General features: G+C 33.8%; 52 protein-coding genes. 32 read left to right on the top strand and 20 right to left on the bottom strand.

Translation table 11 applies throughout. The features are described from left to right. Positions 1–108: 108 nt before the first annotated feature. On the bottom strand, positions 109–1005 hold the full coding sequence (locus tag VFM92_RS16675) for a histidine kinase (RefSeq protein ID WP_325123368.1): 897 nt from the start codon (positions 1003–1005) through the stop codon (positions 109–111). Positions 1006–1237: 232 nt separating this feature from the next. Between VFM92_RS16675 and VFM92_RS16670 the strand changes: the two genes are divergently transcribed. The 3 genes from VFM92_RS16670 (at position 1238) to VFM92_RS16660 (ending at position 3121) form a co-directional block, all read left to right on the top strand. Next, the gene (locus VFM92_RS16670) at positions 1238–1546 is read left to right on the top strand and encodes a hypothetical protein (protein WP_325123367.1); all 309 of its coding nucleotides are present in this window, start codon (positions 1238–1240) and stop codon (positions 1544–1546) included. A gap of 189 nt (positions 1547–1735) precedes the next feature. After that, entirely contained in the window at positions 1736–2737 is a 1002-nt protein-coding gene (locus VFM92_RS16665; RefSeq protein ID WP_325123366.1) for an NAD(P)/FAD-dependent oxidoreductase, read from the top strand. A 57-nt stretch (positions 2738–2794) separates the two neighbouring features. Further along, entirely contained in the window at positions 2795–3121 is a 327-nt protein-coding gene (locus tag VFM92_RS16660) for a 2Fe-2S iron-sulfur cluster-binding protein (RefSeq protein WP_325123365.1), read from the top strand. 369 nt (positions 3122–3490) lie between these two features. On the opposite strand, the gene VFM92_RS16655 is transcribed toward VFM92_RS16660, so the two are convergent. After that, a complete protein-coding gene (locus VFM92_RS16655; protein ID WP_325123364.1) occupies positions 3491–3898 on the bottom strand; it encodes a hypothetical protein in 408 nt (135 codons plus the stop codon). 135 nt (positions 3899–4033) lie between these two features. Beyond that, a complete protein-coding gene (locus VFM92_RS16650; RefSeq protein ID WP_325123363.1) occupies positions 4034–6121 on the bottom strand; it encodes an alpha-ketoacid dehydrogenase subunit alpha/beta in 2088 nt (695 codons plus the stop codon). Positions 6122–6509: 388 nt separating this feature from the next. Between VFM92_RS16650 and VFM92_RS16645 the strand changes: the two genes are divergently transcribed. The 4 genes from VFM92_RS16645 (at position 6510) to VFM92_RS16630 (ending at position 10667) form a co-directional block, all read left to right on the top strand. Further along, positions 6510–7847 (top strand): PhoH family protein, encoded by a 1338-nt coding sequence (locus VFM92_RS16645; RefSeq protein WP_325123362.1) that lies wholly within the window; start codon positions 6510–6512, stop codon positions 7845–7847. A gap of 117 nt (positions 7848–7964) precedes the next feature. Next, positions 7965–9122 carry an ergothioneine biosynthesis protein EgtB gene (egtB, locus tag VFM92_RS16640; RefSeq protein ID WP_325123361.1) on the top strand — a complete coding sequence of 386 codons (1158 nt, stop codon included), beginning with the start codon at positions 7965–7967 and terminating at the stop codon, positions 9120–9122. Next, positions 9119–10087: an L-histidine N(alpha)-methyltransferase gene (gene egtD / locus VFM92_RS16635; RefSeq protein WP_325123360.1), complete on the top strand. Its 969-nt coding sequence runs from the start codon at positions 9119–9121 to the stop codon at positions 10085–10087. The genes egtB and egtD overlap by 4 nt, the downstream gene beginning before the upstream one ends. A 52-nt stretch (positions 10088–10139) precedes the next feature. Beyond that, complete coding sequence (locus VFM92_RS16630) at positions 10140–10667, top strand: DUF1648 domain-containing protein (protein WP_325123359.1); 528 nt, start codon at positions 10140–10142, stop codon at positions 10665–10667. Positions 10668–10960: 293 nt separating this feature from the next. Here the strand turns inward: VFM92_RS16630 and rsgA are convergent, their stop codons facing one another. The 6 genes from rsgA to VFM92_RS16600 form a co-directional block, all read right to left on the bottom strand. Next, positions 10961–11875 carry a ribosome small subunit-dependent GTPase A gene (rsgA, locus tag VFM92_RS16625; protein WP_325123358.1) on the bottom strand — a complete coding sequence of 305 codons (915 nt, stop codon included), beginning with the start codon at positions 11873–11875 and terminating at the stop codon, positions 10961–10963. 2 nt (positions 11876–11877) lie between these two features. After that, the gene (locus VFM92_RS16620; RefSeq protein WP_325123357.1) at positions 11878–13122 is read right to left on the bottom strand and encodes a 3-deoxy-D-manno-octulosonic acid transferase; all 1245 of its coding nucleotides are present in this window, start codon (positions 13120–13122) and stop codon (positions 11878–11880) included. Between the two features lie 62 nt (positions 13123–13184). Then, positions 13185–13514: a nucleotidyltransferase domain-containing protein gene (locus tag VFM92_RS16615; RefSeq protein WP_325123356.1), complete on the bottom strand. Its 330-nt coding sequence runs from the start codon at positions 13512–13514 to the stop codon at positions 13185–13187. Continuing rightward, positions 13487–13861, bottom strand: a complete 375-nt coding sequence (locus VFM92_RS16610) for a HEPN domain-containing protein (RefSeq protein ID WP_325123371.1) — start codon at positions 13859–13861, stop codon at positions 13487–13489. Before VFM92_RS16610 ends, VFM92_RS16615 begins: the two co-directional genes overlap by 28 nt. Positions 13862–13919: 58 nt before the next feature. Next, entirely contained in the window at positions 13920–14399 is a 480-nt protein-coding gene (locus VFM92_RS16605) for a DUF4199 domain-containing protein (protein WP_325123355.1), read from the bottom strand. Beyond that, complete coding sequence (locus VFM92_RS16600; protein ID WP_325123354.1) at positions 14380–15285, bottom strand: DMT family transporter; 906 nt, start codon at positions 15283–15285, stop codon at positions 14380–14382. The genes VFM92_RS16605 and VFM92_RS16600 overlap by 20 nt, the downstream gene beginning before the upstream one ends. A 248-nt stretch (positions 15286–15533) precedes the next feature. Here VFM92_RS16600 and VFM92_RS16595 point away from each other — a divergent pair, with 248 nt between their 5' ends. From VFM92_RS16595 to VFM92_RS16575, 5 genes are all read left to right on the top strand, one after another. Beyond that, positions 15534–16811 (top strand): replication-associated recombination protein A, encoded by a 1278-nt coding sequence (locus VFM92_RS16595; protein WP_325123353.1) that lies wholly within the window; start codon positions 15534–15536, stop codon positions 16809–16811. A gap of 90 nt (positions 16812–16901) precedes the next feature. Continuing rightward, positions 16902–17438 (top strand): NUMOD4 domain-containing protein, encoded by a 537-nt coding sequence (locus VFM92_RS16590; RefSeq protein WP_325123352.1) that lies wholly within the window; start codon positions 16902–16904, stop codon positions 17436–17438. Positions 17439–17625: 187 nt separating this feature from the next. Continuing rightward, on the top strand, positions 17626–18897 hold the full coding sequence (gene glyA / locus VFM92_RS16585) for a serine hydroxymethyltransferase (protein ID WP_325123351.1): 1272 nt from the start codon (positions 17626–17628) through the stop codon (positions 18895–18897). 91 nt (positions 18898–18988) lie between these two features. Continuing rightward, complete coding sequence (gene tatC / locus VFM92_RS16580) at positions 18989–19837, top strand: twin-arginine translocase subunit TatC (protein ID WP_325123350.1); 849 nt, start codon at positions 18989–18991, stop codon at positions 19835–19837. Positions 19838–19842: 5 nt separating this feature from the next. Further along, the gene (locus VFM92_RS16575; RefSeq protein WP_325123349.1) at positions 19843–20973 is read left to right on the top strand and encodes a DNA polymerase III subunit delta; all 1131 of its coding nucleotides are present in this window, start codon (positions 19843–19845) and stop codon (positions 20971–20973) included. Positions 20974–21030: 57 nt separating this feature from the next. On the opposite strand, the gene VFM92_RS16570 is transcribed toward VFM92_RS16575, so the two are convergent. Continuing rightward, positions 21031–21903, bottom strand: coding sequence for a bestrophin family protein (locus VFM92_RS16570; RefSeq protein ID WP_325123348.1), 873 nt, complete (start codon positions 21901–21903; stop codon positions 21031–21033). A 321-nt stretch (positions 21904–22224) separates the two neighbouring features. Between VFM92_RS16570 and VFM92_RS16565 the strand changes: the two genes are divergently transcribed. Further along, complete coding sequence (locus VFM92_RS16565) at positions 22225–23022, top strand: hypothetical protein (protein WP_325123347.1); 798 nt, start codon at positions 22225–22227, stop codon at positions 23020–23022. 115 nt (positions 23023–23137) lie between these two features. Here VFM92_RS16565 and VFM92_RS16560 read toward each other — a convergent pair whose 3' ends face one another. The 3 genes from VFM92_RS16560 to VFM92_RS16550 all read right to left on the bottom strand — a co-directional run bounded on the left by VFM92_RS16560 (position 23138) and on the right by VFM92_RS16550 (position 26831). After that, on the bottom strand, positions 23138–24157 hold the full coding sequence (locus VFM92_RS16560) for an alkaline phosphatase D family protein (protein WP_325123346.1): 1020 nt from the start codon (positions 24155–24157) through the stop codon (positions 23138–23140). Positions 24158–24358: 201 nt separating this feature from the next. Continuing rightward, positions 24359–25066 (bottom strand): hypothetical protein, encoded by a 708-nt coding sequence (locus tag VFM92_RS16555; RefSeq protein ID WP_325123345.1) that lies wholly within the window; start codon positions 25064–25066, stop codon positions 24359–24361. Positions 25067–25295: 229 nt separating this feature from the next. Next, positions 25296–26831, bottom strand: coding sequence for a cryptochrome/photolyase family protein (locus VFM92_RS16550; RefSeq protein ID WP_325123344.1), 1536 nt, complete (start codon positions 26829–26831; stop codon positions 25296–25298). 179 nt (positions 26832–27010) lie between these two features. On the opposite strand from VFM92_RS16550, the gene VFM92_RS16545 reads away from it, so the two are divergent. Together VFM92_RS16545 and VFM92_RS16540 are read left to right on the top strand one after the other, a co-directional pair. Beyond that, positions 27011–29647, top strand: a complete 2637-nt coding sequence (locus VFM92_RS16545; RefSeq protein ID WP_325123343.1) for an AsmA-like C-terminal region-containing protein — start codon at positions 27011–27013, stop codon at positions 29645–29647. A gap of 166 nt (positions 29648–29813) precedes the next feature. Continuing rightward, a complete protein-coding gene (locus VFM92_RS16540) occupies positions 29814–30188 on the top strand; it encodes a SpaA isopeptide-forming pilin-related protein (RefSeq protein WP_325123342.1) in 375 nt (124 codons plus the stop codon). 142 nt (positions 30189–30330) lie between these two features. Here VFM92_RS16540 and VFM92_RS16535 read toward each other — a convergent pair whose 3' ends face one another. After that, positions 30331–30915, bottom strand: a complete 585-nt coding sequence (locus VFM92_RS16535) for an ACP phosphodiesterase (RefSeq protein WP_325123341.1) — start codon at positions 30913–30915, stop codon at positions 30331–30333. Positions 30916–31114: 199 nt separating this feature from the next. Here VFM92_RS16535 and VFM92_RS16530 point away from each other — a divergent pair, with 199 nt between their 5' ends. The 6 genes from VFM92_RS16530 to VFM92_RS16505 all read left to right on the top strand — a co-directional run bounded on the left by VFM92_RS16530 (position 31115) and on the right by VFM92_RS16505 (position 36802). Further along, positions 31115–31555, top strand: a complete 441-nt coding sequence (locus VFM92_RS16530) for a hypothetical protein (RefSeq protein ID WP_325123340.1) — start codon at positions 31115–31117, stop codon at positions 31553–31555. Positions 31556–31645: 90 nt separating this feature from the next. Then, complete coding sequence (locus VFM92_RS16525) at positions 31646–32926, top strand: amidohydrolase family protein (RefSeq protein WP_325123339.1); 1281 nt, start codon at positions 31646–31648, stop codon at positions 32924–32926. Between the two features lie 570 nt (positions 32927–33496). Next, entirely contained in the window at positions 33497–34573 is a 1077-nt protein-coding gene (locus VFM92_RS16520; RefSeq protein WP_325123338.1) for a M42 family metallopeptidase, read from the top strand. A gap of 100 nt (positions 34574–34673) precedes the next feature. Further along, positions 34674–35192: a YfiR family protein gene (locus tag VFM92_RS16515; protein WP_325123337.1), complete on the top strand. Its 519-nt coding sequence runs from the start codon at positions 34674–34676 to the stop codon at positions 35190–35192. Between the two features lie 214 nt (positions 35193–35406). Next, positions 35407–35931 carry a YfiR family protein gene (locus tag VFM92_RS16510; protein ID WP_325123336.1) on the top strand — a complete coding sequence of 175 codons (525 nt, stop codon included), beginning with the start codon at positions 35407–35409 and terminating at the stop codon, positions 35929–35931. Between the two features lie 82 nt (positions 35932–36013). Continuing rightward, positions 36014–36802: a helical backbone metal receptor gene (locus VFM92_RS16505; RefSeq protein WP_325123335.1), complete on the top strand. Its 789-nt coding sequence runs from the start codon at positions 36014–36016 to the stop codon at positions 36800–36802. Here the strand turns inward: VFM92_RS16505 and VFM92_RS16500 are convergent. Continuing rightward, positions 36773–38023, bottom strand: coding sequence for a 3-phosphoshikimate 1-carboxyvinyltransferase (locus VFM92_RS16500; RefSeq protein ID WP_325123334.1), 1251 nt, complete (start codon positions 38021–38023; stop codon positions 36773–36775). The two genes, VFM92_RS16505 and VFM92_RS16500, sit on opposite strands and share 30 nt — an antisense overlap. 74 nt (positions 38024–38097) lie before the next feature. Between VFM92_RS16500 and VFM92_RS16495 the strand changes: the two genes are divergently transcribed. Next, positions 38098–38331 carry a hypothetical protein gene (locus VFM92_RS16495; protein WP_325123333.1) on the top strand — a complete coding sequence of 78 codons (234 nt, stop codon included), beginning with the start codon at positions 38098–38100 and terminating at the stop codon, positions 38329–38331. On the opposite strand, the gene aroB is transcribed toward VFM92_RS16495, so the two are convergent. Beyond that, positions 38326–39342 (bottom strand): 3-dehydroquinate synthase, encoded by a 1017-nt coding sequence (gene aroB, locus VFM92_RS16490; RefSeq protein ID WP_325123332.1) that lies wholly within the window; start codon positions 39340–39342, stop codon positions 38326–38328. The genes VFM92_RS16495 and aroB overlap by 6 nt on opposite strands. Continuing rightward, positions 39339–40442 carry a bifunctional 3-deoxy-7-phosphoheptulonate synthase/chorismate mutase type II gene (locus tag VFM92_RS16485; protein WP_325123331.1) on the bottom strand — a complete coding sequence of 368 codons (1104 nt, stop codon included), beginning with the start codon at positions 40440–40442 and terminating at the stop codon, positions 39339–39341. The genes aroB and VFM92_RS16485 overlap by 4 nt, the downstream gene beginning before the upstream one ends. A 671-nt stretch (positions 40443–41113) precedes the next feature. On the opposite strand from VFM92_RS16485, the gene VFM92_RS16480 reads away from it, so the two are divergent. The 6 genes from VFM92_RS16480 (at position 41114) to VFM92_RS16455 (ending at position 44940) form a co-directional block, all read left to right on the top strand. Next, positions 41114–41659 (top strand): YfiT family bacillithiol transferase, encoded by a 546-nt coding sequence (locus tag VFM92_RS16480; protein ID WP_325123330.1) that lies wholly within the window; start codon positions 41114–41116, stop codon positions 41657–41659. A gap of 87 nt (positions 41660–41746) precedes the next feature. After that, positions 41747–42307 carry an AraC family transcriptional regulator gene (locus VFM92_RS16475; RefSeq protein WP_325123329.1) on the top strand — a complete coding sequence of 187 codons (561 nt, stop codon included), beginning with the start codon at positions 41747–41749 and terminating at the stop codon, positions 42305–42307. A gap of 83 nt (positions 42308–42390) precedes the next feature. After that, positions 42391–43107 (top strand): heavy-metal-associated domain-containing protein, encoded by a 717-nt coding sequence (locus VFM92_RS16470; RefSeq protein ID WP_325123328.1) that lies wholly within the window; start codon positions 42391–42393, stop codon positions 43105–43107. Between the two features lie 171 nt (positions 43108–43278). Then, positions 43279–43671, top strand: a complete 393-nt coding sequence (locus VFM92_RS16465) for a VOC family protein (protein ID WP_325123327.1) — start codon at positions 43279–43281, stop codon at positions 43669–43671. Between the two features lie 3 nt (positions 43672–43674). Continuing rightward, positions 43675–44640 (top strand): NAD(P)-dependent alcohol dehydrogenase, encoded by a 966-nt coding sequence (locus VFM92_RS16460; protein WP_325123326.1) that lies wholly within the window; start codon positions 43675–43677, stop codon positions 44638–44640. A 54-nt stretch (positions 44641–44694) separates the two neighbouring features. Beyond that, a complete protein-coding gene (locus VFM92_RS16455; RefSeq protein WP_325123325.1) occupies positions 44695–44940 on the top strand; it encodes a nucleotidyltransferase domain-containing protein in 246 nt (81 codons plus the stop codon). A gap of 107 nt (positions 44941–45047) precedes the next feature. Here VFM92_RS16455 and VFM92_RS16450 read toward each other — a convergent pair whose 3' ends face one another. After that, entirely contained in the window at positions 45048–45590 is a 543-nt protein-coding gene (locus tag VFM92_RS16450) for a prephenate dehydratase domain-containing protein (protein WP_325123324.1), read from the bottom strand. Further along, positions 45580–46650 (bottom strand): bifunctional 3-deoxy-7-phosphoheptulonate synthase/chorismate mutase type II, encoded by a 1071-nt coding sequence (locus tag VFM92_RS16445; protein ID WP_325123323.1) that lies wholly within the window; start codon positions 46648–46650, stop codon positions 45580–45582. Before VFM92_RS16445 ends, VFM92_RS16450 begins: the two co-directional genes overlap by 11 nt. A 90-nt stretch (positions 46651–46740) precedes the next feature. Here VFM92_RS16445 and VFM92_RS16440 point away from each other — a divergent pair, with 90 nt between their 5' ends. The 4 genes from VFM92_RS16440 (at position 46741) to VFM92_RS16425 (ending at position 51228) form a co-directional block, all read left to right on the top strand. Continuing rightward, positions 46741–47934 (top strand): proline dehydrogenase family protein, encoded by a 1194-nt coding sequence (locus tag VFM92_RS16440; RefSeq protein WP_325123322.1) that lies wholly within the window; start codon positions 46741–46743, stop codon positions 47932–47934. 264 nt (positions 47935–48198) lie between these two features. Further along, entirely contained in the window at positions 48199–49926 is a 1728-nt protein-coding gene (gene lysS, locus VFM92_RS16435; protein WP_325123370.1) for a lysine--tRNA ligase, read from the top strand. A 186-nt stretch (positions 49927–50112) separates the two neighbouring features. Further along, a complete protein-coding gene (locus VFM92_RS16430) occupies positions 50113–50724 on the top strand; it encodes an alpha-ketoglutarate-dependent dioxygenase AlkB (protein ID WP_325123321.1) in 612 nt (203 codons plus the stop codon). Between the two features lie 195 nt (positions 50725–50919). Further along, complete coding sequence (locus tag VFM92_RS16425) at positions 50920–51228, top strand: PH domain-containing protein (protein ID WP_325123320.1); 309 nt, start codon at positions 50920–50922, stop codon at positions 51226–51228. A gap of 15 nt (positions 51229–51243) precedes the next feature. Here VFM92_RS16425 and VFM92_RS16420 read toward each other — a convergent pair whose 3' ends face one another. Further along, positions 51244–51354: a YjbQ family protein gene (locus VFM92_RS16420; protein WP_325123369.1), complete on the bottom strand. Its 111-nt coding sequence runs from the start codon at positions 51352–51354 to the stop codon at positions 51244–51246. Positions 51355–51470 lie beyond the last annotated feature (116 nt).

The following is a 51470-nucleotide window of genomic DNA, read 5'->3' as shown; positions in this document are numbered from 1 at the left end:
TTGATAATTCTTTCTTCCTTGCATGGCAAAATATAGCAAATAAAATAGACTTATACAACTGATAGTCAGATGTTTATATAGTATATATATATATATACTAAGTCTAAATTACACTACATTTGAGTTGTGCAACAGCCACATTTCGCTTACGCCAAATTTAAAAGCATTTTCTAGAAAAGGTAAAAATAGTAAAGGTGCAATTAATTGGTTTTTAGCAGTACCCACTACTTTCATCTGAACATCTAATCTGCTACCATAACGAAGCTTTTCTAATTCAATATAGCCATACATAAGCTTAAGTTCTTTTTCCAAGACAACTTTAGGCTGATTACATTCATAAAGCATATAGCTTAGTAAATCTGAAAGTTTCAGTACTACATTGGGTGCATTTTCTGATCGCATAAGCGTTAAAGAATAGAGATTGTTTAAAGTATTAAACAAAAAATGAGGGTGAATTTGAGACTTAAGTAGTTGAAGTTCTGCTTGTAAATTTTGTTTTTCTAGAGCTTGATTTGCCCAATGTTTTTGATACCAGTACTTACTTAATTTAATAGCGGCAGCAAAACCGGCAACAGTAGTTCCGCCCCGCAATCCAGCCATCAAACCAAAAAAGAAATAACTCGGTGGTGAAGGAATCCCTAAGGAATCCCTGAAAGAGGATACCAATGTGTTAGCGATAACAAATGACAGTGCAGCCACTAAAATCATTAATGACAAAGTGCTCAAAAACAATAGCATATATTGCCCTTTGAATAAGAATCGGGGAATCAGGAGGTAAATCAGTCCATAACTAAATAGGATATGTATAGGAAGAAAAAATATAGCCTCTACAAAAGCTAATCCTAAAATCTCAATCTGATCTGGATGACCATAGGTTACCCCCACTCCTTTGCTACCGTAAAGTAATGTAGCAAAAATGACATAGGCCGTCCAAAAGCAGATGTGTCTGGTTATTCGCCAAGGAATTTCATTAGAGTAAATAAATGAAGAAAGAAAAGAAGTCATATCTTTTAAAATAGCCTACGAAAATACAAATGAAATTATAATTTACCTAGTGCCCCATTGTGAGGTAGACAAACGGTTCGGTTTTGTAGACAAACGACATCCATAGGAGATACTATCACCTAATCCCCAGTATGTTAACTTCTGACTATTGTATCCTTTGGTTGAGCTAATAGCAAAAAATATATAAAAAGTCCTCTTTACTTTTGATTCATCAATAAAAAATAAAAAACAGATGAAAACAATTTTAATTTTATCGCTTAGTTTAGTGCTTAGCGCTAGCAGTTTCGCAAAACCTAAAAATTCAGGTTTCTATTGGGTAATAGAAACAAATATGAATGATAAAAGCTACACTATCGTGCGCTTTTATAACGCTAATCATGACCTTGTTAATGAAAAAGTAATAGAAGGTTATTTTATGAGTGTCCGCAAGGCTAAAGATCGAAGAAAATTAAACCGGTCGTTAAAGAATTTTACCGAAGAATATGAATGGCCAGTTTTAGATTCAGTTAAAAAACCTATTCTTGCTGTGAACACGAATTAATAGTTTTATTATTAGACTATGTAGCAAAAGCCTGGATTAATTTAGTCTGGGCTTTTCTATTCTAAAGAAATAACGTTTGTATCTACTCAATTCAAAAAGATATTTTCCAATATAGTTAGTAAAACAACTATATTTATACGAACTTTGTCTGATAATTGAAGTTATACCTTTAATAACTTACAAAAAACAATGATACAAACTGACATTTGCATTATCGGAGCAGGGCCAGTAGGTCTTTTTGCAGTATTTGAAGCAGGTTTATTGAAACTACGTTGCCACTTGGTGGATGCACTTCCTCAAGTAGGTGGACAGCTTTCTGAGATTTATCCTCAAAAACCTATCTATGATATTCCAGGATATCCAGAGGTGAAAGCACAAGAACTAGTAGATAATTTGATGGACCAAATCAAACCGTTTAATCCTACTTTTAGCTTAGGCGAAAGATTAGATAAAGTAGAGAAAACAGCTACTGGATTTGAATTGAGAACTTCGGATGGCACCGAAATAGATTGTAAAGTGGTTGTTATTGCAGGTGGTTTAGGTTGTTTTGAACCTAGAAAGCCACCTTTGAAGGAAATCGCTGAATTTGAAGGTAAAGGTGTTTCCTATATGGTAAAAGATCCTGAGTTATTCAGAGATAAAAATGTAATTTTAGCAGGTGGGGGAGACTCTGCTTTAGATTGGACCATTGAATTATCTAAAATTGCTAAGAAAATCACTTTAGTTCATAGAAATGAAACGTTCCGTGGTGCGCCTGATTCAGCTGATAAGGTATTTGAATTAGCTAAAGAGGGTAAAATTAATCTTTTATTGAAAAGTAATTTAGAATCAATTTCAGGTAACGGAAAGCTTAATTCTGTAAAGATTAAAGGAGCAGACAAATCTGAAATGGAATTAGAAGCTGATTATTTGATTCCTTTATTTGGATTGAGTCCGAAATTAGGACCAATTGCAGATTGGGGATTAAGTATCCATAAAAATCAAATAGAGGTAAATACTACAGACTACTCTACCAATGTCCCAGGAATTTATGCAATTGGTGATATCAACACTTATCCAGGTAAATTGAAATTAATTTTATGCGGATTCCATGAGGCAGCTTTGATGGCACAATCTGCATTTAAGCATGTTTATCCTGATAAACATTTAAGTTTTAAATACACTACCGTAAACGGTATTGAATCTTTCTAAAATTAAAAGTATACCTTTCAGTTTTATACTTGATAGGTCTAGAAGTTTGTAAGATATATGAGTGATATTAAAATTAAAGTACAAGATTATTCTGGTGATGTACAAGAACTAGAAGCTCCGACCGATATGGGCTTAAGCTTGATGGAGTTTTTGAAAGCCAATGAATATCCTGTACTTGCTACCTGTGGCGGAATGGCATTATGTGCCACCTGTCATGTAAAAGTAGAGGAAGGAATGGATTCACTCAACGATCCAGGTGATCAGGAAATGGATCAATTAGATTTATTGCCAAATGCAGAATTCAATAGTCGTCTGGCGTGCCAGTTAAGGCTGCATCCAGATATGGATGGAATGATGGTTCGACTTGCGGCAGATGAAGAATAAATAGATTTAAATTTTTTAAATATAGAGAGCACTTGCATTTATGTAGGTGCTTTTTTTGTTTATTATCAAGTCATTTTTAGTCAAAAAAATAGCATCAAGCTAGTTTGATGCTATTGTTAATATTGTTTCAAGTTATTATTCTGCAATTATGTCTCTTAAGATTAAAGTTACTGTGTTTTTCATAGTCATAATTAGTTATTTATAGATTAAACGAAATTAAGTCATAATTAGTTTATATAACAAGAATTACCACTTAAAAATTTCCCTTCTTTTAATTTATATTCTGGAGAATGATAATCTTTAGTAAACACCTTGGAAAATCCGCTAAAACCATGCTTAGCTAAAATTTCAACTGTTAGGTAAGTGTTATTATCCCCCCCAATTTTCAATTTTACTATAATCAGTCCTAAAAGCAGCTGCATAGTTTGTCTTACCCTTTATATTTTTTTGTGACTTTTCATTTTGAAATATATGTTTAATATTAAAGGGTGGTATCGTCCAAATATTACTTACTTTAAGTTCTAATTCTTCAAATTTTATATTTTTTCCATTTATCCCATTAATTTCATTACATAAAAACATTCGAACTCTTATATCATAAATTGAAAATAAGGATTTATTTATTATTTTGAACCTGAAAATATTATCATCTTCTTTATCCTTTGCAATACAATCAGAAATTTTAATGTTTGGTCTGAAAAAATATAGCAGAATTAAAAATATTACTGATGTTAAAATGCCAGTGAGTAGAGAATTGAAAAAATCATTTATTTCCATATTTTAGATTGGATGATTATTTTTAAAATGGTTGAATTTTAGTTTCAGATACTTGATGGACAATCATAAATTTAATATTAACAATTTTCAAATAAAATATCAATTAATTATCCCTATAAATCAAGGTTATTTCTCTTAATAATGAAGTAAATCCCCGATCTCCTTCTCCACCTTCTCCGCACTAGGCAACATGGCTTTTTCCCATTCCACATTCAATCCAATGGCGGGTAAATTCAAGGCTCCGTAGGATTTAACAGGCGCATCTAAATACTCGAAACAATGCTGATTTAGTCTTCCTGCTAAAGATTCCGCAAACGAATTCATCAGTGGTTCTTCAGTTAATACCAATGCTCGTCCATGTTTTTCAACACTGCTTTTTACTGTTTCCCAGTCAAGCGGATTCAAAGTTCTTAGGTCTACTATTTCAACCTGACCTTTATATTTTTCAGAAGCTGCTTTTGCCCAATAGATACCCATTCCATAAGTAATGATGGTCATGCTTTCGCCATTATCGATTTTATTTTGATTGGCTTCTTGCTCAATTCTGGCTTTTCCCAACGGGATGATGTAATCTTCATCAGGTTCATGATTCTTAGCACCATCAGTCCCAGGTACTTTTGACCAGTATAATCCTTTATGCTCCAACATAATTACAGGATTGGGGTCATAGAAGGCAGACTTCATTAGGCCTTTCATATCTGCAGCATTAGACGGATAAACAACTTTTATTCCCCTAATCGTCAAAAGGGTAGATTCTATAGAACCTGAATGATAAGGACCTCCACCGCTATATGCGCCAATTGGTACTCTTATTAATGATTGAATCGGGAATTTACCATTTGAAAGATAACAAGATTTCGAAAGTTCTTCTACCAGCTGGTTCATGCCCGGCCAGATATAATCTGCAAATTGGATTTCTACAATCGGCTTCGCCCCAACTGCTGACATGCCGGCAGTACTTCCAATAATATAAGCTTCTTGAATTGGCGTATTGAAAACACGGCCATCCCCGTATTTCTTGGCCAAATTTGCAGCTTCTCGGAATACACCACCTAAAGTACCACCCACATCCTGCCCGTAGAAAAGTGCCTCAGGATTGTTCTGCAGAATATCATCTACGGCATGTAACGCAGCATCGACCATCACTGATTTTTCAGCTCCTTTTGGCTTACGCTGCCCTTTTTCTTCCGTAATAGGTGTTTCAGCAAATTCATGCAATGAAACTTCACTTGGGTCAACATCTTCTGCATCTAAAGCTTTTTCATAAGCTTCATTTGCATTTTTTATTGCTTGCTTTTCTAATTTATTTAATTCTTTTTCGGAAAAATTATTATTTAATAAATATTGATGGAATTTCGGAATTGGGTCACCTAAGGCATGCAATTCTAAGTCATCTTCACCTCTGTACCATTCTTTTCTAACACCAGAAGTATGATGTCCTAAAAGTGGACAATTGGCATGCAATAAAACAGGACCTTTACGGTTTCTGACATGCTTTATAGCTTCTGACATTTTGGTATAAGAATCAGCAAAGTCTGTACCATTAGCCTGCATTCTCTTCAGACCTTTAAATCCTGCTGCATATTCATATGCATCCATAGCGCGCATTTCTTTGCCTGTCGCTGAAATTCCCCAGTCATTATCTTGAACTAAATATATGATAGGTAAATTTTTGAGCACCGCCATTTGCAAAGCTTCTGCAACTTCACCTTCAGTAACAGAACCATCACCTAAAGAACAAACCACTACAGGTTTTTCATCTTCATTTCCTAAGCCATGTTCTTCTTTAAATTTCAGTCCATGCGCCATTCCTGTTGCGGGGATTACCTGCATGCCTGTAGCCGAACTTTGATGAGGAATAGTAGGCATTCCTTCTCTTTTTAGGGAAGGGTGATTATAATAGGAACGACCACCTGAAAATGGGTCATCTTTTTTAGCCATTAATTGAAGCATCAATTCATAAGGCTCCATTCCGATGCCCAGCAAAATACTTTCATCTCTATAATAAGGAGCTAGGAAATCTATTGGTTTTAATTGCATAGATGCCGCCAGCTGAATGGCTTCATGTCCGCGAGAAGTACTATGCACGTATTTGGAGGCAATTGCTTTATTTTCATCGTAAATTTCAGCCATCCGCTTGGCGGTATGCATTAATCGATATGCCTTTTCTAAAATTTCGTTTGATATATTGGTCTTCGTTTTCTTAGCCGTCTTGACACTCATTATCTAATTTATTTTACGTTTCCAGAAGTCAAAAATAAGGAATTCTTTGTGTTTCCTACCGATTGTTAGGCAGTATTTTGATATACGGTTTCAACTTCTGATAAGATATTGGATTTGTTATCTTTTACTGTTTTATCTAAAATAAAGATAAAGTATTTCCATTTCACCCATCGTAAAAGTTTAAAACTGTGAGATTGTGATTTATCTATTGCAGCATTGATAATTCGATGCTTTCATCACTACATATTACCAAATCATTAAATTAATTATTATAGAGTGTTGATTATCTGTTACTTATATATTTTATAAATATTTACCTGCGCACTTTTAGTTGACAATGCCGATAATTTTTTAAATTGATTACTTAAACCTATCAACTCTAAATTATATGGCGAAGGCTAAGAAAGAAAAGAAAGTATTTGTACTTGATACTTCGGTAATTATTTATTCACACGACTCCATTATGAACTTTGCTGAACATGATGTGGCAATTCCTATCACAGTTTTGGAAGAGCTTGACCAGTTCAAGAAAGGGAATGATACTAAGAATTTTGAGGCTCGAGAATTTATCAGAATGATAGATAAATTGGCTGATGGTCGATCACTGAGTGAATGGATTCCCCTAAATGGGAAGAGCAAAGGCGTATTTAAAGTACTAATGCCGAATCGAAAAACCATCGAATCAGACCAGATTTTCTTGGAAGATATTCCAGACCACAAAATATTGGGTAGTGCAGTTCAACTTCAAAAAGAGCTAAAGGATAAAACGGTTATTTTGGTTACCAAAGATATTAACCTTAGGCTAAAAGCTAAAAGCTGTGGATTAAGGTCAGAAGATTATCAGACAGGAAAAGTAAAGGATGTTAGCGATTTACATTCTGGAAAACAGCAAGTTGAAACAGTTTCTACAGAAATCATCAACCAATTATATGACACCTACCACTGTGATGTGAAAGATATTTTAGGCAAGAAAAAGCCGATGAATAATACTTTCTTTATCCTAAAAAGTAATAAAAACTCTGCTCTTGGGTTTTATAATTCAATCACTAATCAAGTAGATAAGGTAGAAAAGCATTCAGCATACGGAATTAAACCAAAAAATGCGGAGCAGGCTTTTGCTATTCACGCTTTATTAAATCCAGAGATAAAATTAATGACCTTGCAAGGAGTGGCCGGTACGGGTAAAACCTTAATCGCTTTAGCCTCCGCTTTAGAGCAAAGAAAAGATTTTAAGCAAATTTATTTAGCTAGACCTATCGTTCCGCTTTCCAATAAGGATATCGGATACTTGCCAGGTGATATCAAATCCAAGTTAAACCCTTATATGGAGCCGCTTTGGGATAATTTGAAATATATCCAAAATCAGTATCAAGAACATGAAAGAGAATTTCTGAATATTACGGATATGGTGAATAAGGAAAAATTGATGATTCAACCTTTAGCCTATATTCGAGGTAGAAGTCTTTCAAATATATATTTTATTGTAGATGAAGCTCAAAACTTAACGCCACATGAGGTAAAAACGATCATCACAAGGGCAGGGGAGAATACTAAGATTGTATTCACTGGTGATGTAAACCAGATAGATACACCTTATTTGGATTCTCAATCGAACGGACTTAGCTATCTGATTGATAAAGTTAAGGGGCATGAATTGTATGCTCACGTAACACTGGAGAAAGGGGAGCGGTCTGCTTTAGCGAATTTAGCAAATGATGTGCTTTAAGATAATAATAACTTTAGTAAACAAAATGACCTTTAGAATGTCTTTTACGTATAACTAAATACTAAAAATCCATTTTAGATGCTTTTTTGAAGCATTATTTAGTAGTTTAAAGTTTCTATGGAAAATTATCTTAATCGCTACCTCGAAATCAGGAGGACAACTGAAAGTATTTGTGAACCCTTAAAAACGGAAGATTATGTTGCACAGCCAATTGCAGATGTAAGTCCGCCAAAATGGCATTTGGCTCATACCACGTGGTTTTTTGAAACTTTTTTACTTAAAGAATTTTCCAAAGATTATAAAGATTTTCATCCAGATTTTGCCTTTCTTTTCAATAGCTATTATGTAAGCGCAGGTGAAAGAATGTTACGACCTGATAGAGGAAACATGACTCGGCCAACAGTAGAAGAAATTTATCAGTATAGAAAATATGTGGATATCGCAGTTGGTGAGCTTTTATCTAGAGTAATTACTGAAGAAATGAAGAGCATCCTTGAAATAGGATTCAATCATGAACAACAGCATCAGGAATTGCTTTTTTACGACATCAAATATATTTTAGGACACAATCCACTTTTCCCAGCTTATGATAAAGGTTTTGAAGAATATTTTAGAGAAGATTGGGAACATGATTGGGTTCAAATTAATAAAGGAAATTATAAGATTGGCTTTGACGGGAAAGGCTTTTCCTTTGACAATGAACATAACTACCATGAAGTCCATTTGGAGGGCGCAAAAATCAGCAACCGCTTAGTGACCAATGGCGAATATGCTCAATTTATTGAAGCCAAAGGCTATGAAAATCACGAATACTGGCATTCGGATGCCAGAGCTTGGCTGGAAGAAAGTGGAATTTCAACACCTTTATATTGGCATAAAAAAGACGGAAAATGGCATTATTATACATTAGCAGGATTAAAACCCATCAATGAAGATGCACCAGTTATGCATATCAGTTTTTATGAAGCCTATGCCTTTGCAGAGTGGAAAGGTTTGCGACTACCAACTGAATTTGAATGGGAAACGGCCGCCAATTTATTCGATTGGGGAAAGAGATGGGAACATACAGCAAGCGCTTACCTACCTTATCCAGGATATAAGAAACCAGCTGGGGCTATAGGTGAATACAATGGAAAATTTATGGTTAACCAAATGGTAATGCGAGGTTCTTCTCGTGCTACTTCAAAAAATCATTCAAGAAAAACATACAGAAACTTCTTTCACCCTCATTTGCAGTGGCATTTCAGTGGGATAAGATTAGCAAAAGATTTATGACAACAAATACAACCGAAAAAATAAGCTTTTCCGTGGCTGAAGCCGTAAAAGAAGGACTTACAAAAAAAGAAAAATCCTTACCGAGCTGGCTTTTTTATGATGCCGAAGGTGACCGCCTTTTTCAGGAAATCATGAATATGCCTGAATATTATCTTACCAACTGTGAGTTTGATATATTTCAAAAATATAAGCAGGAAATTTTATCTATTATATCATCTGGAACAGATGGGTTTAACCTAATAGAGTTTGGAGCTGGAGATGGATTGAAAACAGAAATATTATTAAAGCATTTTGTAGAGCAATCGGCTACTTTTAATTACAAACCAGTAGATATTTCCGAGAATGTACTGAATTTATTGCAGGAAAGAATGAAAAAATCTATTCCTGATTTGGATATAGAACCTATCAATAAAGAATATTTTTCTGCCCTGGATTCATTAAATGAAGCGAGGAAAAACCCTATGGTTGTGCTTTTTATGGGGGGAAATATCGGGAATTTCCTGTTGGAAGATGCACAGTCTTTTGTGAATGAAATAGCCAATAAACTCAGAACTGGCGACCGAATTATTATGGGATTTGATATGAAGAAAGACCCCGAAATGATAAGAAGTGCTTATAATGATGCTCAAGGAATAACCCGTCAATTCAATATGAATCTCCTCAAAAGATTGAATAATAAACTGGATGCGGATTTTAATTTAGATGAGTTTAAGCACTATCCATCCTATGACCCTCAAACGGGAACCACTAAGAGTTTTTTAATCTCTAAGAAACAACAAACTGTTCAATTAAAAGCCATTGATACTACTATCAATTTTAAAGCTTGGGAACACATTCATGTAGAAGTATCCCAAAAATTTGATGAAGATTTGATTGAAAATATGGCAACAGAAGCAGGTTTGACTGTTGAAAAGTATTTTTATGACGACAAAAACTACTTTGCGGATGTGGTGATGAGGAAATAAATTTTAACTTTACCTCTTTGTATCATAGTTGTTTGGCGCGTAATATCAACTCGTGACTGACATCAATATTGAACCAAAAATGCAGAACAACAGACCTAAAATTGAGCTTCAAAAAACAGCATTTAACTATGCTATAGAGATTGCCAGTTTAGTAATTCTAGTTGTGACATGGATTTATGTGTTCTTATCCTATTCAGAGCTTGATAGTGAAATCCCTGTTCATTTTAATACCTCTGGAGAAGCTGACAGATACGGTGATAAACAATCTATTTTTTTACTTCCCATACTGAGTGTAGTATTTTTCTTTGGCTTATCCATATTAAATAAGTTTCCACATATCTTTAATTATCCTACGGAAATAACTGAGGAAAATGCAGAAAAGCAATATAAAAATGCCACTAACTTAATTAGGACATTGAATTTATTGATAGTTTTTATTTTTGCTTTTATAACTTTCAATATGATAAATGCTAAAACTGAAAATTCTGCAGTTTTAGGTGAATGGTTTATACCGTCTATTATAATTATTATAAATTTACCCGGACTATACTTTTTAACTAAAGCATTTAAAAAGAAGTGATTGCTGGGCCGCGTTTCTAAATGCGTGACTATTTTCCTCCATTTTGAAGTTTTCGCTTTAGCTAAAATCCTTTTGTCTTCTTTTGACTCTCTTATGCTTTAAGTCATCAATAAATTAAGTGTTTCATTTGAGCTATCTGGTAGGTAGAAGGCTCACTAACAGCTTTAGTTGTTACTTTGTGTTCTTTGTTAAATTCTCAGTGATATCTTTGTGGTAAAACCTTAGCAGCCTTAGGCTGTCATTTCTTTTGTGGTTAAAAAAAGCATTTTTCAAATTCTATAATTTAAGTCTTACTATCTATGACTATCCTCATCCTCCAAAATACTTAAATAACTTTCATATCGACTAGGTGCAATTTTACCTTCTTCCATAGCTTCCCGGAAAGCACAACCCGGTTCGTGAGTATGAGTACAATTATGAAATTTACATTCTCCTATATATTCTCGCATTTCAGGGAAATAATGACTTAGTTCTTCATTGCCTATATCCCACAGGCCAAGTTCTTTTATACCAGGCGTATCAATCACAAAAGCGTCATCCCAAGCTTCAAACATTTCAGCAAAAGTAGTAGTATGCACTCCTTTTTGTACAGATTCTGATACTTCTCCTATTCTTTGCTCAATATGAGGTGAAATCAAATTCAGCAAAGTGGATTTTCCTACTCCTGAATGACCCGCAAAAAGAGAAGTTTTTCCTTCTAAAACAGCCTTCAATTCTTCTATACCAATATTTTCCTCAGCGGAAACTAAAAGCACTTTATAACCTAATTCTTGATAATCAAATTTGAGGGCTTCATAATAATTTAATCCCTCCTCATCCAATAAATCTGCTTTGTTAAATACCAAAACAGCAGGAATTCTGAACGACTCACAACTGACTAAAAAACGGTCGATAAATCCTAAACTAGTTCTTGGAAAAGCCAAAGTCACTATTAAAACAGCTTGATCAATATTGGCTGCCAGTCGATGACTATGTTTCTTTTTACGAGTTGATTTTCTGATGATATAATTTTCTCTGGGCAATACTTCCTTTATGTTGGCTTCCGTATCATTTTCAGGTTCAATGCTGACCCAATCGCCCACCGCCACAGGATTGGTCACTTTTTCATCATCCAAACGGAGCTTACCTCTCAATCGGCACTCATAGAACTTACCTTCCGCTAAAACGGTATACCAACTTCCAGTCGATTTAAAAACTCTTCCCTTCATTGTCATTTCATTTTCTGGATGATAGGTGCAACATGATTCATAATTTGACGGGTTGCCCCTATATTTTGATTTACATAAGCTAAGGCCTTTTCGGAAGATTCTTCAATTTTAAAAGTTTCAGAATTCATAATAGATAAAAATTCCTGAGCATTGGACACTTTAAAAGCGGCTTTAGCATCCAATAAATCCATTGCCTCCTGAAATTTAACGTAATTTTTATTTCCGAAAAATACAGGTAATCCAAAACAAGCAGCTTCCAACGTATTGTGTAAACCATCTCCAAAAGCACCGCCTATAAAAGCGATTTTTCCATATTGATATAAAGAAGAAAGCATCCCGATATTATCAATCAAAATCACCCTGGTCTTTGCTTTGGCAACAGATTTAATCTCACTAAATCGACTGGTCGGAATTTTCAAAACCTCCTCATGTAGTTTTAAATTGGCTTCACTGATATCGTGAGGAGCTATAATGGCTGTCCACTCAGGATTTTGCTGTAAAAATGGAGCAATCACTTTGATGTCTTGCTCCCACGTGCTTCCTCCTATTAAAACGGGCTGATCTTGAGAAAATTCAGCAAACATTTCCTGTGGTTTTACACTGTCTGTGATGGATTTCACTCTATCGAATCGCGTATCGCCACTTACGGTTACATTATGAATATTAATGCCTTTTAGCAAAGCGGCCACCGTTTTATTTTGTACAAAAATATGGTCGAAATGCTTTAATATTTTTCGATAAAATCCCCCGTAAAATTTAAAAAATCGTTGATTAGAACGGAAAATTGCAGAAACAGAATAAACCCAGCAATCTGCCTGTGATAAAGCCTTCAAGTGATAATGCCAAAATTCATATTTCACAAAAAATGCCAGCTTGGGTTGGGTGATTTTTACAAATTGTTCAGCATTTTGAGGAGTATCTACTGGCATATAACAGATATAATCTGCCAGTTCATATTTTTTGCGCACCTCATATCCTGATGGTGAAAAGAATGTGAGCAGAATAAAAAAGTCGGGATGTTCTTTTTTGAACGCCTCAATCAAAGGCCTGCCCTGTTCAAATTCGCCCAAAGAAGCACAATGAAACCAAACCACAGGCTGGTCAACTGATTTAAACCTTTCCTCCAACTGAGGAAATAAATCTTTCCGACCTTCTACGAACTTTTTGGATTTCGCATTAATTAACGCATGAAGTTTTACTCCAATGCCTAAAAATGAAATACCCAATCGATAAAAGAATTCACCCATGCGGTAAAATTAAAGGGAAAAATTGGAAAGATAGAGAAAAGATGCTCAAGATTGTGGGTTAGTTAAACTTCTAGAGAAGATGGTAAAATCTCTATACCATTTTTAGATATTTCTGAAATATAGGGAGAGCCTAATTCAAAAACTTCTTTTGAAATTGGATGTGGTTCAATTCGCGAATCAAAATTAGCTCCAGCTAACATCAATTGAACTTGTAAATCAAATTTATCTTCTGCTTTCAAATCTTCAAATAAAAGCGCCACGTCAATATCGCTATCTTCATTTTCAGTTCCTTTAGCATAAGAACCAAACAAATAGGCAGTAGAAAAATTTGAATATTTTTTAGCTACTTCCCCGATAAAATCTATCAACTTTTTATTTGTTGCTCTATCCATTTCTTTTTATCCTTAATTCTTTCCAACCAATACTTTGTGAACTCTGGAGTACATTTCTTATGAAAACTCATCTTGTAATCATCATACCTTGCATTAATGTTAAATGCAGTAACTGTAGTGAAAAACAATTTATCTTCTTCATTTAGTTCAATATTGCTTTTCTCCGCCAACCTTAATAAATTATGAATAGAAGGCGGATAATCATTATTCACTTTAATATAATAAGCTTTTATCAATTTTTCAATTACCAGATGCCCTATAAACAATGTCCAACTTAGTCTTTTTGAATCATACATCGCTAACATTGTTTGATAATCTTCATCAGCACTTTCAACCCAATAATTGATTATTTTTTCTTTATTAAAACTCAGCTTATTCAGTTTAAATAATTTTTATATTGACAACTCACCCCTTCCTCCTCAAAAAAATAGCCACAACTGCTGACGTCATAGCTCCCATAATTAGTGCAAATAAAGCACTCTGCCATAGATAACTATTGAGATTAAAGTAATCTACCGCTTGTTCTTGCGTCATTTGACCTTGATTCACAGCATAAGCAGAGACATTTTCAAAATATTCTGGAGTGATTAATTCATGGATTACCAGCTGACTGAAAGGTGTTAAAATCACCACAACAGTTGTGATTATCATACCTGAAACAAACCCTTGCTTCCAGGTCATCACATTATAGTAATGCTTTTTTCGTTTTTCCAGTAAAGCAAAAACATAAATCAAAATGGACGGAATAGCCACCAAATTGGTATAGGTCGCATGGTCGGCTATATTTTCATCGTGCCAGCCCATCATTTTCTCTAAATACATCCAAAGGAGCATCATAATCACAAAGATTAATCCCCATTTAGTTTCAATTAGCCGTTTCTTCATTTTTAGTTTTCCGTTGTTGACTTACTAAATATACTCCAAAAAATATCATCAATGCAAATAGCGCTTTCTCCCATTTGAAAACTTCCTGTCCCATCATAATGGTTACAAAAGTGGCAAATACGGGCTGCAAATATATGTAATATCCGACTATGGTAGAATTTACATGCTTTAATGCCATGGCATTTAAGAGATAAGCCAAAAAGGTTGTGCCTATAATTACATATACAATACTTCCCCATATTTCAACAGGAAATTTTTGGAATTCAACATCAAAAATTGGGACTATCCCAAATGGAACAATCATAATAGAACCAAATAGAAAAACCCATTTTACAACAGTGATGGGTTCATATCTTTGCATTAAAGGCTTTACCATCACCAGATAAATTCCATAAAATGTAGCATTCAAGAAAATAAATATATCACCTAGAAAAGCATCATTTTCCAAACTGACATCTTTATTCAATACCAATAATATCACCCCACAAGCACCTACTATTATCCCAATTATTTTTCGCCAAGTAATCTTTTCATTCAATAACCAAAAAGAAATCGCTAAAACGATTATGGGATTAACCGTCATGATAATGCTTGCATTTACAGGGCTAGTCAAACTCAAGCCATTGAAGAATAGCAACTGATTTCCCATTACTCCAAACACCGCACATTTGGCAAAAAGCCAATAATCTTTCTTTCTAACTACTTTTTCTGAGGAAGTCAACCCATGATAAATCCAAAAAAGAATAGTTGCTACAGAAGCCCTTAATAAAATAAAAGCATTGGGACTCATGTAATTAGGCATCACGCCTTTGGCTATGACGTAATTTGCACCGTAGATTAAACCTACAAGTGCTAGTGCTCCATGAATTTGCCAGGTTTTATTCATTTGGCAAAACTAATGGAATATGCGGATATTGCAGGTTATTTGAGAGTTCTAAAATTATATTACAAAAGAGAGAAAATATTCTATACTGAATACTAGATATTTACTATTAAATCTCGTGTAATTATTTATTGCACTAAACTTTTTCCAAAGTTTAAATCAAATTAGAATGCAGAATATATAAAGATTTTATCGATTTATCCACAACTAACTTTGGAAAAGTTAAATATGAATTAAAATTTGAAAAAAATATGATGTTTGGAGAAGATAAACCATTGGCAGAAAGAATGCGCCCTACTAAATTGGAGGAATTAGTAGGGCAACAACATTTGGTAGGCGAAAAAGGAGTTTTAAGATTGACCATAGCACAGGGGAAAGTGCCTTCCATGATTTTCTGGGGACCTCCGGGAGTGGGTAAAACCACTATAGCGAATATAATTGCCAATCAGGTGAAAGCACCATTTCAAACGTTGAGTGCCATTAGTGCAGGTGTAAAAGATGTACGAGAAGTTATACAAAGAGCCTCTCGTTCTGGAAAAATCATTTTATTTATAGACGAAATTCATCGTTTTAATAAATCTCAGCAAGATGCCTTATTGGGAGCAGTAGAAAAAGGTGTAATTACATTAATTGGTGCCACCACTGAAAACCCATCTTTCGAAGTTAATTCAGCTTTACTTTCACGCTGTCAGGTTTATACACTCAAAGCACTGGAATTAGAGGATTTAAAAGGGCTGGTAAACACTGCTTTGGCAAATGATGAAAAATTAAGAGCGCTGAATATTGAAATCAAAGAATATGAAGCTTTAATTCAACTTTCTGGAGGAGATGCGAGAAAATTACTGAATCTATTTGAATTAGTGACGGATGCATTCGGTAAAAATGAAAAAATAGAAATCACCAATGAGAACGTAAGAGAAATTGCTCAAAACAGAATGGCGATTTATGATAAGTCTGGCGAACAGCATTATGATATCATTTCCGCCTTTATAAAAAGTATAAGGGGAAGTGACCCAAATGCTGCACTTTATTGGCTTGCTAGAATGATTGAGGGTGGAGAAGATGTGAAATTTATTGCGCGCAGATTATTAATTTCTGCTTCGGAAGATATCGGGCTTGCAAATCCCAATGCTTTATTAATTGCTACTAATACTTTTCAAGCAGTATCGATGATTGGTTATCCGGAAGCAGAAATAGTCTTAGCACAGTGTGTTACTTACCTGGCATGTTCTCCAAAAAGCAATGCATCCTATATGGCTATTAAAAAAGCCAAACAATTAGTTAGGGAAACGGGTGATTTATCAGTTCCATTACATTTACGGAATGCCCCAACTAAATTGATGAAAGACATGAATTATGGTAGTGGGTATAAATATTCACATGATTTCCCAGGAAATTTTGCTTATCAAGAATTTATGCCAGAAAAGATCAGTAAAAACACCCTTTATGAACCTCAAGATAATGCTAGGGAGAAGGAATTTCGGTTAAAGCTTCAAAATCTCTGGCAAAAGAAGTATAATTATGATTAATCGAAGAATTATGGTATTTTTTTTATTAATTTAATTACCTACCTTTAATTCTTAATAAGAAACTAAGCAAAAACTATAATCAAAAAACACATGGATCCTAAACTGGAAAAGTGGAAAGAGATAGAATTTAACGTGGATCTTCCACATGCTAAATATGAAGTCTCAAATTACGGCCGAGTAAAAAGTTATTCGACACGTGAAACTGGTAAAATTATCAATGGATCAAATGTAAATGGCTATCAAGCCATCATGGTCCGTTTTGACAAAAGAATTACACAAAGTTATTATGTACACCGTCTGGTTGCTGAATCATTTATCCCGAAGGATAATGATAACCAAGTGTATGTTACGCATTTGGATTATGACAAGTCGAATAACCATGTAAGCAATTTGAAGTGGGTTTCAGAAAGAGAATTGGCTGACCACAACAATAAAAACCCTAAAGTATTAAAGAAAAGGGTAACGGGTTATAAATTGACTGAATCTGATGTGAAAGTGATTAAGAAAATGTTGAAAAACGAAAAGACTAGATATAGTCAAATCGCCAGACAGTTTGGCATCACACACACGCAATTGAACAGGATTAGAAAAGGGCACAATTGGGGCCATGTATCTATAGAAGATTAAAAATTTTACTGTTTATTTTTTTAACTTGAGCATGTTATCTTAACTGATGATATGCTTTTTTCTTTTTTTTAATAGCAGCTTTTTTTTACTAATCGTAAAATTATGCTTCCTATTTCAAAAGCTTCAAGCCATTCAATTGTTTATCCCGTAATTCTGCGCTAATTTTAAGGTCAAATTCGTTTACAAAATGCAAAGAGATAATATAATATTCGACCTTATAAAAAAGGAGCAAAAGAGACAAGAAACTGGTATAGAACTAATAGCCTCTGAAAACTTTACTTCACCAGAAGTTATGGAAGCTATGGGAAGCGTATTGACTAATAAATATGCTGAGGGCTTGCCAGGAAAAAGATATTATGGTGGATGCGAAGTAGTAGATGAGGTCGAAAATTTAGCAATAGAAAGAGTTAAGGAATTATTTGGTGCCACTTGGGCCAATGTACAACCCCACTCTGGAGCTCAGGCCAATGCGGCTGTAATGCTAGCTTGCTTAAACCCAGGAGATAAAATTTTGGGATTCGATTTATCGCATGGCGGACACTTAACTCATGGTTCTCCGGTTAATTTTTCTGGTAAATTATATCAACCTTCTTTTTATGGGGTTGAAGAAGAAACAGGTTTAATTGACTGGGATAAAGTAGAAAGTACAGCCAAAAAAGAGGAACCTAAAATGATCATTTGCGGGGCTTCTGCTTATAGCCGCGAATGGAATTATAAAAAATTGAGAGAAATAGCAGATGAAGTAGGCGCTATTCTTTTAGCGGATATTTCACACCCTAGTGGATTGATTGCAAGAGGTCTTTTAGATGATCCTTTGGATTATTGTCATATTGTAACTACTACCACTCATAAGACATTAAGAGGACCTAGAGGGGGCTTAATTATGATGCGTGATGATTTTGATAATCCTTTCGGATACAAAAACCCTAAAGGTGAATTGCGCAAAATGACACAATTACTAGATTCAGGCGTTTTTCCTGGAACACAAGGTGGACCATTAGAGCATGTAATCGCAGCCAAAGCAGTTGCTTTTGGTCAGTGTTTAACAGACGAATACTTTAATTATATTCTTCAAGTAAAGAAAAATGCTGAGATTATGGCTAAGGCATTTATGGAAAGAGATTATAAAATTATTTCTGGAGGAACAGATAATCATCTAATGTTAATTGATTTACGTTCAAAAGGAATTACAGGGAAAATTGCAGAGGCAGTTTTGGGAGAAGCAGATATTACAATTAACAAAAATATGGTACCTTTTGATGATAAATCACCATTTGTAACTTCAGGAATGAGAATTGGAACCGCGGCCATTACTTCAAGAGGATTGGTTGAAAGTGATATGGGTAAAATAGTTGATTTTATTGATACGGTTATCAATCATCATGAAGATAAACAGAAGATTTCATCTATAAAGAAGGAGATCAATGAATGGATGGTGGCTTTTCCACTGTTTAATTAGAATATTTAGTCACTACGGTGTTAAACATTTTTTATCAAAACGAACTATTATATAATGTCTAATATTATTTTAGAATTGATTAAATAAGAATATGCCAGCAGATCAACCACAAGCGGAGATGAGCTTTTTGGATCATTTAGAAGCCTTTCGATGGCATATTGTTAGAGCTATTTCTGCAGTTGTCGTTTGTTCTATTATTGCTTTTGTTTCTAAGGACTTTGTTTTTGGTACGTTGATATTAGGTCCCTCAAGATCTGATTTTTGGTTTTATCAGATGGCATGTCAGCTTGGGCAAACGATAGCAGATTCTACTGGATTTTGTATAGAAAAATTACCATTCATTATTCAAAGTAGGAAAATGACCGGCCAATTTACTATGCATATCACTTCTTCTATTGTTTTGGGAATAATCGTAGCTTTCCCTTATTTCTTTTGGGAAATGTGGAGGTTTGTAAGTCCAGCCTTATATGATAATGAAAAGAAAACAAGTAGGGGAGCAACATTTTTTGTTAGTCTGCTTTTTATGTCTGGCGTTTTGTTTGGATATTACATTGTAGCCCCTATATCTATTCACTTTTTAGCCAATTATCAAGTTGATGTTTCCGTTTTAAATGAGTTTGATATTACTTCCTATGTATCTACTTTAACCATGTTAGTTTTATCCTGTGGTTTAATGTTTCAATTGCCTATGGTCATACTATTTATGAGTAAAGCAGGTATCATTACACCTCAGCTCTTGAGGAAATACAGGAAAATTGCAATTGTAGTAATATTGGTTATAGGTGCTTTCATAACTCCACCAGATCCTATTAGCCAGCTTTTAATTTCAATTCCCTTAATGTTATTATACGAAATGAGTATTCATATTTCTGTTATCGTTTATAAAAGAAAACTGAAAAAAGAGAAAGCATTAGAAAAACCAGGAGATAGCTTAAATTAAGTAATATGCTTTTTGCAAATATACCAGGTCTTAATGATTTAAAAGAACAACTGATTAAAGGTGTGAAAAATGGTAAGATTGCTCACGCTCAACTTTTTTGGGGAAAGTCAGGTGCTGCAAATTTACCTTTAGCGTTGGCATACGCTACATATTTAAATTGTGAAAATCCAGGTGAAAGTGATTCTTGTGGTCAGTGCAACTCATGTCACAAAAATTTGAAATTTATTCATCCTGATTTTCAATTTTCATTTCCTACTGCAATAAATGATAGGATCAAAGGAGATGATTCTAAACTAAGCAATAATTTTTTAAAATATTGGAGGACTTTTCTTTTGAAAGATCCCTTTGCTTCCGCTTCAAATTGGGTAGACCATATTGGAACAGGCAATAGACAACTCAATATTTCTAAGGATGAAAGTAAAAATATTATTAAAAATCTTTCCCTAAAAGCATTCGAAGGGAAGTATAAAGTGATGTTGATTTGGCTCCCTGAATATCTGCATCCTTCTGCTGCTAATGCACTCTTAAAAATTATAGAAGAGCCTTCCGATAAAACCGTCTTTTTGTTGGTTTCAAACGATAGAGAAAAACTAATCGGTACCATTATTTCAAGAACACAGGCGGTACATATTCCGAATTATTCTGATGAAGAATTAAAGGATATTTTAGTTTCTAGATATGAGGTTGCTGAAAACCAGGCAAAACAATTAGCCCATATTGCCCAAGGGGATTTGCACAAGGCCGTGGAATTAATTGATGATGTTTCAGATGATGCACAGCAAGAGTTTGAGCAATGGATGAGAGAATGTTGGGCAAATGATTATACTAAATTAATTAAACGTTCAGATGATTTTCATAAATGGGGCAAAATGAACCAACAACAATGGCTTGTTCATGCTGAAAATATTTTGAGAGAATCTTTGATGGCTTTAATGCAAAGCACTGAACTGATGAGAGTTCCTGATGAGCACGAGCAATTTGTATTGAAATTTAGTAAAACCTTAAGTCTGGAAAAAATTGCTTTAATGAATGAAATCCTTAACAAAGCCATATACTACCTGGAAAGAAATGCAAGTGCAAAAATGACAATCCTTAATGTTTCACTTCAATTGTCTGCCATTTTAAGAAGAAAGTAAAGTTTTACTTTTAGGGTAGGGTTACTTTAACCAAAAAGGGATGCTGCATCTGTAACTTTACAATAAAAATCCATTCTCAGCTTTTATTGGTTCAGATATATTTTCATCGTTAATCATTTCTCTCAAATCGATTTCTATAGTTCTTGAAATTGCCGTAACGGGAACATCATTATAAGTGCCTTCGAAAGGATTTTCAGAATAATCTCCGATTTTCTCCATAAAAAAAAACACCCAGATCACCAGTGCAGATAAAATCGGAGTTATCCAGTACATCCAATTTGTCATATCCTTAAATATATCCAACATTCCGAATGGAACTAAAAAAGCAAATACAAACGAGAGCCAGAGAGCTGTAGATGCAGATTGCCGAGGAAATGGGAAAGTTTTTATCCGCTCGGATTTTCCTTGACCATTAAAGAATTCTGTTATCAAATGGTGCAATTCCATATGCCTGAAATCCTCAAAATAATTTTGATTCTTTAGCTCCTGTAATCTTTCAGACTGATTTCTCATAATTTGAGTAGCTATATTGGTATTACAGTTATATTTAGCCACTTCTACCGGTGATAGAAATTTTAAAAAATCTGAGTCCAATTTTTGATTGTAAGATTCACAAACTGATGCACTAAAAAGCTTATTCAGTCTCCTGTCAGTATGCTCCCATTCCTTACTCAATCTCAATTGATAGCGAAGAGCCGTTAACCAAGCAGTATGTCTATAAATCAACTCTCTTTTAATTTCTTCTGAATTTATTCCATTCACAAAACTACAGACTGATGCACCAAATGACCTGCTATTATTCATAATCTCACCCCAAATTTTTCTTGCCTCCCAGGTTCTGTCATAAGAACTATTGTTTTTAAATCCTAAATAAAAAGCCACAGCTATACCAATCACACTTAAAGGTTGCCAAGGCAATTTGAAGCTCAAATCCAAGTAAATAAGCTAGATATGAAATGATAAATGCATAAATTAATCCTAGCAAAAAAGGCTTCCCTGACCATTTAAATGTCATCCAAAAACCGTAGTTCCTTTTAATATACATCTGAAAACAATTTTAATATTATTCTATTATAACCTTATAAATATTTTTCAATTAAATATATATTTAATGGTATTTCGATTATAACTTATTCAATATCAATAAAATATAACCTACAGTTTCGGACTTGAACCGGATATGGAGCTATCACTAATTCAAATTTCCCAAATAATTAATTAAATTCAGGTTTTTTTAAAACTTAGTACATTATGCTTAAATTTTACACTTTAATTTTAATGCTCTTTATTTCATATGCTTCAATTGGGCAAATCTTACATTATGAAAATTTTGCGGTTATTTTAGATACAAATAAACATGTAAAAGGAAATATTGTCCCAAGCTTTCAATTCCAAAATTTGAAAGAGGATTTGATTAAATTTGAAAATACTGCTGATTTTTCTGTTCTTCTTGGACATAATGCTTTGACTGTGGCTAATAAAGTAGAATTCTCAAGATTTGGAGATGAAACATTTGAAAGTGGTGGATATTTTTACGCAGAATATCGAAGAATTCAAGATACACTCCCTTTTGCATTAGAACCGTATTTGCAAGCTCATTGGAATGAGGTTAGAGGTCTGAATAGAAAATATGCTACAGGAGTAAATTTAAGATGGCGTGTTCTTTATAAAAAAAATGTAGGGGTTTTTGCAGGCATTGGGCCTTTCTATGAATTTGAAGAATGGGATTATCGCGGAGTTCCAGATTCAGATGTCAGCTCGAATATAACAAATTCCATTACAACTGAATTAATAAGAATGGGTAGCTACATTAGCTATAAACAAACTATAGCAGAAAAATTTATTTTAGATTTCAGCATCTACTATCAAGATGATATTCAAAATCTATTTGATACACCTAGAGCAGGAAGCAGTTCTAGGGCAACTTACAAACTTACTCGCTACTTAGGTTTGACGTTATTATATCAAAATATGTATGACCCTAGTCCCGTGGTACCAATTGATAAATTATATCACAATGTAAAATTCAGTTTCAGTATTAATATTTGATGTTGAAAAATTTAATACTCTGGTATGTTTCAATTTAACCTAATGCTTACTTTACCATTAGTTTACATTACCTATTACTTACGAGAAAATGAGGAATTGAAATTTAGTATTAAGATTAATAAACCATACCGAACACCTGCAATAATTCTTGGTCTTTTCCCCTGATTTCGGAGATAACTCTTAATCCACTTTCTGTTTCTTCAATTTTCACTAATCCGTAATTTAATTCATTAACTAATCTTCCAATTCTATGTTGATTAGGTTCTTGTGGTGCATTTTGCCATGTATGGGTTAATCCACTTGAGGTAACGTCAAGTAAGGGGTAATTTAAACCTTCAACTTGGATGCTTGAAATTTCAGCAATATGTCTGTCTCCGCTCAAGAAAATTGCTCCTTTAGGTTCCTTTTCTTTAATCAAATTAAATAGTTTTTGTCTTTCCTGTGGAAAATTTGCCCACTTTTCATAATCATGGTCTTCAGGAACAAATTGAATTCCACTGGCAAGGATGTAAAGAGATATAGATTCATCTGAAAGTTCTTTTTCCAACCAAGCCCATTGTTCTTCTCCTAAAATACTTCCAGTTTCATTTTTCTGATAAACTCTATTTTCCCTATCTAAATCATCTCGATGATATCGAGCATCTAATAAAATCACTTTTATAGTATGAGATTTCCACTTCAAATCATAAGATGAATAGGCTCCTTTTCTTTCTCTTCTAGCATCATCTTCAGAAACATCGAAGAAATCTAAAAAGAGTTGCTGACTTTCTTCTTTATAGGGATATTCTTTTCCTGCGTCATTTTTACCATAATCATGATCATCCCATACCCCTATCACTGGCATTTGATTTCTCAATTTTTTATAGTCAGGGTGATTTTTTTGAACTTCATATTTTTTTTCTAAAACATTCATATCATCTGTATCACCATAAATATTATCACCTAGAAACATGAATAAATCGGGATTATGATTCATGATGGGGTCCCATAAAGGTTGTTCCATGTTTTGACGGTTGCATGAGCCAAAAGCTAATGTTAGGGTCTCTTTATCTTCAAATTTGAAGGTTTGATCTTGAGCAAGAAGTACTGGATACGTTAATAAAGTAAACAGGGTTATGAATAATAGCTTCCGCATTTTTATGTTTTTTTAATGAGATGGCTAAATTAAAGGATTTATGAAGTAATACCTTTTTAAGTAGATTATCTTTTCAATAATTTAAGAGGATTAAAATCAAATATATTTAATATAAGTTAATGCTTGAGCTTAATAGGAGAACTTAAAAATTCAGACTGTGAGTTGGTAGTCTTGATGTTAAAAAAATCATCAATAATAAGATTATGGAGCAACAATTTTAAAAAGCATATTGATTCTTTTAGAATTGTAGAGATTTAGTGCTTGTTGCAATCTTCTGGAAGCTAAAGTATAATCATTGTTTTGCATGGCTATCAAACCTTGATTGAAAAATTGCAAAGCACTTAACTCTCTTAGGCTTATTTCTTTATAGATAGTTTTGGAATTAGGTTCTCCATACACTAATGAACCTACGGATTCAGTTTGATTAATTACAGCTGAATTAGAATGAGGTAAAAATCCTTCTTTGAATTCTTTTATCTTATCAATGTTAGATATAAAACCATTTCGTGGGTCTGTTGTCTCTAAGATAAATTCTTGATTGTTAATTTCAGCAATTATAAATACATGATAATCCGTTTCAATAATACGATGTGCAATATCAAAATATTTCAGCAGTACCGAATAAGTAATGGAGGCAGAAACACAATCATAACTTCCTGTTTCAAGTAAATTAGAGAAGGTAGTGCCTTTACTATAATCCTTTAAAAGTTTTTGATGAGTTTTGAAAAAGAGATATTCTAGAAAATATTCAGCTTCTGTACTGGATTTTTTTTCTAGTTTTCTAACTAGTTTACTCCAATGAGTATTATGCTCGAATTTTTCAACTGATGAAATAAACTCAATGTCATGTAGAAGTTCTTCATTTTTGGGATTGAAACTTTGAGCTTGTAACAAATTATTAAAACTCAAAGAAATTAAAATTAATCCTAAAATAATGATTTGATAAAAATTTCGATATGGTGTTGAGCGTGTCTTCAATATTAACAAATTGTTAACATATAACGATTAATGATGATATAAAGTTAACAATTAATTAATAAAAATAATAAAGAGGTAATATAAAAGATGAAATTAAATATTATTTTTAAGCTCTTAAGGAACTGGTTTTTAGTTTTTTACCTGTATTTATAAGCCATTTCTACAAATCGTTGATGTGTTGGAGGTAATATTCTGCTTGATCTAACAGCTCTTCTTTCTCACTAGTTGATTTCTTATCCCAGGTTCTATACATCATGGCGATACGTTGATTTTTCTCAAGTTTTTCGCGATGTTTATCGTAGAAATTCCAATACAAACTATTAAATGGGCAAGCTTTGTCCCCCGTCTTCTTTTTGTGGTCATAATGACAATTGGAGCAATAATTACTCATTTTGTGCATATAATTGGCACTAGAAAGATAGGGTTTAGAACCAACTATTCCCCCGTCAGCGTATTGGCTCATTCCACGCGTATTCGTTATTTCTACCCACTCAATAGCATCAATATAGATTCCTAAATACCACTTGTCCACCTCTTCTGGATCTGTCATATTTAAAAGCGCAAAATTCCCAGTAACCATCAGTCTTTGAATATGGTGTGCATAAGCCTCCGATAAAGATTGCGTAATAGATTTTTCCATGCACTTCATTTTGGTTTTTCCTGTCCAGTAAAAATCAGGGAGCTTTCTATCGTGTTCAAAATAATTCTTATTGGCATAATCTGGCATTTTAGCCCAGTAAATTCCACGCATATACTCGCGCCAACCAATTACTTGCCTTATGTAACCCTCTACTTGAGCCAGGCTGATATTATCAGAATCTTCTTCCCAGGCCTCAATTATTTTATCCACTAATTCTTTGGGACTTATCAATTTTGAATTGAGCGCAAATGAAATTCTAGAGTGGAATAAAAATTTCTCTTCAGTATGCATAGCATCCTGATAGGTACCGAAATAGGGTAGGAGTTCACGACAAAAGTAGCGTGCAAATTGTAAGGCTTGTTTTCTGTCAATTGGCCAATGAAAATTTTCAGCATCAATTGTCCCAATAGTTTTGATATCAGCTTTTTGAATATCTTTCAATACTTCCGTAACATCCGTTTTGTAACTGTATGCCGGAGGAATTGGAACTTCACCTTTATACTTATTTCTATTTTCGTGGTCAAAATTCCACTTTTCACCAACAGGGTCTTTTCCATTCATTAAAATGCCATGGTCCTTTCTCATTTTTCGATAGAAATTCTCCATCAGAAACTGCTTTTTCCCTTTCAAAAATTCAGCTATATCATTTCTCTTGGTTAAGAAATGCTCTGTATCGACCACTTCAGTAGAAATAGCTAATTCATCACAAATGGCTTTCAATTGCTGGTCAAGTCTATACTCATCGGGTAATAAGTATTCAAAATGCTCAATATTGTGCTCCTTTATAATGTTTTTGATATTGGTAGATAATGACTGTTCATTTGTAGAGTCATCTATTTTGAAGTAAATGAAATGATGTCCTTTGCTTTTTAGTTCTGCCGAAAACGACCTCATGGCATAGAAAAATGCCGTTACTTTTTGAATGTGATGCGAAACATAATCAGTTTCTTGTCGCATTTCCATCATCACATAAACTATATTTTCTTGAACATCTGCAAACCAGGAATGTCTTTCATTTAATTGGTCACCTAAAACGAGTCTTAAGGTCTTTTTCATAATTTTAATTTGCATATCAACTGCATTAACTAAGATTTGTTGATAAATTATGTCCTCAAATCCCTCGAAAAGTGGATATATAAAATAAATAAATAATAAAAATCCGATAAATACACCTTATTCTTTTCCTATCGTTAATAATGTATAATTTTACAATAGTATAAAAGCAAGTTTAAATTATGAAAAAGCTATTAATCGTCTTAGGCAGTATAATTGCACTTTTTGTCCTAACCATTGTATTGGTTCCTATTTTGTTTAAAGATAGAATAGTATCAGCCGTTCGGACGGAAATTGATAAATCAATTAATGCCAATGTGAACTTTGAACCTTCGAAAATCAATATTTCATTACTATCAGATTTTCCTAATCTTACTTTAGGAGTGCAAGATTTTTCAATCACAGGTAAAAATACCTTTGAAGGAGATACTTTATTTACAGCTAAAGATTTTTCTGTTGAAATGGATATTGTGGCTATTATAAAAGGTGATCCACTTAACATAAAAGGTATAGTACTTAACCAGCCATTGATTAATATTCTGGTGTTAGAAGATGGCTCGGCAAATTATGATATTACGTATCCTTCTGATGAACCAGCGGAAGAAGAAAGTACTTCAGAAGAAGAATTCAAAATAGGTATTGATCATTGGGAAATTAACCAAGGTAGAATTAATTACTACGATCAAGTGAGTGATGTAGCGATTTCACTTTTAGGAGTAGACCACACTGGCAATGGTGATTTTACGCTCTCAGTTTTCGATATGGAGACCAAAACAACTGCTGAAGATTTTTCTTTCGCATACGGAGGCGATGTTTATGTTGCTCATAAAAGCTTGAAAGCTGATTTGCTTTTAGGAATGGATTTAGAAAATATGAAATTCACTTTCAAAGATGCAAAAGCTACTTTAAATGATTTTCATTTAAACTTTGATGGGTTTTTCGCAATGCCTACTGATGATTATGAAATGGATATCAATTTCAGCACTACAGATACTGAGTTTAAGAATATTCTTTCATTGGTGCCTGGAATGTATGCTGATGGTTTCGATGATTTGGAGACTAGCGGAGAATTTGATTTCTCCGGATATGTGAAAGGAGTTTATAGCGAAACGCAAATGCCAGGTTTTGCAGTGGACTTAGTAGTGAGAGATGCATACGTGAAATCAGCGGAAGTTCCTCTTCCAATTGAAAAAATAGGCATGGAATTGCATGCTAAATCAGAATCAGGAGATTTAAAAGAAGGCTACTTAGAAGTGAAAAATTTTGGTTTAACCATTGATAAAGACAGATTTACGGCCAATGCAAAAGTCAATAATTTTGACTCTCCAATCTGGGATTTAAATATGGAAGGAACGCTAAATTTAGACATCATTTCTGCAATAGAACCATCTGAAGAATTCAAAATGGGGGGGATTATTACAGCAAATATTAATTCCAAAGGATCTTATGCGGATGTTGAAAAAGAAGATTATACTAAATTGGAAACTACAGGGGATCTTAAAATGCAAAACTTTTCTTATGCAGAGAAAAATGCACCTGATTTTATCATAAGCACTGCTGAAATGAACTTTAATCCTGAAAATATAAATTTAACGACCTTAAAAGGGAATTATGGTAGAAGCGATTTTACCTTAAATGGAAGTGTTGGGAATTATATTGCTTATGCAATTGATGAAAAGGCAATCATCACTGGTAATATGAGACTGACTTCCACTTTATTAGATATAAATGAAATGATGGGTGATTCTGAGGCAGATTCTGCAAATGTGTCAGAAGATACATCCGCTATGGAAGTAGTAGTAATTCCTAAAAATATTGATTTTACTTTTGATGCCACTGCACAAACCATCAGATATGATAATTTTGAAATGAAAAATGCAGTAGGACAAATCAGGGTTAAACAGGGGATTTTAACGTTGGATCCTTTGAAAGTAGATATGCTTGAGGGTAATATTCAAATGACAGGTTTATATAATAGTCAAGATGAATACGAGCCAAAGTTTGATTTCCGTCTAGATATTTCAAATTTAAGCATCCCAGCGACTTTTGAGAATGTATTGACAGTTCAAAAATTTGTTCCAATTGCTCAAAAAATGCAAGGGAAATTTAGTACTGATTTTTCTATAAAAGGGTTACTAACACAGGAAATGATGCCTGATTTTCCAACACTTTCGGGTGGTGGGCTCATCACAATTGTTGATGCAGCAGTGAAAAACTCAAAAGTAATAAGTGGAGTTACTTCCCTTTCTAAACTAGATAATACTGACGAGGTGCAAATAAATGATGTACGAGTTCAAGCAGAGATTAAAGAAGGAAGATTGAGCGTTCAGCCTTTTGATGTAAAGGTAGGTCAATATAAAGCTACAATTGATGGGAGCACAGGGTTAGCTGGAGATATTAACTATAATTTACGGATGAATATACCTACGGGAAGTATCGGACAAGCCGCAAATACCGCTATTTCTAACTTATTGGGTAGTAAAACAAATTTAGTAGGGAATTCTATAAATCTTAATTTTACTATTGGGGGCACTTATGATGATCCAAAAGTAAAATTAGGAAAAACGACCACTGAGGGAGGGAATTCTGTCACAGCTTCCGTTAAAGATCAAATTGGTGATAAGCTAAATGAAGAGAAAGATAAGTTGAAATCTGAAATCGATACCAAAGTTCAAGCAGCTCAAGATAGTGCTAAAGCAGAAGCAGAACGATTAAAAAAGCTTGCGGAAGAAGAAGCCAAAAAGAAAGCAGAAGAGGAGAAAGAAAGACTTAAAGAAAAAGCCAAAAGTAAGTTAAAGGATATGTTTGGCGATGGCTAATTTAAGTGGAATGAAAATTTGCTAAGGACTTTTCTTGGTGATTTTGTAAGTGAATCATAATATTTTAAGTCTTATTGATTATTTTTGAAATAAAGGAAGTGAGAAGTGTCATTTGAAATAACCAAATGACACTCAAAACGTAAAAAATATCAAACTAAAATTTACTATGAAAAAATTAAAATTTGCATTAGGCTTATTAGTCGTATCGGCTTTTATGTTCTTTCAATTTACTCCTAAAAGTGAGGATGGTCAATTATTCAAAACTAATTTAAGAATTACTATTCAGGACGATTTAGGTAACATCCAGGAAGGTGCTAAAGTAACGCTATATGGAAGTGAAGATGATTACAGAAAAAGTGAAAATCCTGTAGCTGAGACACAAACAACCGATAAGAAAGGCCGAGTAACGTTCAAGGATTTGGAGCCTAAAATTTATCATGTTTATGCAGAAAAAGGCAGTATGAACAATAATAATTTAGGAGTTCAAACTGATACCTTAGAAGCTAAAAAATTAAATAAAGTGGCGATTGTAATTCAATAGCCTAATATATTCATAAACCTGCCAGATCACGATTATCTTTCTGTAGAATTTAAATGAAAACAGAGTCGATATTAACTATAATCTGGCAGGTTTTTTATGAAATTATATCCAATCCAAACTTTTCATTTTACGAAATCAACCTTCATTTTTTCTCCAAAAAAGGTTCACAAAAAGCTTTTAACTCGGTGAAAAACTCCTGAAATTCTTTTTCAAATTCTGAATGATATCTTTTCAATTCTACAGTAGATTCGTCCATTTTTGAGTTAAAATTTGAGCGGTTTGCCATTCCCTGCATCACTCTTTCTATTCCGTCAAAATATTGATAGTTAAAAAGCCAGTCGTGTTTTATCATGTAAGGCAGCATGTGAACTACTTTCTCGGGTAAAATGCTGATATGGTTTTCAAGCATTTTATATTGATTGTTCACATATTCTCTCAAGTCTTCCATATGATAATCCTTCCAGTTTCTGGCTAAAAAGTGGTCGTAGTAAATATCCACTATCACTCCTGCATAATGACCATATTTAGGCCTTAACCGGTCTTTACTTTTCTGAACAACTAAATGTTGGTCTGTGAACTCATCAATAGCCCAATGCATACGAATCCCTTGATTGATAATTTCATTGTAATGCTCCATGTCTGAAGCTTTTACAAAATCACCTATGAAATTACCAATTTTCAGTTCATCAGATTTACCTGAAAGATATATGTGCGCCAGAAAATTCATGACTTTCAATATAAGGGATTTCAGTGGAAAGTTCCGCAACATATTGTATATTGCTTTCTAATGTTAAGGTTTTTTAACATATGAAATAGTAATAAATCAAGGCATTTCATTCTATTGTGATATTTATTTGAAAATGTCGTGGTGGTATTAAATGTAGGCTGAAGCATTTCATATTGTAATTAAAAACAAACATGTACACATGAAATTTGAATTAAACTTGACTATCGATAAAATTTACTCCCACATAATTCATTTATTTCAACTGGCAAAAATTGATAATCGTTTTGTAAAGGAAGAAAAGCGATACCTCTATGCCTTAGGAAGAAAAAATGGAGTGACTGAAAAAGAGGTAGATAATATAATAAGAGAAGCTACAGATATTAATTTTCATGAACCTGAAACTATAAAAGAAAAAATAGTTTTCCTTTATGAATATATTCAAATGATGTTAGTAGATAATAAGTTGGATGAGCGTGAGGCACATATGTGTGCAATTATAGCTGAAAGAATGGATTTGGAAGGAGGTTTGGTGGGAAGTATGACCAATTCAATTGTGACTGCTAAAGATGAAAATAGAGCTCCAGAATTAAGCGATAAAGAATTGGAACTTTATATCCGAAATCCTGAGGACTTGCTGTAATTAAATGATAAAGTATGAACCGAGCTGGTTTTTATGAGTTCTTTAAAAAATCTTCTAAATTAAACACACAAAAATAAAATCAAACACTATATGAGAAAGCTATTACTAATTTTTACAATGGTTTTTTTGAGCTTTAGTTTAACTGCTCAAACAACCTATTTACACTGTGGGAAATTAATTGACGTGGAGAAATCAAAGATTCTGACAGAAATGACCATCATTGTGGAAGGAGATATTATTAGATCTATTGAAAAAGGATATAAGGCAGTTCCCGAAGGTGCTGAAGCCATCGATTTGAAATCAAAAACGGTGATGCCTGGTCTATTTGATATGCACGTTCACTTAGAGACTGAAACATCAAAAGATGGTTACATTAAACGATTTACTATGAACGATGCCGATATCGCATTCCAATCTACAGTTTATGCTAGAAAAACCTTGATGGCTGGTTTTACTTCCGTGCGTGATTTGGGAGGAAGTGGAGTAAACAATAGTTTAAGAGATGCTATCAATAAGGGGTTTGTAGTTGGACCTACTATCTATTCTGCGGGGAAATCAATTGCTACTACTGGAGGTCACGCGGACCCTACAAATGGTTATAAAGATGATTTGATGGGCAATCCTGGGCCTGCAGAAGGAGTAGTGAATAGTCCTGAGGAAGCAAGAAAGGCAGTACGCCAACGCTATAAAAATGGGTCAGATGTAATAAAAATTACAGCTACCGGTGGTGTTTTAAGTATGGCTAAAAATGGTCAGAATCCTCAATTTTTCGAAGATGAATTAAAAGCAATTGTTGAAACAGCCAATGATTATGGAATGTTAACTGCAGCTCATGCTCATGGAGATGAAGGAATGCAACGCGCCATCAGAGCTGGTATTAAAACCATTGAGCATGGAACATTAATGTCAGATGAAACTATGGAGTTGATGAAAGAGTATGACGCTTATTATGTTCCGACCATTACAGCCGGTAAAAGTGTGGCTGAATTAGCTGAAATTGAAGGTTATTATCCTGAAGTAGTAGTTCCAAAAGCAAAAGCAATTGGTCCTAAAATTCAAGATACCTTTGGAAAAGCATATAAAGCTGGGGTAAAGATTGCTTTTGGAACAGATGCAGGGGTATTTGTTCATGGTAATAATGGTAAAGAGTTTGGTTACATGGTTGAAGCAGGAATGAAACCGATGGAGTCTATTATTTCGGCAACCGTCACTCCAGCGAAACTATTAAATGTTTACGACAAATTTGGATCAATTACCGAAGGAAAGACAGCAGATATCATTGCCGTAAGTGAAGATCCAACTGAAAATATCAATACAATGGAATCAGTCGATTTCGTTATGAAAAAGGGAATAGTATATAAAAATCGATAATTAAAAATTAGGTCTAGTCCTAAACAAAGCGTTACAGTTTTACATGGTTACTAATTTTAGATAGCACTGAGAATTTTCTTAGTGCTATTTTTATTTTATCTAAATTTATTTTCTGCCATAGACAATTAATAAAACGAAATAGTGTAAGGCTGTCCAAAACCGAACATTTCACTGTTCATTTTTATAAAATTTACTTAGTACTTTTCCCAGAATCGCTTAAGAAGCAATATTTGATGTGTTGGCACATCAATTGAACTATCATAATAAAAATAAATATTCAATTATGATAAAGTTTTTACTTTGGTGTATTCTACTAGTGATTTGCTGGCCTTTGGCAATTACCGTTTTGTTTCTTTATCCTTTAATATGGTTGATTTTGTTGCCATTTAGATTGCTAGGCTTTGCATTCAGCTTATCATTTGCGGCAATCGGAGCGATATTCTTATTCCCTTTCCTAGCTGCAGGGAGGAGATAGGGCAGTTTCTGAGATTTTATAGATTAATAAGTAACATTTTGCTATCTGTAACGCTTATCTTAGCATTAGTAATTACTTAAAAATAAAATTCACCTATGGATAAGATAGCAGAAGATTTTCTTTTCAAATATTTAAATAATGCGGCACCAACAGGTTTTGAAACCAGTGGACAAAAACTTTGGTTGGATTACATCAAGCCCTATACAGATGATTTCATTCAAGATAATTACGGAACAGTGGCTGCAATCATCAATAAAGATGCACCCTACAAAGTAGTAATTGAAGCCCATGCTGATGAAATTTCCTGGTTTGTAAACTATATTTCTGATGATGGATATATTTATGTCATTAGAAATGGTGGCTCGGATCATCAAATCGCTCCTTCCAAAAGAGTGAATATTCATACTGATAAGGGAATTGTAAAAGGAATTTTCGGCTGGCCAGCTATTCATGTTAGAAATAAAGAGAACGATATAAAGCCCGAACTGAAAAATATTTTCATTGATGTGGGAGCAGATAAGAAAGAGGATGTTGAGAAAATGGGGATCCATGTTGGTTGTGTTATTACGTTCGATGATGAATTGATGTATCTTAATAATAAAGATTATATAGTTGGAAGAGCTCTAGACAACAGGATAGGTGGATTTATGATAGCAGAAGTTGCTCGTAAAATTCATGAAAATAAAGAAAAATTGCCTTTTGCACTATATATTGTTAACGCTGTACAAGAAGAAGTTGGTTTGAAAGGAGCTCAAATGATAGCTCAACAAATTAAACCAGATGTAGCAGTTATTACAGACGTTTGTCACGATACCCATTCCCCGCTTTATAATAAAATAGAAAGCGGTGACCAAAAATCAGGAAAAGGACCTGTTTTAACCTATGGTCCTGCAGTTCAGAATAATTTATTGAAAATGTTGATAGAATTAGCGGAAAAGGAGAATATTCCATTCCAAAGATCAGCTGCAAGTCGCGCTACAGGTACCGATACAGATGCTTTTGCTTACAGTAATGAGGGTGTTCCATCAGCATTAGTTTCACTTCCGCTTAAGTACATGCATACGACTGTAGAAATGGTACATAGCAAAGATGTACAATCAGTTATTGATTTATTACACGCTTTCATTGTGAACCTTAAGGACAAGCATAATTTTAGATACAAATTATCTTAATTTCTTAAAACATTACTTCTGAAAGCTATTGATACTTTTTCGATTTACTACTGATTAACAAAAGGCTACCTTTGTAGAGTAAATTATCAATAAATATAAAATGAAAAGAATCAGTAGAGTACTTTTAGTTGTTGCAGTTATGATGTTTGGTTTTAACCTTAAATCTGGTGAAAGACCAATGCATGAAATCCATTCTATGCTAATGTTTAATTTTATTAAATATGTAGAATGGCCAGCGGATGCGAAAGCAGGTAACTTTGTAATTGCCATTGTGGGTGATGAAAATGTTGCAACCACCATACAAAACTTTTATGCGAAAAGAACTGTGAAAGGTCAAAATGTAAAAGTAGTTACTTCAGATAACGTAAGTGGAGTTTCTAATGCACATGTTTTGTACTTAGCTGATAGCAGAAGTAGAGAATTTGATGAAGCAAAATCTAAATTCACCGGAAAACCAACATTAATCATAACAGACAGAAGTGGACTAGGTGAAAAGGGAAGTTGCATTAATTTCCAAGAGATAAATGGAAAACTTAGATTTGAGATTAATGAAAGCTCAATTCATGATAATAAATTAAAAGTTTCCAATCAATTATCCAGTATGGGTATAATGATTTAATACAAATAGTGATTTAGTTTAGTTTTTTTTACCCTAGTAGAATGATTCTTAAATCATTCATGCTAGGGTTTTTTCTTTCAGAATAAAAATTTAACAAGTATTAATTAAACTAATCCAATGTTTCGTTACTTAGCTAAGGTTTATTATGTTATTAAATATAATTTTCTAAAGAATAATCTTAATTTTAAAATTCATTTAAAGAAATAGTGCTGTTATGAAAAATATTTATAAAAAGTTATTCGTACTCATATTTTTAATAGCTGGTTTTTCAACCTTTAATGTACAAGCGCAAAGGCCTATACATGAAATTCATTCTATGTTGATTTTTAATTTTATTAAATATATTGAATGGCCTGAAGAAGTAACTAGTGGGGAATTTACTATTGCTGTTTATGGTGATGAAGATGTGTTTAATCAATTAAATGAGTTTTACGGAAAACGTTCGGTAAAAGGACAGAAATCTAATATTGTGAAAATAGAGGATCCTGCATCAATTCCTTCTGCACATGTTATCTATATAGCATCTAACAAAAGCAGAGATTTTGAGGATATTTTAAGTAAGTTTGATGCGAAACCAACTTTAATAATAACTGACCGTGCTGGCTTAGGTGAAAAAGGATCTTCCATAAATTTTAAAGTAGTGGATGGAAAATTAAAATTTGAAATTAATCAAGCAACATTTGATAATAGTAATTTGAAAATTTCTAGCCAATTAGTTAATATGGGAATAGCCATTTAAAATTTTTTAAAACAATATAGCTGAAGCTTCGTCCGAAAGGGGGAAGCTTTTTTTATTTAAAATTTATTGACTAATCCAAAGCATGTTAAAACTCAAAGATCAAATTGATAATGTAGTGGAGCTAGAAAAATCGGCATCCAGAATTGTTTGCCTCGTACCTTCCATCACGGAGTTTTTATACGATTTAGGTTTGGAGGATAAAGTCCTAGGAATTACTAAATTTTGTGTACATCCTCAGCATTGGTTAAAAGAAAAGCAAATTGTTGGGGGAACTAAACAGCAACATATAGATAAAATCAGAGCCCTAAAGCCGGATCTGATTATTGCTAGTAAAGAAGAAAATGTCAAGCATTACGTAGAAAAGCTGTGCAAAATATCTCCTGTTTACGTTTCTGATGTGAATGATTTTGATTCAGCTTTAGGAATGATGAATGATATTGCTTTATTAACCAATAATGCAGATACAGCAAAAAAACTTAATCACGATATTGTAAATAAGTTTAATCATATTGATAAACCAATAGTTAACATAAAAATCGCTTATTGTATCTGGAAAAACCCCTGGATGTGGGCTGGTACTGATACCTACATTTCGAATATGCTTAGCCATTGTGGTTTTGAAAATACATTGAAACAAAATCGCTATCCTGAAATGGAAATGTTGGATGTCATAAAAGAAAGTCCTGATTTTATTTTTCTATCTTCAGAACCCTTTCCTTTTCAGAGCAAACATATTGATGAACTAAAAACTGAATTTCCAAAAACGCGATTTATGATAGTAGATGGTGAAATGTTTAGCTGGTATGGAAGTAGAATGCTAAAAGCTCCTGAATATTTTAACTCATTGCTCGGTCAACTCAAATCCAAATAGTTTTAAATCTTCCCAAAAACTAGGATAGGATTTGTTAACAACTTCTGAATCTATGATTTTAATATCGTGCTTCATAGCAATTGGTGCAAAACCCATTGCCATTCTGTGGTCTTCATAAGTTTCAATTATTAAATCGGATTTAGTTTTAAAATTTGAACTGTCTAATTCCCAAATGCCTTTTTTAAGCTCTGAAAGTTTGCAATTAAATTTTGCTAGTTCATTTTGTAATGCTGTAATTCTATCGGTCTCTTTAATTCTTAAGCTTTCTAAGCCTGTTATTTCCAGGTTAATTTTTAAAGAAGCTGCGCATGGTAATACCGTTTGAGCTAAATCTGGGCATTTTTTAAAATCTAGTGTTAATTCTTTTTTAAGAGGGTCTGATTTTTTTTCTAACAGTAAACCATCTTCTACAAATTCGTAAACTACCCCAAAATTTTTTGCAATTTCTTTAATTACATTATCTCCTTGAAAGCTATCTTTCTTCAAGCCTGATAAAAAAACCTTTTTCCCGATTGGAGATTGTGCAATAATGGAAAACCAATAGCTAGCTGCTGACCAGTCTGATTCGACCCTTTGCATACTATCTTTATATGGTTGGGATTTTATCGTAATCACATTTTGATTTTGAGAATAATGGATTCCTGATAATTCCATTAAGCCTAAAGTCATGTCTATGTAAGGCTTACTAAAAATGGGTGCTTTGATGGAAATTTCTAAACCTACTGGAAGGGAAGGTGCAATCATCAATAGAGCTGAAATATATTGACTACTGATATTTCCTGGAATAGATATTTTGTAACTAAGTTGATTTTGAAAAGGCTTGATTTTCAAGGGAGGGTATCCTTCTCTATTTTTATAAGAGATATTTGCGCCTATAGAATTTAAAGCATCCACCAAAGTTCCTATAGGCCTATTTTGCATACGCTCAGTTCCGGTTAAGAGTATTTCTTTTGGAGAGGTCACCGAAAAATAAGCCGTTAGAAAACGCATCGCAGTTCCTGCATCCAGAACATCAAAAGTATTTTGTTCGTCTTCATTTTTCAAAAGGCGTATTAAAGTTTGTGTATCTCGAGCCGAAGAAAGATTAGTAATATTGATTTTTCCGCCTGAAAGTGCATTCATAATAAGTAATCTGTTCGACTCGCTTTTGGAACTAGGCAAATTGACAGAACAAATCTCTTGATTGGTAGAATGTTTATATTGATTTATAAAATAATTCAAAATATCCTTTATTAGTTTAAACTGTTTTTATATGTTAAGCGTTATTAAATCATCAACTTTTAAATCTTAATTCTATGGGTACCACAAGTAAATCATTTTTTTCATTTTTAGCAGGAGCTGCCGCAGTTTTAGCAGCTGGAGCTTATTTGAGCAGTAAAAATGGTCAAAAAATCACAAAAACGGTAAGTGACCGTTTAAGAAATATCAAAAGACATACAGCGGAAAGTTTAGACTCCGATTGGTTGAATGATTTAAGCGATTCAGCAAATCAAACTGCTAAGTCTTTCCGAGAAAAAATAAAATTATAATAGTTCCTTTAAAGCTTGGTCTATAAGTTCTTCTTCTATTGGAATATCATAGACTGCTTGGCCGATATTTTTGAGTAGACTCAAATTAATACGGCCATTTTGATTCTTTTTGTCTTGTTTGCAAAGCCTTTTTATCTCAGGAAAAGAGGCTTTTTCTATTTTAGGGCTTTCATAAATTTTACTTAACTTCTTTACAACTATCTGATATTCTTCATTACTAAGCAATCCTTTTGATTTACTGATATGTGATTCTGCTATCATGCCTAGACCAATAGCTTCACCATGAAGCAATTCATTTTCAGTGTTCAATAAATGTGTTTCAATAGCATGTCCGATTGTATGTCCAAAATTTAATATTTTTCGCAATCCTTTTTCAGTTGGATCAGATGCTACCACTTCCTCTTTTATTTTCACGGACTGCTGAATCAGTTCATTACTAAATTTTTCAAATCCATTTTCCAAGCAATCATTCCAATGCTTCTTATCTGCTATCAAGCCGTGTTTCAGCATTTCTGCATAACCCGAAATCATTTGATTTTGAGGTAAAGTTTGATGAAATGAAGGATTAATCAATACGGCTTCAGCTTCACAAAACAATCCGATATGATTTTTATAGCCATTAAAATCAACTCCTGTTTTAGCTCCTACGCTTGCATCAACTTGTGATAATAAGGTGGTAGGAATGTTAATAAAACGAATACCGCGTTTATAAGTGCCCGCACAAAATCCTCCCATATCGGTTATAACACCACCTCCCAAATTTATGAGTAAAGCTTTTCGGTCAGCTGTAGCCTCAGTTAAAGTATTCCAGATTAAATTACAACTGTCTAATGTTTTATGTTTTTCACCTGATTTTATTTCAATGAGCTGATGATTTGTTAAATATTCTTTCAGGAACGGATAGCAATGTTTTTTGCTGTTTTCATCTGCTAAAACAAATAACTGTGAGTATTCTACAGAAGCTAAAAGCTCTTTTATATACCTAATTTCTTCAAAATAAACGTTGCTCATATAATTTTTAAAGGTTCTGTATCCTTATTGGCAATTTGTCTTTCTTGCCTTTTTATGGATTCATCATGAATAGAAATCATAAGACTCTTCATGAATTTTTCACTCATATTTTTTTCTACGCCCAATTTGATTCTGCTATCGGTGACATCTTTCCACCTTCCACTTTGGTAAACAGATAATTTATGGGCTTTTTTATAGGCACCTACTTGGTCGATTAAATGAAATCGATCAGAAAGTAAATCTATTAGTTTTTGGTCAATATGATCGATGGAATCACGCATTTCTTTTAAATTCTCAGGAATTTGATTCTCAAAATCTATTCTTCCTCTAAATGAAATTCCTTTAATTAAATTAAATAATTCTGTTGGATTTAATTGTTGTCTGGCATCAGACCAGGCTTTCTTAGGATGGGGATGTGTTTCAATCATTAATCCATCCATTCCGAAATTTAAAGCGCGTTGCGCAACCGCTTGCACCATTTCAGATTTTCCAGCAATATGACTCGGGTCATTAATAATTTCGATTTCTGGCAATTCCAGTTTCAATTGCATGGCTAAATTCCAATTGGGCTTGTTTCTGTATATTTTATCATAAGGGTCGGCAAAACCTCTATGAATCGCAGCCAATTTTTTGATACCAACCCCATTCATTCTTTCTAATGCACCCATCCACAGCGCCAAATCAGGATTTATTGGGTTTTTCACCATTAATGGAATGTCCACACCCTTTAATGAATCAGCAATTTCTTGAACGGAGAATGGATTTACTGTGGTCCTGGCTCCGATCCATAACACATCAATTCCATGCTTTAATGCTGCTTCTACGTGAGTAGTATTCGCAACTTCCACACAAACAGGTATTTTAAGTCTGTTCTTTACTTTTTGTAATAATGGTAATGCTTCTTCACCCAATCCTTCAAAATTTCCAGGCCGCGTTCGGGGCTTCCAAACTCCACCCCGAAACATTCCTATTTGCGGCTCCTTCTCAAAACTGTCACACAAGTCATCAATTTGTTTTTCCGTTTCAACAGAGCAAGGTCCTGCAATAATTACATGTTCCCCAAATCCGAGGCCCCAATCTTTCATTTTCAATGTGTTCATTGTACTGTTATTTTAAATTTTGGACAAAAAAAAGCCCGACTCTTGCGAATCGGGCTTGTAGTATGATTTAGTTTAGTAATTACATAGCATAACAAGAACCAACTCGCCTGAGCGGGAAAAGATAATAATAAAAGTAAAATTGTCCTTGTGTGTTATTCATGCCTTAAATGTATGTGGTGGATTTTTAAAAACAAAATAAAATATCATAAAAAATCAAAATAATTATTAATTTAGCTATCTATCTAACGTTTGTTAGGTTATATATTTTGTTATTTAATTTTTCACGAAATATCCTATTGACGGTATTGGGTAAAGATTGATGATTAATTATTTAAACCCTTTTTTTTGATTTTGATATAGAAAGCTGGATTTTTGATTATAAAATAATCTGTAGATTGAAGGATTATAAGTTGAGCAATATAATTTAAGGTGTAGCATTCAAATATTATAAGTCATAAACAAAACTGTAATGGACATCACCTTTGAAAACTACCAAATCGATTAGTTTAAAATCACTAGAAAATATAGTATAAATGATTTTGATGATAATTGGAAATCCATTTGTGAAAGAGGGTTGAACCCAGAAATGTTTTCCAGAAGATCACCCACATAATTTAAATGGTCGACTTACAACAGTATCTTTTAAACCATACCCTACAAAAATAAAGCAGATGGATATACAAAAACTTAAATTTCCAATTGGAGAATATGTTCCAAATAGAAATCCTGATAAAGAGTTGCTTTCTAAATGGATTAAAGAAATTGAGGATTTCCCGGCTAAGCTTGAAAACTTGACTAAAGGTATTTCCCTTGAAAAACTTAATTGGAACTATAGACCTGGAGGCTGGACGGTTAAGCAGGTCATTCATCATTGTGCCGATAGTCATATGAATAGCCTAATTAGATTCAAATTAGCATTGACAGAAGATACGCCAGTCATTCGACCTTACCGTGAAGATAAATGGGCAGAATTGTTAGATGCACAGGATAATAATATAGAGAATTCTATTAAATTATTATTTGGCTTGCATAGAAGATGGGTAATACTATTGCGCAATCTAAGCGATGAACAGTTAGAATTAGAATTTATCCATCCTGAGCATGCAAAGAGATTTAATTTAGCTGAGGTCATTGGAAACTATGCATGGCACTGCAATCATCATTTGGCTCATGTAAAAAATGGACTTGAATCTAATGGGAAATATAATCGTGACTGATATCTTCATTAGCATTTGAATTGAGACTACAGTTCTTATTAATATTAAATTTACTAGACTTGAAATTGGATTAGATAAATTGAAAAAATGACGATATATATTAAAAATATGGTGTGCAACCGTTGCAAAATGGTTGTGAAATCAATTCTTGAAAAAATAGGGCTTCATCCAATTAAGGTAGAATTGGGGGAGATTGAATTACAGGAGGATGATATTTCTACAGTAAAAGTACATCTTAAACAAGAACTCCAATCTTTAGGCTTTGATCTATTGGATAACAAAAAGACCAAAATCATTGAAAAAGTAAAAAACCGGATTACTGATTTAGTTCAGGATAAAAACAGTGTTCTTAAAGTTAGGCTTTCAGAATATTTGTCTGAAGAATTAAGTCAAGATTACAGTTCCTTGAGTAATTTATTTTCAGAAGTAGAGGGGATAACCATTGAGAAATATTATATTCTTCAAAAAATTGAGAAGGTAAAAGAGCTTTTGGTATATGATGAACTTACTTTGAGTGAAATTGCTTTTCAACTTAACTATTCAAGCGTTGCATATTTAAGCAATCAGTTTAAAAAAGTAACAGGTCTCACACCCAGCTATTTCAAAAAACTACGCACAATTAAACGCAGACCAATAGAAGATTTGTAAATCTTACAAATCACTCCCAAAATACCACAACATTCCTTACTTAATTTGTTGTCAATTTTGCTTTAGGAAATAAAACAAAAAACATGACACACACATATCAAATTACAGGAATGACTTGCGGAAGCTGTGAAGCCAAAGTAAAATCCTCATTACTGAAAGTTAATAACGTATCAGCCGTAGAAGTCTCAAAAGATAATAATTCTGCTACTATCACCATGGATAAGCATATTGGCTTGTCAGATTTTCAGAAGGTACTAGACAAGAAATATCAAATTTCTGCTATCTATCACTATGAAGCAATCGAAAAAAGCAAGGCTTGGTTTAGCACTTATAAGCCTGTGTTACTTATCTTTTTATACATTTTTTCAGTAACTGCACTTGTCGAGATCACGGCAGAAAACATAGACCTGTCCAGATGGATGCGACATTTTATGGCAGGCTTCTTTCTTACTTTTTCGTTTTTCAAAATGTTAAACTTAAAAGGCTTTAAACACAGTTATTTGATGTACGACATAATCGCAAGAAAATTTCCGTTCTGGGGTTATATTTATGCTTTTACAGAATTAATATTAGGAATTGCATTCTTGGTAAATTTCAATCCAATCATTACAAATAGTGTTACTTTCTTAGTAATGTCCGTGAGCATTATAGGCGTTTTACAAACGGTCTTGAACAAAAAAACCATTAAGTGTGCGTGCTTGGGAGATGTATTCAATTTGCCAATGAGTACGGTTACCATCATAGAAGATGGACTAATGATTATAATGAGTCTTGGCATGTTGGCGATGGCGTTGAGCTAAAAAACACCTTTGAAAGGAAGTAGATTTAATCACTTTAAAGTATATTAATCTCACCAAAATAAAAGAGATTGAAATATTATCTCTTTTTGCTACCTTTATTTAAGGTAAGAAAGTATGTTTTTTCACTTCGAAAAAATGAAATAGGGATTTTACCTCAAAATAAATTAAAACATGGCAACACCGTCAAAGAACCCATTTACGTGGGTGGAAATTTATGTAGAAGACATAAGCAGGGCTCAAAAATTCTACGAAGCAGTGTTACAAATCAAAATGATTCCGATGCAGACACCAGGCGGATTCGGTGATTTAGAAATGCTCAGCTTTCCTTGGGCTGAAGGTGGAGCCAATATCAGTGGAGCACTTTGCAAAACTAGTGAGATAAAACCTGGTGCTGGCGGTACATTAGTTTATTTTACCAGTGAAGATTGTGGAATAGAGGCTTCTAGAGTTACAAAATCTGGAGGGAAAATCATCCAACAAAAGCAGCCGCTAAGTGAACACGGATTTTGTAGTATTTGTATGGACACCGAAGGAAATATAATTGGCTTTCATTCAAGTAAGTAGAAAGTGAAGGCAATTGTACATACAAAATATGGCCCTCCAGAAGTAGCTCAATTAATGGAGGTGCCAAAGCCAGGACCAAAAGAAAATGAGATTTTAGTTAAGGTTTATAGTTCTACAGTAAATCGAACGGATGCTGGGCTTCGAAGTGCCAATTATTTTATTTCACGTTTTTTTACGGGGCTGTTAAGGCCAAAAAATCAAATATTGGGCTGTGAGTTTGCGGGCATTGTGGAGGAAACTGGAAATAATATTACACTATTCAAAAAAGGGGATAAGGTTTTCGGCTTTAATGACAATTCCATAGGTGGACATGGAGAGTATTTAACCATAGCTGAAACTGATGCTGTAACTACAATGCCTGAAGGCTTGGATTTTGATGAAGCCGCAGCCATTACTGAAGGGGGGCATTACGCTTTGGTGGATATTAGAGCAGCCAAAGTTAAAGTAGGGCAAAATGTTTTGGTTTATGGAGCAAGTGGAGCAATCGGTACTGCTGCTGTTCAATTATTGAAACATTTCGGAGCAAAAATAACAGCTGTTTGTAATACGAAAAATATGGAGTTAGTACAGGCATTGGGTGCTGAAATTGTTATAGATTATCAAACTCAGGATTTCACTAAAACAGAGGAGAAATTTGATTTCATATTTGATGCAGTGGGTAAAAGCTCATTTGGTCAATGCAGGCCTTTATTGACTGATAAAGGAATTTACATTTCAACTGAATTAGGAAAAAATTGCGAGAATATTCTTTTAGCACTCACTACCTCATTTAGTAAAGGCAAGAAACTTTTATTCCCTCTACCAACAATCACAAAGGAGGACGTCAATTTTTTAAAAGAGCTGGTTCAAAATGGAGAATTCAAACCCGTAATTGACAGGAAATATAGAATGGATGAAATTGTAGAGGCTTATAAATACGTAGAATCGGGGCAAAAAACGGGAAATGTGGTGTTGAAAATAGTGGAGTGATAATGGAATTGGATACTGTCAACTAAATTATGCGAAATAATTAAACAGTTTTAATTGGAAAATTCAGGTTTAACAACAGAAGAGATTTTCAATATAAGGTCTGTTTTTTCAAACTACCCTCAAATTGAGAAAGCACTGATTTATGGTTCAAGAGCTATGGGTAACTATAAACCCGCATCTGACATTGATATTTCTTTAATTGGCGATGACATTGATTTAAGCTTATTAAATCAAATTGAGTTTGATTTAGATGATTTAATGTTACCCTATAAGTTGATATATCAATTTATCATAAAATAAACAACCCTGAATTTCTCGACCATATTAATAGGGTTGGTAAGAATATCTATAAAAGAAAGATAAATTCAAATGTAGTATTAAATTAATAAGAAAGTTGAATACAAGTTTTACCCTGTAAACAACCCAAAACTAGTCTCATTTTTCCCCTTATTGGGAATATTTAATAAAATATCCAAGTCGTAAAATGAGGCAGTTTCCATATGGCAAATGGCTGCAGAATTTCTCTCTTTTTCTTGAGTCACTTTTTCGGCAGCCTCTGAAGTACTCGAGCAGTTGATTAATTCTGCTTCTGGGAATTTTTCAGATATAAAACGCTTAACTTGTTTAAATGCTTCGTCATGTGAGTAGAGCTTTTTTAGGTCTTTTACTTTCGTTCCTGCTTCTGAGCAAATACAAAAAGTTACTTCATAATTCATTTCATCCAAAAGGGTAAAATTTTTATTGATTGTAATTTCATGATTTCCCACTATGCCATTCAGGCTATTAAATAAAGCAATCCAGCCCAGATGCCCTGCTTTTACGGCTTCAAAGACTCCAGCAAAGCTTTCGCAAAATTCAATTTCTTGCTGTCCGCCTAAATATTCTACGCATGATAAATGATGAAATGAACCTTTTGGTCCGAGTGTATAAACTTTCTTTTTATTCTTCATTATATATTTCGGTTTGAATTCTGATGGATTCATCATGAATTTCCTGATAAATGGATTTTACAAATTCAGTGTCTAAATTTAGCTTTTCGCCCCATAAAGGACGGTTTTCTATAATTTTATTCCAACGTTCCAGCTGAAATATAGCAACATTTTTATCTTTCTTATATTGCCCTACCTTTTTTACTAATTCTAATCTTCTAGACAAAACTTCTAATAGTTCTTTATCGGTTTCATCAATTTGGTCTCTTATCCCTTCCAGTTCATTTTTAAAATCTTTATTTGGGAAGCTTTTTTCCCTTATTTTAATTTGGCTAAGCATTTCCTTCAATGCTGTAGGAGTCAATTGTTGCGCGGCATCACTCCATGCTTCATCAGGCGATCGATGTGATTCAATTATCAATCCATCATATTGCAAATCCATGGCTTTTTGAGCTATTTCAAATATGAGATGTCTTTTACCTGCAATATGGCTCGGGTCGTTAATCAAAAGCAATTCAGGATAACGGGATTTTAATTCAATTGGAATCTGCCACAGGGGGATATTTCTATAAATACTTTCCTGATACGTGGAGAAGCCTCTATGAATTGCTCCTAGTTGTTCAACTCCTACGGCATCAAATCTTTCTAAAGCCCCTATCCAAAGTGCTAAATCAGGATTGATAGGGTTTTTTACTAAAACCGGTTTGTCTTTTATACCTCGAACTGCCTCTGCAATTTCTTGTACATTAAATGGATTGACGGTGGTTCGTGCACCTACCCATAAAATATCGATATTATTTTTTAAGGCTAATTCTACATGTTCTGGAGTAGCGACCTCAATGGCAAATTTAATATCTGGATGGAGCGATTTCGCTTTTTTAATCCATGGAAAGGCAATTTTTCCAACTCCTTCAAAGCTGTTTGGTCTTGTTCTTGGTTTCCATACCCCAGCTCGGATGGTAGTAAATCCATTTTCTACCAGTTGCTTAACAGTTTCCAATAATTGCTCTTCAGTTTCTGCACTGCATGGTCCCGTAATAATCCAAGGTTTCTTACCTGAATACCAATTTTTAATCTGCATAAAAATTTTAATAAAAAGATGTAAGTTAATCAAATTAACAAAAAGCAAGTGAGTTCGTTTTCCTTATATTTGCAGAATTAACAGAAATTTATGGAAATAACTACAAACCCAATTTTTGATGATGTATCCATTGCGTACACCAGTAAGTCAGATAAGCAACTGAAAAAAGCATATTGGCTGTTCTCTATGATGAATAGAGGTTGGCTAGTATCTATTGGAAAGTTCTTTGTAAAGCTTGGCTTCGCTTTGCGTTTACCCATAAGCAAAATCATTTACTATACTGTATATGACCAGTTTTGTGGTGGAGTTACGATCAAAGATAGTCAGGAAACGATAGATGAATTGGCCACTCATGGAATTGGTACTATTTTAGATTATTCCGTGGAAGGAGCCGAAAATGAAAAAGGATATGAGGCCACTATGGAAGAGGTTTTGAGGACGATTGACCGTTCGGCCAATGATGATAAACTGCCATTTTGCGTATTTAAACCAACTGGAATGTCTTCATCGAAGGTGTTTGAAAAAATACAAGCCGGTAAAGAACTGACTGAAAAAGAACAAGGAAGTTACGATCGCTCTAAGGCAAGAATTGATAAAATTTGTAAAACAGCATTTGATAGCAATGTTAGAATATTAATTGATGCGGAAGAAAGCTGGTTACAAAATCCAGTAGATGCTATTGTTTATGAAATGATGGAAAAGTACAATAAAGAAACAGCCATTGTTTATAATACTTTTCAAATGTATCGGGCAGATATGTTTGATAATTTAAAGAAAGCTTATCAAAGAGCTAAAGAAAAAGGCTATTTCTTAGGTGTGAAGTTAGTGAGAGGTGCCTACATGGAAAAGGAAGCGGACAGAGCTGAAGAAATGGGTTATCCAAATCCAATTCAAATCTCTAAGGAAAGGACTGATATAGATTATAATTCAGCTTTAGAATTTTGCGTAGAGAATATTGAAAATATCTTCATGTGTAACGGAACGCACAATCAGTATAGTAATTATTTCTTAGCCTACATGATGGATAAACACGGTATCAAGCCAAATGATGAAAGAATTTTCTTTGCGCAATTGTATGGGATGAGTGATAATATTTCATTTAACTTGGCAGATAAAGGCTACAATGTGGCTAAATATGTTCCCTATGGGCCAGTTAAGGCCGTAATGCCATATTTATTCAGAAGAGCAGAAGAAAACACCGCAGTTGCCGGACAAAGTAGCAGAGAATTCTCTTTGATTAAGGAAGAGTTGCAAAGACGGAAAGAAGAGAGGAAGAAAAGTTGAAGCCCCCTAATCCCCAAAGGGGGGATTGGCAGTATATAATGTTAGAAGATGAAAGTAGGAAGTTGGGTGATGGATGTAGGGTGAGGTCAGTACCGCAGGTCAGACCGGAAATTGCTTGCCAATAGACAAAATAGCCTAGCCACCTTTTATCTTACAGAAAAGACATTTAGCAGATTCTTAGTCAGATTTATCTAATTTAATTAGACTTACTTTATCTTTGTACCCAATACTTTGTACACATATTACAAATTTTATCAAACAATGATGCATTTAAGCGAACAGGAAATAGAAAGAAGAAAAGGTAGGGAAGAATTAATGAACATGGGGATTAATCCTTATCCCGCAGAGTCATTTGAGGTAAATGTTTCCGCTCAGGACATTAAGCAAAATTATGAGAGCGACAAGCTGAATTATAAAAATATCAGTATTGCAGGTCGTTTGATGAGCAAAAGGATAATGGGAAAAGCTTCTTTTGCGGAAATTCAGGACAGCACAGGAAGGATTCAAATCTATATAAGTAGAGATGAAATTTGCCCAGATGAAGATAAGGCCTTCTATAATACTGTTTTCAAAAAGTTACTGGATATCGGTGACATTATCGGAATAAAAGGCTATGTTTTTACTACTCAGGTAGGAGAGATTTCTATTCATGTTAAGGAATTAACCGTACTGACCAAATCACTTCGTCCCTTGCCTATCACCAAAGAAACGACCGATGAGCAAGGAAATGTAAAAAGATATGATGCTTTCACAGATTCTGAGCAAAGATATCGTCAGCGTTACGTGGATATGATCGTAAATCCGGAAGTGCGTAATACGTTCAAGAAGAGAACGCAATTGGTGAATTCTATGCGAACTTTCTTGGGCAATAAGGGCTATCTAGAAGTAGAAACGCCTATTCTTCAGCCATTATACGGTGGCGCTGCAGCACGTCCGTTTAAAACACATCACAATACCTTGGATATGACTTTATATCTAAGAATTGCCAATGAGCTTTATCTAAAAAGATTAATTGTTGGAGGTTATGATGGGGTTTTTGAATTTGCCAAAGACTTTAGAAATGAAGGAATGTCACGATTCCACAATCCTGAATTTACGCAAGTGGAATTGTACGTGGCCTATAAAGACTATCAGTGGATGATGAATTTGGTGGAGGAAATGGTGGAAAAAGTAGCCATGGACATTCACGGCACTACAGAAGTGAAAGTGGGCAAAAATATCATCAATTTCCAAAGACCTTGGAAACGCTATACCATGTATGAAGCCATTGAGCATTTTACGGGTATCGATATTTCAGAAATGAATGAAGAGGAATTAAGAAAAACTGCTGAAAAACTACATGTTCCTGTGGATGATTCCATGGGGAAAGGAAAATTGATAGATGAGATTTTCGGTGAGAAATGTGAAGCACAATTAATTCAGCCGACTTTCATCACAGATTACCCAATTGAAATGTCTCCATTGGCGAAAAAACACCCGACCAAAGAAGGTCTGGTGGAGAGATTTGAAGCCATTTGTAATGGTAAAGAAATCTGTAATGCATTCTCTGAGTTGAACGACCCTATTGATCAGCGTCAACGATTTGAAGAGCAATTGGAGCTAGGAAAAAGAGGAGATGATGAAGCCATGGTTTTGGATGAAGATTTCTTACGTGCTTTGGAATATGGGATGCCGCCAACAGCAGGTTTGGGTATCGGAATTGACCGTTTGAGCATGATTATGACCAACAGCAATTCCATACAGGATGTTTTGTTTTTCCCACAAATGAAGCCAGAGAAAAAAGCGAAAGTAGCCACTGAAGCCGATTTCGTAGCAGCAGGAGTACCAAAAGAATGGGCTCCAGTAGTGATGGAAGCAGGAATTAGAACTGTAGAAGAATTAAAAGAAACTAAGCACACTAAATTGCATCATCAGATATCAGGTTTGAAGAAGAAAATGAAATTGGATATCCCGAGTGTAAGTCCGGAGGATGTAAAAGAGTGGACAAGCTAAAATGATGGGTAAAGGGTGATGGATATAGTAGGATTAGGTCAGCACCGAAGGTCAGTCGTAATTAGCTAGTAATAGAAAAATAGTCAATTGACGAAACACTAGAGAGCCGGTATAGCCGGCTTTTTTGTGGAGATAACATTATTCTATATTTCTGATCCACTATACATTTATACTAAATCTATTAAAATGAAGCTATTCGATGAGTCTTTTGACCCTGATAAAAATTTATTACCCCATGATGGTATTGTGCATTATTATGGGCGAATATTTAATAAAGAAGAGTATTCACACTTTTACGATAAGCTGTTTAATGAAATAGAATGGGAGCATGATAAAGCTATTATTTTTGGAAAAGAAATCATCACCAAACGGAAGGTAGCTTGGTATGGGGAAAAACCATTTTCTTATACCTATTCGAAAGTAACCAAATATGCCAAGCCCTGGACTGATGCTCTCAAACAAATTAAGCAAGAAGTGGAAAAAAAGTCAGGAGAAACCTATAATTCATGCTTATTAAATTTATATCATTCAGGTGAAGAGGGCATGGCCTGGCATAGTGATGGCGAGAAAGATTTGAGAAAAAATGGAGCGATTGCCTCAGTAAGTTTTGGAGCAGAACGGAAATTTGCTTTTAAGCATAAAGATTCTAAAGAAAAAGTTGAAATATGGCTGGAAAATGGATCCTTGCTGGTAATGAAAGGTACAACCCAAAGCCACTGGCTCCACCGATTACCTCCAACAAAGAAAGTAAATTCACCCAGAGTCAATCTAACGTTTCGAAGTATTGTGAATCAATGATTTCAATTGATTAAAGTATGATTTTCTATCTTTTAAGGAATTTATTTGGTACCTTTTATAAACGTTAATTAAATGACTATGAAATATCGATCTAAAGTTTCTTATGGGTTATTAATTTTTATATTCCTTATCTTTTTTACTCCGTTTTTATTGGACTTTATTAGTAATGGATTCAATCAAAATTTCATATTCGATATGGTTTTTCCTCTAATTCTTTTTGGTTTCATATTGTATTTGTTTTTTGATACTGTGTATACAATTCATAATGGTCAGTTGAAAATTAGATTTGGATTTTTCTCCTTTAAACCTATTGAGATACATGAGATTAAGGAGATTTCTAAGACTAGTAGTATCTTATCTTCACCAGCCCCTTCTTTTGATAGAATTGAAATCAAACACGGGAAATTTGGGAGTGTGGTCATCTCTCCAAAAAATAAACTTTCCTTTTCAAAAGATTTGGTTCACCTAAATCCTGAAATCAAAAATAATTTGATAGCTGGATGAAAAGAGAAGTTGTATTTAATCTCCCATCACTGTAATTGTAATTTTTCTTCCGCCTGCATGATTACGGTGTTCACACAGATAAACTCCTTGCCAAGTGCCAGTAAGTAGTCGACCCTTAAAAACTATTTAATACATTGATTATCAATTATTTAATTAATAAAAAGCTTTGATTTTTTTGCAAGTTTTCGTATTTTCCTGACAGAAACCTTGCAAATATTGATGCATGAAACCCATTAAAAAAG

The organism is Marivirga sp., assembly GCF_035704835.1.
Classification (GTDB): domain Bacteria; phylum Bacteroidota; class Bacteroidia; order Cytophagales; family Cyclobacteriaceae; genus Marivirga.
This window is presented reverse-complemented; position numbering and strand designations above follow the sequence as displayed.

Coding starts and splice junctions, on each gene's coding strand:
- VFM92_RS16675 (WP_325123368.1), bottom strand. CDS start 1,005: ATGACTTCTTTTCTTTCTTCATTTATTTACTCTAATGAAATTCCTTGG.
- VFM92_RS16670 (WP_325123367.1), top strand. CDS start 1,238: ATGAAAACAATTTTAATTTTATCGCTTAGTTTAGTGCTTAGCGCTAGC.
- VFM92_RS16665 (WP_325123366.1), top strand. CDS start 1,736: ATGATACAAACTGACATTTGCATTATCGGAGCAGGGCCAGTAGGTCTT.
- VFM92_RS16660 (WP_325123365.1), top strand. CDS start 2,795: ATGAGTGATATTAAAATTAAAGTACAAGATTATTCTGGTGATGTACAA.
- VFM92_RS16655 (WP_325123364.1), bottom strand. CDS start 3,898: ATGGAAATAAATGATTTTTTCAATTCTCTACTCACTGGCATTTTAACA.
- VFM92_RS16650 (WP_325123363.1), bottom strand. CDS start 6,121: ATGAGTGTCAAGACGGCTAAGAAAACGAAGACCAATATATCAAACGAA.
- VFM92_RS16645 (WP_325123362.1), top strand. CDS start 6,510: ATGGCGAAGGCTAAGAAAGAAAAGAAAGTATTTGTACTTGATACTTCG.
- egtB (WP_325123361.1), top strand. CDS start 7,965: ATGGAAAATTATCTTAATCGCTACCTCGAAATCAGGAGGACAACTGAA.
- egtD (WP_325123360.1), top strand. CDS start 9,119: ATGACAACAAATACAACCGAAAAAATAAGCTTTTCCGTGGCTGAAGCC.
- rsgA (WP_325123358.1), bottom strand. CDS start 11,875: ATGAAGGGAAGAGTTTTTAAATCGACTGGAAGTTGGTATACCGTTTTA.
- VFM92_RS16620 (WP_325123357.1), bottom strand. CDS start 13,122: ATGGGTGAATTCTTTTATCGATTGGGTATTTCATTTTTAGGCATTGGA.
- VFM92_RS16615 (WP_325123356.1), bottom strand. CDS start 13,514: ATGGATAGAGCAACAAATAAAAAGTTGATAGATTTTATCGGGGAAGTA.
- VFM92_RS16605 (WP_325123355.1), bottom strand. CDS start 14,399: ATGAAGAAACGGCTAATTGAAACTAAATGGGGATTAATCTTTGTGATT.
- VFM92_RS16600 (WP_325123354.1), bottom strand. CDS start 15,285: ATGAATAAAACCTGGCAAATTCATGGAGCACTAGCACTTGTAGGTTTA.
- VFM92_RS16595 (WP_325123353.1), top strand. CDS start 15,534: ATGATGTTTGGAGAAGATAAACCATTGGCAGAAAGAATGCGCCCTACT.
- VFM92_RS16590 (WP_325123352.1), top strand. CDS start 16,902: ATGGATCCTAAACTGGAAAAGTGGAAAGAGATAGAATTTAACGTGGAT.
- glyA (WP_325123351.1), top strand. CDS start 17,626: ATGCAAAGAGATAATATAATATTCGACCTTATAAAAAAGGAGCAAAAG.
- tatC (WP_325123350.1), top strand. CDS start 18,989: ATGCCAGCAGATCAACCACAAGCGGAGATGAGCTTTTTGGATCATTTA.
- VFM92_RS16575 (WP_325123349.1), top strand. CDS start 19,843: ATGCTTTTTGCAAATATACCAGGTCTTAATGATTTAAAAGAACAACTG.
- VFM92_RS16565 (WP_325123347.1), top strand. CDS start 22,225: ATGCTTAAATTTTACACTTTAATTTTAATGCTCTTTATTTCATATGCT.
- VFM92_RS16560 (WP_325123346.1), bottom strand. CDS start 24,157: ATGCGGAAGCTATTATTCATAACCCTGTTTACTTTATTAACGTATCCA.
- VFM92_RS16550 (WP_325123344.1), bottom strand. CDS start 26,831: ATGAAAAAGACCTTAAGACTCGTTTTAGGTGACCAATTAAATGAAAGA.
- VFM92_RS16545 (WP_325123343.1), top strand. CDS start 27,011: ATGAAAAAGCTATTAATCGTCTTAGGCAGTATAATTGCACTTTTTGTC.
- VFM92_RS16540 (WP_325123342.1), top strand. CDS start 29,814: ATGAAAAAATTAAAATTTGCATTAGGCTTATTAGTCGTATCGGCTTTT.
- VFM92_RS16535 (WP_325123341.1), bottom strand. CDS start 30,915: ATGAATTTTCTGGCGCACATATATCTTTCAGGTAAATCTGATGAACTG.
- VFM92_RS16530 (WP_325123340.1), top strand. CDS start 31,115: ATGAAATTTGAATTAAACTTGACTATCGATAAAATTTACTCCCACATA.
- VFM92_RS16525 (WP_325123339.1), top strand. CDS start 31,646: ATGAGAAAGCTATTACTAATTTTTACAATGGTTTTTTTGAGCTTTAGT.
- VFM92_RS16520 (WP_325123338.1), top strand. CDS start 33,497: ATGGATAAGATAGCAGAAGATTTTCTTTTCAAATATTTAAATAATGCG.
- VFM92_RS16515 (WP_325123337.1), top strand. CDS start 34,674: ATGAAAAGAATCAGTAGAGTACTTTTAGTTGTTGCAGTTATGATGTTT.
- VFM92_RS16510 (WP_325123336.1), top strand. CDS start 35,407: ATGAAAAATATTTATAAAAAGTTATTCGTACTCATATTTTTAATAGCT.
- VFM92_RS16505 (WP_325123335.1), top strand. CDS start 36,014: ATGTTAAAACTCAAAGATCAAATTGATAATGTAGTGGAGCTAGAAAAA.
- VFM92_RS16495 (WP_325123333.1), top strand. CDS start 38,098: ATGGGTACCACAAGTAAATCATTTTTTTCATTTTTAGCAGGAGCTGCC.
- aroB (WP_325123332.1), bottom strand. CDS start 39,342: ATGAGCAACGTTTATTTTGAAGAAATTAGGTATATAAAAGAGCTTTTA.
- VFM92_RS16485 (WP_325123331.1), bottom strand. CDS start 40,442: ATGAACACATTGAAAATGAAAGATTGGGGCCTCGGATTTGGGGAACAT.
- VFM92_RS16480 (WP_325123330.1), top strand. CDS start 41,114: ATGGATATACAAAAACTTAAATTTCCAATTGGAGAATATGTTCCAAAT.
- VFM92_RS16475 (WP_325123329.1), top strand. CDS start 41,747: ATGACGATATATATTAAAAATATGGTGTGCAACCGTTGCAAAATGGTT.
- VFM92_RS16470 (WP_325123328.1), top strand. CDS start 42,391: ATGACACACACATATCAAATTACAGGAATGACTTGCGGAAGCTGTGAA.
- VFM92_RS16465 (WP_325123327.1), top strand. CDS start 43,279: ATGGCAACACCGTCAAAGAACCCATTTACGTGGGTGGAAATTTATGTA.
- VFM92_RS16450 (WP_325123324.1), bottom strand. CDS start 45,590: ATGAAGAATAAAAAGAAAGTTTATACACTCGGACCAAAAGGTTCATTT.
- VFM92_RS16445 (WP_325123323.1), bottom strand. CDS start 46,650: ATGCAGATTAAAAATTGGTATTCAGGTAAGAAACCTTGGATTATTACG.
- VFM92_RS16440 (WP_325123322.1), top strand. CDS start 46,741: ATGGAAATAACTACAAACCCAATTTTTGATGATGTATCCATTGCGTAC.
- lysS (WP_325123370.1), top strand. CDS start 48,199: ATGCATTTAAGCGAACAGGAAATAGAAAGAAGAAAAGGTAGGGAAGAA.
- VFM92_RS16430 (WP_325123321.1), top strand. CDS start 50,113: ATGAAGCTATTCGATGAGTCTTTTGACCCTGATAAAAATTTATTACCC.
- VFM92_RS16425 (WP_325123320.1), top strand. CDS start 50,920: ATGGTTTTTCCTCTAATTCTTTTTGGTTTCATATTGTATTTGTTTTTT.